General features: G+C 74.5%; 48 protein-coding genes and 1 pseudogene (2 of these 49 running past the window's edge). 21 read left to right on the forward strand and 28 right to left on the reverse strand.

What is annotated here, in order from left to right:
* On the reverse strand, nt 1–547 hold the beginning of the coding sequence (locus QYM41_RS01855; protein WP_368798027.1) for an LLM class flavin-dependent oxidoreductase. Its footprint begins 653 nt before the window's first position; only the first 547 of its 1200 coding nucleotides appear in the window; it begins with the start codon at nt 545–547; the stop codon falls past the left edge of the window.
* Between the two features lie 127 nt (nt 548–674).
* On the opposite strand from QYM41_RS01855, the gene QYM41_RS01860 reads away from it, so the two are divergent.
* The 4 genes from QYM41_RS01860 (at nt 675) to QYM41_RS01875 (ending at nt 5058) form a co-directional block, all read left to right on the forward strand.
* On the forward strand, nt 675–3086 hold the full coding sequence (locus QYM41_RS01860; RefSeq protein ID WP_368798028.1) for a glycoside hydrolase family 31 protein: 2412 nt from the start codon (nt 675–677) through the stop codon (nt 3084–3086).
* A gap of 160 nt (nt 3087–3246) precedes the next feature.
* Nucleotides 3247–3822 (forward strand): NADPH-dependent F420 reductase, encoded by a 576-nt coding sequence (locus QYM41_RS01865; RefSeq protein ID WP_368798029.1) that lies wholly within the window; start codon nt 3247–3249, stop codon nt 3820–3822.
* 49 nt (nt 3823–3871) lie between these two features.
* On the forward strand, nt 3872–4402 hold the full coding sequence (locus tag QYM41_RS01870) for a VOC family protein (protein WP_368798030.1): 531 nt from the start codon (nt 3872–3874) through the stop codon (nt 4400–4402).
* Nucleotides 4399–5058: an alpha/beta hydrolase gene (locus QYM41_RS01875; RefSeq protein WP_368798031.1), complete on the forward strand. Its 660-nt coding sequence runs from the start codon at nt 4399–4401 to the stop codon at nt 5056–5058. Before QYM41_RS01870 ends, QYM41_RS01875 begins: the two co-directional genes overlap by 4 nt.
* Here QYM41_RS01875 and QYM41_RS01880 read toward each other — a convergent pair.
* Nucleotides 5045–5605 carry a hypothetical protein gene (locus QYM41_RS01880; protein WP_368798032.1) on the reverse strand — a complete coding sequence of 187 codons (561 nt, stop codon included), beginning with the start codon at nt 5603–5605 and terminating at the stop codon, nt 5045–5047. The genes QYM41_RS01875 and QYM41_RS01880 overlap by 14 nt on opposite strands.
* A gap of 123 nt (nt 5606–5728) precedes the next feature.
* Here QYM41_RS01880 and QYM41_RS01885 point away from each other — a divergent pair, with 123 nt between their 5' ends.
* The 4 genes and pseudogenes from QYM41_RS01885 (at nt 5729) to QYM41_RS01900 (ending at nt 9071) form a co-directional block, all read left to right on the forward strand.
* Entirely contained in the window at nt 5729–6187 is a 459-nt protein-coding gene (locus tag QYM41_RS01885; RefSeq protein ID WP_368798033.1) for an OsmC family protein, read from the forward strand.
* Nucleotides 6188–6315: 128 nt separating this feature from the next.
* Nucleotides 6316–7251, forward strand: a complete 936-nt coding sequence (gene ppk2 / locus QYM41_RS01890) for a polyphosphate kinase 2 (RefSeq protein WP_368798034.1) — start codon at nt 6316–6318, stop codon at nt 7249–7251.
* Nucleotides 7252–7444: 193 nt separating this feature from the next.
* A pseudogene (locus QYM41_RS01895) lies at nt 7445–7735 on the forward strand (ABC transporter transmembrane domain-containing protein); the annotation flags it as partial.
* Nucleotides 7736–7817: 82 nt separating this feature from the next.
* Nucleotides 7818–9071, forward strand: a complete 1254-nt coding sequence (locus QYM41_RS01900) for an ABC transporter ATP-binding protein (protein WP_368798035.1) — start codon at nt 7818–7820, stop codon at nt 9069–9071.
* A gap of 33 nt (nt 9072–9104) precedes the next feature.
* On the opposite strand, the gene ppc is transcribed toward QYM41_RS01900, so the two are convergent.
* Nucleotides 9105–11921, reverse strand: coding sequence for a phosphoenolpyruvate carboxylase (ppc, locus tag QYM41_RS01905; RefSeq protein WP_368798036.1), 2817 nt, complete (start codon nt 11919–11921; stop codon nt 9105–9107).
* Between the two features lie 214 nt (nt 11922–12135).
* On the opposite strand from ppc, the gene QYM41_RS01910 reads away from it, so the two are divergent.
* The 3 genes from QYM41_RS01910 (at nt 12136) to QYM41_RS01920 (ending at nt 15649) form a co-directional block, all read left to right on the forward strand.
* On the forward strand, nt 12136–12648 hold the full coding sequence (locus QYM41_RS01910) for a hypothetical protein (RefSeq protein ID WP_368798037.1): 513 nt from the start codon (nt 12136–12138) through the stop codon (nt 12646–12648).
* A gap of 272 nt (nt 12649–12920) precedes the next feature.
* Entirely contained in the window at nt 12921–13496 is a 576-nt protein-coding gene (locus QYM41_RS01915; protein ID WP_368798038.1) for a cysteine hydrolase family protein, read from the forward strand.
* Nucleotides 13497–13696: 200 nt separating this feature from the next.
* Nucleotides 13697–15649 (forward strand): hypothetical protein, encoded by a 1953-nt coding sequence (locus QYM41_RS01920; protein WP_368798039.1) that lies wholly within the window; start codon nt 13697–13699, stop codon nt 15647–15649.
* A 525-nt stretch (nt 15650–16174) separates the two neighbouring features.
* Here QYM41_RS01920 and QYM41_RS01925 read toward each other — a convergent pair.
* The 4 genes from QYM41_RS01925 to QYM41_RS01940 form a co-directional block, all read right to left on the reverse strand.
* On the reverse strand, nt 16175–17869 hold the full coding sequence (locus tag QYM41_RS01925; protein ID WP_368798040.1) for a peroxidase family protein: 1695 nt from the start codon (nt 17867–17869) through the stop codon (nt 16175–16177).
* 100 nt (nt 17870–17969) lie between these two features.
* Nucleotides 17970–18461 (reverse strand): signal peptidase I, encoded by a 492-nt coding sequence (gene lepB / locus QYM41_RS01930; protein WP_368798041.1) that lies wholly within the window; start codon nt 18459–18461, stop codon nt 17970–17972.
* Entirely contained in the window at nt 18458–20266 is a 1809-nt protein-coding gene (locus QYM41_RS01935; RefSeq protein ID WP_368798042.1) for a multicopper oxidase family protein, read from the reverse strand. The genes lepB and QYM41_RS01935 overlap by 4 nt, the downstream gene beginning before the upstream one ends.
* Nucleotides 20267–20399: 133 nt before the next feature.
* Nucleotides 20400–20948 carry a hypothetical protein gene (locus tag QYM41_RS01940; RefSeq protein ID WP_368798043.1) on the reverse strand — a complete coding sequence of 183 codons (549 nt, stop codon included), beginning with the start codon at nt 20946–20948 and terminating at the stop codon, nt 20400–20402.
* 244 nt (nt 20949–21192) lie between these two features.
* On the opposite strand from QYM41_RS01940, the gene QYM41_RS01945 reads away from it, so the two are divergent.
* From QYM41_RS01945 to QYM41_RS01955, 3 genes are all read left to right on the forward strand, one after another.
* Entirely contained in the window at nt 21193–22146 is a 954-nt protein-coding gene (locus tag QYM41_RS01945; protein ID WP_368798044.1) for an AfsR/SARP family transcriptional regulator, read from the forward strand.
* 155 nt (nt 22147–22301) lie between these two features.
* On the forward strand, nt 22302–22967 hold the full coding sequence (locus tag QYM41_RS01950) for a response regulator (protein WP_368798045.1): 666 nt from the start codon (nt 22302–22304) through the stop codon (nt 22965–22967).
* Complete coding sequence (locus QYM41_RS01955) at nt 22964–24355, forward strand: sensor histidine kinase (RefSeq protein WP_368798046.1); 1392 nt, start codon at nt 22964–22966, stop codon at nt 24353–24355. The genes QYM41_RS01950 and QYM41_RS01955 overlap by 4 nt, the downstream gene beginning before the upstream one ends.
* Nucleotides 24356–24397: 42 nt before the next feature.
* Here QYM41_RS01955 and QYM41_RS01960 read toward each other — a convergent pair whose 3' ends face one another.
* The 6 genes from QYM41_RS01960 to QYM41_RS01985 form a co-directional block, all read right to left on the reverse strand.
* Complete coding sequence (locus QYM41_RS01960) at nt 24398–25450, reverse strand: LLM class flavin-dependent oxidoreductase (RefSeq protein ID WP_368798047.1); 1053 nt, start codon at nt 25448–25450, stop codon at nt 24398–24400.
* 107 nt (nt 25451–25557) lie between these two features.
* Nucleotides 25558–26247: a hypothetical protein gene (locus QYM41_RS01965; RefSeq protein ID WP_368798048.1), complete on the reverse strand. Its 690-nt coding sequence runs from the start codon at nt 26245–26247 to the stop codon at nt 25558–25560.
* Nucleotides 26248–26371: 124 nt separating this feature from the next.
* Complete coding sequence (ggt, locus tag QYM41_RS01970; RefSeq protein WP_368798049.1) at nt 26372–28222, reverse strand: gamma-glutamyltransferase; 1851 nt, start codon at nt 28220–28222, stop codon at nt 26372–26374.
* 39 nt (nt 28223–28261) lie between these two features.
* Nucleotides 28262–31798, reverse strand: coding sequence for a proline dehydrogenase family protein (locus tag QYM41_RS01975; protein ID WP_368798050.1), 3537 nt, complete (start codon nt 31796–31798; stop codon nt 28262–28264).
* Nucleotides 31799–31929: 131 nt separating this feature from the next.
* On the reverse strand, nt 31930–32403 hold the full coding sequence (locus tag QYM41_RS01980; protein WP_368798051.1) for a DUF2867 domain-containing protein: 474 nt from the start codon (nt 32401–32403) through the stop codon (nt 31930–31932).
* A 147-nt stretch (nt 32404–32550) separates the two neighbouring features.
* Entirely contained in the window at nt 32551–32949 is a 399-nt protein-coding gene (locus QYM41_RS01985) for an NUDIX hydrolase (protein WP_368798052.1), read from the reverse strand.
* A gap of 109 nt (nt 32950–33058) precedes the next feature.
* On the opposite strand from QYM41_RS01985, the gene QYM41_RS01990 reads away from it, so the two are divergent.
* Nucleotides 33059–34132, forward strand: a complete 1074-nt coding sequence (locus tag QYM41_RS01990) for a threonine aldolase family protein (RefSeq protein ID WP_368798053.1) — start codon at nt 33059–33061, stop codon at nt 34130–34132.
* A gap of 227 nt (nt 34133–34359) precedes the next feature.
* On the opposite strand, the gene QYM41_RS01995 is transcribed toward QYM41_RS01990, so the two are convergent.
* The 10 genes from QYM41_RS01995 to QYM41_RS02040 form a co-directional block, all read right to left on the reverse strand.
* The gene (locus QYM41_RS01995; protein ID WP_368798054.1) at nt 34360–35136 is read right to left on the reverse strand and encodes a 3-oxoacyl-ACP reductase; all 777 of its coding nucleotides are present in this window, start codon (nt 35134–35136) and stop codon (nt 34360–34362) included.
* Nucleotides 35137–35295: 159 nt separating this feature from the next.
* Complete coding sequence (locus QYM41_RS02000) at nt 35296–36654, reverse strand: aldehyde dehydrogenase family protein (protein ID WP_368798055.1); 1359 nt, start codon at nt 36652–36654, stop codon at nt 35296–35298.
* Nucleotides 36651–37457 (reverse strand): gamma-glutamyl-gamma-aminobutyrate hydrolase family protein, encoded by an 807-nt coding sequence (locus QYM41_RS02005; protein ID WP_368798056.1) that lies wholly within the window; start codon nt 37455–37457, stop codon nt 36651–36653. Before QYM41_RS02005 ends, QYM41_RS02000 begins: the two co-directional genes overlap by 4 nt.
* Nucleotides 37438–38820 (reverse strand): glutamine synthetase family protein, encoded by a 1383-nt coding sequence (locus QYM41_RS02010; protein ID WP_368798057.1) that lies wholly within the window; start codon nt 38818–38820, stop codon nt 37438–37440. The genes QYM41_RS02005 and QYM41_RS02010 overlap by 20 nt, the downstream gene beginning before the upstream one ends.
* Before the next feature lie 109 nt (nt 38821–38929).
* The gene (gene eat / locus QYM41_RS02015) at nt 38930–40360 is read right to left on the reverse strand and encodes an ethanolamine permease (RefSeq protein ID WP_368798058.1); all 1431 of its coding nucleotides are present in this window, start codon (nt 40358–40360) and stop codon (nt 38930–38932) included.
* Nucleotides 40361–40480: 120 nt separating this feature from the next.
* Complete coding sequence (locus QYM41_RS02020; protein WP_368798059.1) at nt 40481–41041, reverse strand: hypothetical protein; 561 nt, start codon at nt 41039–41041, stop codon at nt 40481–40483.
* 226 nt (nt 41042–41267) lie between these two features.
* Nucleotides 41268–41951 carry a response regulator gene (locus tag QYM41_RS02025; RefSeq protein WP_368798060.1) on the reverse strand — a complete coding sequence of 228 codons (684 nt, stop codon included), beginning with the start codon at nt 41949–41951 and terminating at the stop codon, nt 41268–41270.
* Nucleotides 41948–43444 (reverse strand): sensor histidine kinase, encoded by a 1497-nt coding sequence (locus QYM41_RS02030; protein ID WP_368798144.1) that lies wholly within the window; start codon nt 43442–43444, stop codon nt 41948–41950. Before QYM41_RS02030 ends, QYM41_RS02025 begins: the two co-directional genes overlap by 4 nt.
* Entirely contained in the window at nt 43384–43938 is a 555-nt protein-coding gene (locus tag QYM41_RS02035; RefSeq protein WP_368798145.1) for a universal stress protein, read from the reverse strand. The genes QYM41_RS02030 and QYM41_RS02035 overlap by 61 nt, the downstream gene beginning before the upstream one ends.
* Before the next feature lie 169 nt (nt 43939–44107).
* On the reverse strand, nt 44108–45496 hold the full coding sequence (locus tag QYM41_RS02040) for a TrkH family potassium uptake protein (protein ID WP_368798061.1): 1389 nt from the start codon (nt 45494–45496) through the stop codon (nt 44108–44110).
* Between the two features lie 221 nt (nt 45497–45717).
* Between QYM41_RS02040 and QYM41_RS02045 the strand changes: the two genes are divergently transcribed.
* Both QYM41_RS02045 and QYM41_RS02050 read left to right on the forward strand, forming a co-directional pair.
* On the forward strand, nt 45718–45864 hold the full coding sequence (locus QYM41_RS02045; protein WP_368798062.1) for a hypothetical protein: 147 nt from the start codon (nt 45718–45720) through the stop codon (nt 45862–45864).
* Between the two features lie 82 nt (nt 45865–45946).
* A complete protein-coding gene (locus QYM41_RS02050; RefSeq protein WP_368798063.1) occupies nt 45947–46690 on the forward strand; it encodes a FadR/GntR family transcriptional regulator in 744 nt (247 codons plus the stop codon).
* A 28-nt stretch (nt 46691–46718) separates the two neighbouring features.
* Here QYM41_RS02050 and QYM41_RS02055 read toward each other — a convergent pair whose 3' ends face one another.
* On the reverse strand, nt 46719–48464 hold the full coding sequence (locus tag QYM41_RS02055) for an Acg family FMN-binding oxidoreductase (protein ID WP_368798064.1): 1746 nt from the start codon (nt 48462–48464) through the stop codon (nt 46719–46721).
* A 143-nt stretch (nt 48465–48607) separates the two neighbouring features.
* On the opposite strand from QYM41_RS02055, the gene QYM41_RS02060 reads away from it, so the two are divergent.
* Together QYM41_RS02060 and QYM41_RS02065 are read left to right on the forward strand one after the other, a co-directional pair.
* A complete protein-coding gene (locus QYM41_RS02060; protein ID WP_368798065.1) occupies nt 48608–49051 on the forward strand; it encodes a hypothetical protein in 444 nt (147 codons plus the stop codon).
* Nucleotides 49048–50190 carry an alpha/beta fold hydrolase gene (locus QYM41_RS02065; RefSeq protein WP_368798066.1) on the forward strand — a complete coding sequence of 381 codons (1143 nt, stop codon included), beginning with the start codon at nt 49048–49050 and terminating at the stop codon, nt 50188–50190. The genes QYM41_RS02060 and QYM41_RS02065 overlap by 4 nt, the downstream gene beginning before the upstream one ends.
* Nucleotides 50191–50274: 84 nt before the next feature.
* Here the strand turns inward: QYM41_RS02065 and QYM41_RS17935 are convergent, their stop codons facing one another.
* The 3 genes from QYM41_RS17935 to QYM41_RS02075 all read right to left on the reverse strand — a co-directional run bounded on the left by QYM41_RS17935 (nt 50275) and on the right by QYM41_RS02075 (nt 54201).
* Nucleotides 50275–50376: an MFS transporter small subunit gene (locus tag QYM41_RS17935; RefSeq protein ID WP_438612532.1), complete on the reverse strand. Its 102-nt coding sequence runs from the start codon at nt 50374–50376 to the stop codon at nt 50275–50277.
* Nucleotides 50373–51764 (reverse strand): OFA family MFS transporter, encoded by a 1392-nt coding sequence (locus QYM41_RS02070; RefSeq protein ID WP_368798067.1) that lies wholly within the window; start codon nt 51762–51764, stop codon nt 50373–50375. The genes QYM41_RS17935 and QYM41_RS02070 overlap by 4 nt, the downstream gene beginning before the upstream one ends.
* A gap of 151 nt (nt 51765–51915) precedes the next feature.
* On the reverse strand, nt 51916–54201 hold the full coding sequence (locus tag QYM41_RS02075; protein WP_368798068.1) for a glycosyltransferase: 2286 nt from the start codon (nt 54199–54201) through the stop codon (nt 51916–51918).
* A 414-nt stretch (nt 54202–54615) separates the two neighbouring features.
* On the opposite strand from QYM41_RS02075, the gene QYM41_RS02080 reads away from it, so the two are divergent.
* Together QYM41_RS02080 and QYM41_RS02085 are read left to right on the forward strand one after the other, a co-directional pair.
* A complete protein-coding gene (locus QYM41_RS02080; protein ID WP_368798069.1) occupies nt 54616–55266 on the forward strand; it encodes a helix-turn-helix transcriptional regulator in 651 nt (216 codons plus the stop codon).
* A 336-nt stretch (nt 55267–55602) separates the two neighbouring features.
* On the forward strand, nt 55603–57024 hold the full coding sequence (locus tag QYM41_RS02085) for an FAD-binding oxidoreductase (protein ID WP_368798070.1): 1422 nt from the start codon (nt 55603–55605) through the stop codon (nt 57022–57024).
* 36 nt (nt 57025–57060) lie between these two features.
* Here QYM41_RS02085 and QYM41_RS02090 read toward each other — a convergent pair whose 3' ends face one another.
* Nucleotides 57061–57172, reverse strand: the 3' end of a protein-coding gene (locus QYM41_RS02090) for an AzlD domain-containing protein (protein ID WP_368798071.1). The gene runs 200 nt beyond the window's last position; only the last 112 of its 312 coding nucleotides appear in the window; the start codon falls outside the window, past its right edge; the stop codon is at nt 57061–57063.

Here is a 57172-nt window from a genome sequence, read left to right on the forward strand (position 1 = left end):
GGATCGAGCCGTGCCACACGAAGGGGGGCACGTCATCGAGCGGGCGCGGGGTCGAGGTGAAGCCCTGCAGGGCGGAACGGAAGCGGCCCTGCCAGTTGACCACGTCCTCCCGCCACAGCCGGTGCAGCAGGCCGTAGTGCTCGACCGCCAGCGGGATGCCCTGGCGGATGTCCTGGCCGAACCACGGATAGACCGGACCGGTGTTGCCGCGGCCCATCGTGAGGTCCACCCGCCCACCGGAGAGGTGCTGCAGGTAGGCGTAGTCCTCGGCGATGCGCACGGGATCGGTCGTGGTGATCAGGGTGGTGGCGGTGGACAGCTGCAGCCGCTCGGTCTGCGCCGCGATGCTCGCCAGCAGGATGGGCGGGTTGGCCGGGGCCACGAACGGCGGGTTGTGGTGCTGGCCCGTGGCGAAGACGTCCAGGCCCACCTCCTCCGCCTTCTTCGCGATCGCGACGGTCGCCTGGATCCGCTCGTGCTCGGTGGGGGTGCGTCCCGTGGTGGGGTCCTGGGTGACGTCCCCGATGGTGAAGATGCCGAACTGCATGTGGTCCTCCTGGTCTCCGGCGGCGCCCGTCCGACCGGGCACCAGCGCTATTTCAAATTTGAACTACCCCGTACAAGAGGGCCCGCCCCCGGTTTATTCCCACCCGGCTCCGCCTAGGGTGGGACGCATGCCACTCCCCCACTTCCGCCCCACCGGCGCCGGGACCGCCGACCCCGGCGCGGTCGTCTCCGGCGAGCACTACCGGATCAGCGTGCTGAGCCCCGGGCTGCTGCGCCTGGAGCACAGCCCCACCGGACACTTCGAGGACCGCCCGTCCGCCTTCGCCGTGGACCGCCGGTTCCCGGTGCCGGACTTCCGGGTGCGGCGCACGGACGCCGGGATCGAGCTGGTCACCGAGCAGATCCACCTCAGCTACGACGAGCGCGCCTTCAGCCCCACCGGGCTGTCCGCGCAGATCCGCGGCGGCGTGACCAACTACCACAGCGTGTGGCGCTACGGCGTCCCCGCCCCCACCCTGGGCGGGACCGCGCGCACCCTGGACGAGGCCGACGGCCCCATCCCGCTGGAGCCGGGAGTCACCTCCCGCGAGGGCTTCGGGGTGATCGACGACTCCGCGTCGGTGCTGCTCACGGAGGACGGCTGGTACGCCCCGCGCGCCGGCGAGGAGGGGGCCGTGGACCTCTACCTCTTCGGCTGGGGCCACGACCACCGGCAGGCGCTGCGGGACCTCTACGCCCTGTCGGGGCCGCAGCCCGTCCTGCCCCGCTGGGCGCTGGGCAACTGGTGGAGCCGCTACCACGCCTACGACGAGGCCGAGTACCGGCAGCTGGTCGACGACTTCGACCGGCGCCGGCTGCCGTTCTCCGTGCTGGTGGTGGACATGGACTGGCACCTCACCGACGAGCACGTGGAGCGCCGGCACGGCTCGGGCTGGACGGGCTACACGTGGAACCGGGAGCTGTTCCCGGATCCCCGGGGCTTCCTCGCGTGGGCGCACGAGCGCGGCTACCGGGTCACGCTCAACCTGCACCCGGCCGACGGGGTGCGCTCCTTCGAGGACGCGCACCCGGCGATGCTCGAGGCCCTGGGCCGGGACCCGGGCTCGGAGGAGCCGGTGGCCTTCGACGTCACCGACCGGGACTTCGTGGCCGCGTACTTCGAGGTCCTGCACCGTGGCCTGGAGGCCGACGGCGTGGACTTCTGGTGGATCGACTGGCAGTCCGGTCCGCACTCGCGGCTGCCGGGGGTGGACCCGCTGTGGGTGCTCAACCACTACCACTTCCTGGACTCGGGCGCGGACGGGTCCCGCCCGCTGACGCTCTCCCGCTACGCGGGGCCGGGCAGCCACCGGTACCCGGTGGGCTTCTCGGGCGACACCGTCATCTCCTGGGCCTCCCTGGCGTTCCAGCCGTACTTCACCGCCACGGCGGCGAACATCGGCTTCGGCTGGTGGAGCCACGACATCGGCGGGCACATCTTCGGCGGCCGCGACGACGAACTGGCCACCCGCTGGCTGCAGTTCGGGGTGTTCTCCCCGATCCTGCGCCTGCACTCGGGCGACAACGACTTCATCGCCAAGGAGCCGTGGCGCTACCGCTCCCCCTACGCGGAGGTCATGGAGCGGAGCCTGCGGCTGCGGCACCGGCTGGTCCCCTATCTGCACACCGCGAACCGGGCGGCCGCCACGGAGGGCGCCCCGCTGGTCCGGCCGCTCTACCACGAGCACCCCGAGGCGGAGCAGGCCTACCGGTACGGACACCAGTACCTGTTCGGCCCCGAGCTGATGGTCGCCCCGGTCACGGCCCCTGCGGACCCGGTGCTCACCCGCGCCGCCGTGCCCGTGTGGCTGCCGGAGGGGTCCTGGACGGACCTGTTCACGGGCGCCGTCTACGACGGCGACCGGGAGCTCGTGCTGCACCGGCGCCTCGACGACGTCCCCGTCCTGGCGCGGGCCGGCGCCATCGTGCCCCTCGCCGGGTCCGACGACGACGCCGCGCCGGACACCGGCAACCCCGCCGAGCTCGAGGTGCTCGTGGTCGCGGGCGCCTCCCACGGCTCCGTGCTGGACGAGGACGACGACAGCGGGGACGGCCGCGACCCCGAGCGCTGGGCGCGCACCCCGATCGCCCTCGACGTCACCGCCGGGGAGCTCACGGTGGGCCCGGCACGGGGCCACCTCGGCTGCCTGCCCGGAGCGCGCACCTGGACCCTCACCCTCGTCGGCTTCGAGGAGCCGGCGGAGCCGGCCGTGTCCGTGGACGGGACGGCCGTCCCGGCGCGGACGCTCCGGCACGGGGACCCCGCGCGCGGGCACCGCACCTCGATCGTGGTCGAGGACGTGGCGCCCGGGTCCCGGATCCTCGTGCGCTCGGCCGCACTGCGGACCACGGCCGCCCCGGACGTCCCGGCCCGCGTCGCCGACCTGCTCAACGACGCCCAGATCGGCTACGAGGTGAAGGAGCGGGTGCACGCGGCCGTGCGACGGGACCCCGTGGGGGCGCTGGCGCAGGCGCCGGCCCTCGGGCTCGAGGGGCCGGTGCTGAACGCCCTCACGGAGCTGGTGCTGGCGACGCGCTGACGGGCGGCACCTCCGGAACCACCCGCCCCGGCACACCCGGAGTGGCGCTCCGGCCCGCCGACCCGGGCACGCCTCCGGGAAAGTACTTGACGCGTCAAGTTTATTGATCTAGATTTTTACTTGTCGCTTCAAGCACCTTCCCGATCTCCAGGAGTTCATCATGACCCGCATCAGCATCATCGGCACCGGCAGCATGGGCCAGGCCATCTCCACCGCCCTCACCCGGGGCGGCCACGACGTGGAGCTGCTCGGACAGGCCGACGCCGGCCGCCCGGTGACCGGTGACATCGTGGTCCTGGCCGTGCCCTACCCGGCCCTGGCCGGGATCGCCGCCGCCCGCGCCGACCAGCTGGCCGGCAGGATCGTCGTGGACATCACGAACCCGGTCGACTTCGAGACCTTCGACTCCCTCACCGTGCCCGCCGACAGCTCCGCGACGGCCGAGCTCGCCGCCGCCCTGCCCGGCTCCCGCGTGGTCAAGGCGTTCAACACCACGTTCGCCGCCACCCTCGCCTCGGGCACCGTCGGGGAGAACACCACCACCGTGCTCATCGCCGGGGACGACGCCGAGGCCAAGTCCGCCCTCGCCGAGGCCCTCACCGCCTCGGGACTGCGCGCCGTCGACGCCGGGTCGCTGTCCCGGGCCCGGGAGCTGGAGGCCATGGGGTTCCTGCAGATCACCCTCGCCGCCGCCGAGAAGATCTCCTGGACCGCGGGCTTCGCCGTCGTCTCCTGACCGCACCCCGCCACCGACCCTGCCCGGCACCACCCCTCTGGAGGACCCCATGACCATCGACCCGGTCCGGCTCAACCACGCCGTGCTCTTCGTCGCCGACGCCGAGCGCTCCGTGCGCTTCTACACCGAGGTGTTCGGGATGACCGTCGTCGCCCGGGAGCCGCGGGCGGACGCGGCCTTCCTGCGCCTGCCGCGCTCGGGCAACCACCACGACCTCGGCCTCTTCGGGCTCGGCCCGGACGCCCCGCCCCGGCGGCGCGGGGGCATCGGGCTGTACCACCTGGCCTGGCAGGTGGACACCGTCGAGGAGCTCTCGGCCGCCCGGCAGGACCTCGTGGCCGCCGGCGCCTACACCGGGGAGTCGAGCCACGGGGCGACCAAGAGCCTCTACGGCACGGACCCGGACGGCCACGAGTTCGAGATCATGTGGATGCTGCCCCGCGCCGACTGGGGCCGCTACGAGCACGAGGCCCCGGTCGAGGCCCTGGACCTGCCGGCCGAGCTGGCCCGCTGGTCCGGGGTCCGCACCGCCGGCGTCCTGGTGCAGGATCCCGACCGGACCGGGGCGGGTCGGGCGTGAGCGCCGCACCGTTCCCCGCCCCCGTGGTGGCGACCGCCGGCTCCGACGACCCGGGCGCCCCGCTGGTGGTGCTGCTGCACGGGCGGGGCTCCCACGAGCGGGAGATCCTCTCCCTGGTCCCCCGCCTGCCCGCCGCCGGCCCCGCCTACGCCGCGGTGCGCGCCCCCATCGCCGAGGGCGGTGGCTTCGCCTGGTTCGCCAACCGCGGCATCGGCCGGCCCGTGGCCGAGTCCCTGGCCGCCACCACGGCGTGGTTCCGCGGCTGGCTCGACGAGGTCGCCCCGCCCGGGCGCCCCGTGGTGCTCGTGGGCTTCAGCGGCGGCGCCGCCTTCGCCGGGGCGCTGCTGCTGAGCGAGCCCGGCCGCTTCGCCGGAGCGGCGATCCTCTACGGCACCCTGCCCTTCGACGCCGGGATCCCCACCGACCCCGACCTGCTGACCGGCACCCCGGTGTTCGTGGCCCAGGGCGAGGGCGACACCGTGATCCCCCGCGCCCTGCTCGATCGCACCTGGGAGTACCTGCTCGGCCACTCCGGGGCCGAGACCCGTGCCCGCCGGGACCCCGGCGGGCACGGCATCACCGCGGCCACCCTCCTCGCGCTGGACGGCTGGATCCGGGAGCGACTGACGCCGGCGGCGGGGATCAGCACTCCGTGACGGAGCCCCGGCCGTCCGGACCGAGTTCGACCACCAGGATCGGCAGCCTCAGCCGTTCGGCGGTGAAGGACACCACCCGGGCGTGCGGGATGCCCTTCTCCCGGACGAAGCCGCAGGCGACCAGGCCGTGGTCCCGGTTCTGTCCGATCATCAGCAGCCAGTGGCGGCCGGCGGCGTCCACCGCGTGCGCCTGCCGGTCCAGGTCCCGCCCCGCGGGATCCTGCTCGGTGCTGCGCTGGGCGAAGCGCGCCGCGTAGGCCCTCATGTCCGCCTCGGTGCGCAGCAGCCCGGCCGCCACCCGCCGGACGTCCTGGGTCCTCAGCTCGGGGGCGACCTGCTCCTCGCGGATCCCGCCGGGCCCGTCCCCGGGCACCGCGCCGGCCTCCCGGCGCCCGGGGTGCACGGTGCGCTCGATCCGGCGCAGCCGGGCGTCGTCCCGGTGCAGCTCCCGGTAGTCGTGGATCAGGGCCTGGAGCTCGACGTCCAGGGGGTGCCGGCCGGGCTCCGGGGGCTCGTCGCCCTCGCTCGCCGGTGGTGATGGGGACAAACCGGGCTCCTGCTCGCTGGACGGTGGCGTGCCAGCGTCAACGGTGGAGCCCCCGGGGCCTATTCCGCGGCGCCGGCCCGCCGGGTGACCCGTTCCGGGCCGGGAGGACGGCATCATGGACCCATGACTGACACCCCGGACCCCACCCCGCGCTCCGTCGAGCTGACCCGCACCGCCACCGGCCGGTACACCGCCCGCACCCCCGAGGGGGCCGAGATCGCCTTCGGCCGCGGCGAGGGCCTGCTGACCCCCGTCGAGCTCCTGCTCGCGGCCATCGCCGGGTGCTCGGCCATCGACGTGGACGTCGCGACCTCCCGCAGCTCGGAGCCCTCGGAGTTCAGGGTCCGCGCCACCGGGCAGAAGATCGTCGAGGAGAGCGGCGCGAACCGCCTGGAGGACCTGCACCTCTCCTTCCGCCTCGCCTTCCCCGACGACGCGGCCGGCCGCAAGGCCGCCGGCATGGTCGAGCGCCTCGTCACCCTCTCCCACGACAAGTACTGCACCGTCTCGCGGACCGTGGAGCACGGGACCCCCGTCGGCCACGACATCAGCGTGGACGTCGGCGACGCCGGGGACCGGTAGGCCCCCGTCCCCGGGGTGCGTCCGCACCCCGGCCGTTCACCGCCCGGTCGTGCTCCCGTCGTCCGGACAGGCCAGGATGGCCGCGCCTACACTGCGCTGAAGAGACCCTGCTCGGAGAGGAACGGCCGATGCCCGACGGAAAACGGCAGTGGATGCCCACCGACCAGTGGGCGGTGCGCGAGAACCTGCGGGAGTTCATCGACCACCTCACGGAGATGGGCTACACCGTGCCCCACGGGCACGAGGAGGACCCGGACCTGATCGACCCCGGCGGCTCGGCGGTGGAGACCTGGCGGGAGGACCACCCCTACGACGAGCTGATGAGCCGGGAGGAGTACGAGCTCGAGAAGTACCACCTGCAGATCGAGCTGCTGAAGTTCCAGTACTGGGGCCAGGACCACGACCTGCAGCACGTGATCGTCTTCGAGGGCCGGGACGCCGCCGGCAAGGGCGGGACCATCAAGCGGTTCACCGAGTACCTCAACCCTCGCGCGGCCCGCGTGGTCGCCCTCACCAAGCCCTCGGACCGCGAAGCCGGGCAGTGGTACTTCCAGCGCTACATCCGGCACCTGCCCACCGCCGGGGAGATGGTGCTCTTCGACCGCTCCTGGTACAACCGCGCCGTGGTGGAACCGGTGATGGGCTTCTGCACCCCGGAGGACTACGCGCGGTTCATGGCCCAGGCCCCGGTCTTCGAGAAGATGCTCGTGGACTCCGGCATCCACCTGACCAAGTTCTGGTTCTCCGTCACCCAGCAGGAGCAGCGCACCCGCTTCGCGATCCGCCAGATCGACCCCGTCCGCCGGTGGAAGCTCTCCCCGCAGGACCTCGCCTCACTGGACCGGTGGGAGGACTACACGGAGGCGAAGGAGGAGATGTTCCTGCGCACCGACACCGACCACGCCCCGTGGATCACGGTGAAGTCCAACGACAAGAAGCGGGCGAGGATCAACGCGCTGCGCTTCTTCCTGGACCAGTTCGACTACGAGGACAAGGACCCGGAGGTGGTCCACGCCCCCGATCCGCTGATCGTCCGGCGCGGCCGGGACGCCGTCGGTGACTGAGCGCCGGGCCGGGGGGGACCCGGCGGGCGGGCCCCCGCCGGCGATCCCGCTCGTGACGGCACCGGCCGGGCGGGAGCCGCGTGGACGCGTGCGGGACCTGACGGGCTACCTCACGGAGCACCGCGGCGTCCTGGGCGTGGTGGTGGCCCTGTCCGTGCTGGGGGCCGGGCTGTCCCTGGCGCAGCCCGTGGTCGTGAACCGGGTCATCGGATCCATCGGCACCGGCCGGTCCCTGGCGCCCGAGGTGGCCGTCCTGGTGCTGCTGGTGATCGGCGCCGGCCTGGTCGGCGCCGTGCAGCAGTACCTGCTCGAGCGCACGGCCGAGGGCGTGGTGCTCTCGGCCCGGCGGCGGCTGGTGGCCCAGCTGCTGCACCTGCCGGTGCGGGAGCACGACGCCCGCAGGACCGGAGACCTGGTCTCCCGGGTCGGTTCGGACACCACCATGGTGCGGTCCGCGCTGACCGGCGGCCTCGTGGACGCCCTCGGCGGCACCCTGGTCTTCACCGGTGCCCTGGTCGGCATGGCGGTGCTGGACCCGCTGCTGCTGGGGATCCACCCTGAGCGTCGTGGCGGTGGCCGTGGCCGCCGTGGTGGTCGCCTCGGCACGGATCCAGTCCCTCACCCGCTCGGCCCAGGAGGCCGTGGGCCGGCTCGCCGCCGGTGTGGAGCGGGCCGTGTCGGCGGTGCGCACCATCCGCGCCGGCGGGGCCACGGAGCGCGAGGTGGTGCGGCTCGAGGCGGAGGCGGTCTCGGCCTGGGGCTTCGGGGTCCGCGTGGCCGGTGTCGGGGCCGTGCTGTGGCCGATCAGCGGGCTGGCCGTCCAGGGGTCCTTCCTCGCGGTCCTGGGCGTGGGCGGCTACCGGGTGGCCTCCGGCGCCCTGGCCGTCGCCGACCTGGTGACCTTCATCCTGTTCCTCTTCATGATGGTCATGCCCCTGGGCCGGTTCTTCTCGGCCGTCGCCACGGTCCGCACCGCCCTGGGCGCGCTGGGCCGCATCCAGGAGATCCTGGACCTCCCCCGGGAGGACGCGGACGACGACGTCACCGGCACGGCGCCCCGCACCTGGCCCGCCGCGGCGGCCGCCCGCCGCCCGGCCGAGCTGGTCTTCGACCGGGTCACGTTCGGGTACCGCACGGACCGCCCCGTGCTCGACCAGGTCAGCTTCACGGTCCCGGCGGGATCGACCACCGCGGTCGTCGGCCCGTCGAGGGCCGGGAAGTCCACCCTGCTGGCCCTGGCCGAGCGTTTCTACGACCCCGACGACGGGACGGTCCGGCTCGACGGCACCGACGTGCGCTCCGTGTCCCGGGCCGAGCTGCGGTCCCGGATCGGGCTCGTGGAGCAGGACGCGCCGGTGCTGGCCGGAACCCTCCGGGAGAACCTCCTGCTCGCCGCCCCCGGGGCCGACGAGGCCTCGTGCCTGGCGGTGCTGGACGCGGTCAACCTCCGGGAGCGGGTCGAGGCCCGCCCCGAGGGGCTGGACGCCGTGGTCGGGGACGACGGTGCCGGGCTCTCCGGCGGGGAGCGCCAGCGCCTGGCCATCGCCCGTGCCCTGCTCGCGGACACCCCGGTGCTGCTGCTCGACGAGCCCACCGCCAGCCTGGACTCCCGCAACGAGCAGGCCCTGCACACGGCGATCCGCTCCGCGGCGGCCGGGCGCACGGTGCTCGTCGTCGCCCACCGGCTGTCCACCGTGGCCGGCGCCGACCGGATCGTGGTGCTCGACCGGGGCCGTGTGAGCGCCGTGGGCACCCACGGCGAGCTCCTGCGCACCTCCGCGCTCTACCGCGAGCTGGCCCGCCACCAGCTCCTGGTCTGAGGCCCGTCGCCGCCGGGCGCGGTGCCCGGGCGCTCAGCCGGTGTTGCGCAGGCCGGCGGCGACCCCGTTGATCGTGATGAGCAGGGCGCGCTGCAGGCCCTCGTCGACCTCCTGCCCCGCGGCGTCCTGCTCCCGGATCCGGCGGAGCAGCTCGACCTGCAGGTAGGAGATGGGGTCGAGGTACTGGTCCCGCACCTCGAGGGTCTGCTTGAGGGTGGGGTTGCCGTCCAGCAGCTCCTCCTGGCCGGTGAGCCGGGCGAGCTCGTCCAGGGTGAGCTCGTACTCGCGGCGGATCATCTCGAAGACGTGCTGGAGCCGCTCCGGCACGAGCGCCCGGACGTAGTGGGCGGCGATCTCCAGGTCGGTCTTCGCCACGGTCATCTCCACGTTGGAAATCACGGAGCTGAAGAAGTGCCAGCGCTCCAGCATGGTGCGCAGGTCCTGCTCCATCCCCGCCTCGCGGGCGGCGCGCAGCCCCGAGCCCACGCCGAACCAGCCCGGCACGATCTGGCGGGACTGGGTCCAGCCGAAGACCCACGGGATGGCCCGCAGTCCCGACAGGCCCTTGTCCGAGGACGGGCGCTTGGCCGGGCGGGAGCCGATGTTCAGGGCGCCGAGCTGCTCCACCGGGGTGGCGGACAGGAAGTACTCCGGCAGGTCCGGGTCCTCGACCAGGCCCGTGTACGCGGCGAAGGCGGCGTCGCTGACCACGTCCATGACCTCCCCCCACCGGTCCAGCTCCTCCTCGGTGGAGCGCGGGTCCTGGTGCAGCGCCGTGGCCCGGAGCACGGCCGCCAGGGACAGCTCCAGGTTCTCGCGGGCCAGCGCCGGCAGGGAGAACTTGTCGCTGATCACCTCGCCCTGCTCGGTGAACTTGATCTCACCGGCCAGGACGCCGCTGGGCTGGGCCAGGATGGCGTCGTGGGTGGGCCCTCCGCCGCGGCCCACGGACCCGCCGCGGCCGTGGAAGAGGCGCAGCCGCACCCCGTGCCGGGCGGCGACGTCCCGCAGCCGGCGCTCGGTGCGGTGGATCTCCCACCGGCTGGTCATCACCCCGGACTCCTTGTTGGAGTCGGAGTAGCCGAGCATGACCTCCTGCACGTCCCCGCGGGCGGCGACCACCCGCCGGTAGGCCGGGTCGGAGAGCAGCTCGTCGATGACCTCCGCGGAGCGGCGCAGCTCCTGGACGGTCTCCAGCAGCGGGGCGAAGCCCAGGCTCGCGCGGTCCTGCGCGCCCGTGAGGTCCACCAGCCCGGCCTCCCGGGCCAGGATCACGGGGGCGAGGATGTCGTCGGCCTCGCGGGTCATGGACACGATGTAGGTCTCGACGATCTCCTCGCCGTAGGTCTCCTGCGCCCGGGCGATCTCCCGGAACACCGCGAACGTCCGGTCCGCGTCGCCCTCCAGGTGGACGGCACCCGTGGCCAGGCCCGCCGGGGCGAGCGGGCGGCGGCCCGCGAGCTCCCCGGAGAGCACCGCCGTGCGCGCGGCGCGGTCCAGGTCCGCGTAGGGCTGCTCGTGCTCCCCCAGCCGGTCCAGCAGCTGGCCCACGGCCTCGTGGTGGGCGTCGGCGTGCTCACGGACGTCGAGGGTGGCCAGGCCCAGGCCGAAGCCGGCGATGGTGCGGGTGGCCGCGGCGAGCGAGCCGCCGGCGGCGAGCTCGCCCGCGTGGTGGCGCAGCGAGCGGGCCACCACGTCGAGGTCGGCCACGAGCTCGACGGTGCTCCGGTAGTCGCGGCCCGGTTCGTGGGCGCTCTCCTCGGCGAACCGGCGGCGGGTGTTGATGAGCTTCGCCTTGATGCAGGTGAGCTTGAGCCGGTACGGCTCCTGCGCGTTGAGCTCGAGCACCCGCGGGTCCAGGCCGGGCAGGTGCGCCACGTCCCGCTCCACGGACTCCCGGAGCTCGGGGTCGACGTCCACGATCGCGGTGGAGGAGGAGAGGCGGGAGACGAGCACGTCCAGGAAGCCCAGGGCGATGTCCACGGCCGCCTGCCCCTGCAGCTGCAGGACGCGGCGGGTCATCTCCGGGGTGACGTTGGGGTTGCCGTCCCGGTCCCCGCCGATCCAGGACCCGAAGCGCAGCGGCGGGGGGCCGGCGGGCAGGTGCACGTCGTGCTGCGCCAGCTGGTCCTCGAGGTCGGCGAGCAGCACGGGCATGGTCTCGGTGAGGACCTCCCGCAGGTAGTAGAGGGCGTTGCGGGCCTCGTCGAGCGGGGTGGGGCGGTTCTGGCGCAGCTCGTCGGTCTGCCACAGGAGCTCGATCAGCTCGGCGAGGCGCCGGTCCTGGCTGCGGCGCGCGGCGGAGCCCTCGGGGGTCTCGCGGGCCAGGATGTCGGAGAGGTGCCGGATCTTGGTCAGCACGGAGCGCCGGGAGGCCTCGGTGGGGTGCGCGGTGAACACGGGCCGGACGTCGAGGCGGCCCACGGCCTCCCGCAGGGCCTCGGGCCCGGCCTCGGCCGCGACGTCGGTGACGGCCGCGGCGATCCACCCCTGGTCCTCGGGGCGGCCGCCCAGCACGCGCACTCGGTGCACCTGCTCGGCGGCGTTGGCGAGGTGGAAGTAGTGGGCGAAGGCCCGCACCAGGTCCGTCGCCCGGTCCAGGGGCAGGGAGCCGAGCAGGTCGCGGACCTGTCCCGCGGCGTCGTCGGTCCCGGACGCCTTGGCGTCCTTCGCGTCCTTGGTGAGCCGGCGCACCTGCTCGACGAGGTCCAGGAGGTCCTGGCCGCGCTGGCGCGTCAGGGTCTCCCCCAGCAGGGTCGTGATGCGGCGGACGTCCGCGCGCAGCGGCGCGTCGATCACCTCGGCGCGGTGGCGGTCGGGGGCGGCGGGGCGGTCGTGCTGGGTCGTCATGTCGCGGCTGCTCCTGGCTTGTCGGTCGTCACGCCGGCGCGCACGACCGACGAGCGGTCGCGCCGTCGGTGCCTACCGTGCCACCCTACCCCGGGTGATCCACGTCCCACGGGGCCGGTCCCCGGGACGGGACCGGCGGGCCCGTGCCCGGCCGGGCCGGGGACGGTAGGTTCGGCGGTGAGCACACCGCGCACGCGTCAGGGAGGCACCACCCATGAGCCAGACCCCGCACGGCCCCGGTGGCCCGCCGCTCCCGCCGCCGCCCGGCGGACGCGGCGCCGCACCGGTCCCGTCCCGGCCGCCGACGACTCCCCAGCTGAGGCTGCTGCTGCGGCTGACCCTGCTCTCGCTCGCGGTCAACGTGACGGACTCCCTCGTGCAGGCGGTCGCCGGGCCCAGCACGCTGCTGCCGGGCATGGAGGACATGGTGCGCGTCCCGGGGCTGCCCGGGAGCGGGTTCGCCACCGCGCTGACCCTGTTCGGCGTGGTGCTGACCACCGCGCTCTACGCCCTCGTCTGGTTCCCGCTGCGCGAGCAGCTGCAGTGGGGCTGGGTCCTGGGGCTCGTCTTCTGCTCCCTGGCCGTGCTGGGCGACCTCTTCGACCTGGCCGTGTTCCTGCTGAGCGGGCACCTGCTGCCCGGGCTGAGCACCACCGCCCTCGTGGCGGTCAACGTCGGGTGGCTCGTGGTGGCGGGGCACCCGGGGGTGCGCGCGGCGCTGCGCTGAGCGCCCACGGCGTGCCCGGCGGCGCCCGCAGCGTGCCGTCGCCGCGCGTGCCGTCCCGCGCGGGACGCCGCCGCAGCGCGGTGCGCAGCCGCGGTGCGCAGTGCGCAGACCACGGCACACCACCTCGGTGCGCGGCGCCGGTCGGCCCGAGGCCGGGCGGTGCCCGCCCGGGTGGAGCCGGCGGCCCACTGGTAGTAAGTTCCCTGATCAGATGGATGCCCACGGGAGCTGCCCGGATCCTCCGTGGCGGCTCCCCGACCCGGGAGGACGCATTGAGCCAGCACCCAGCGCAGGGCCGCACCGCCCTGCTCGTCATCGACATGCAGAACTCGTACTTCGACTTCCCCGAGCTCGAGGAGCAGCGGGAGTCCGTGACGGAGAAGGTCAACGAGCTGATCCGGGCGGCCCGCGAGGGCAGCTGCCCGATCGTGCTGATCCGCACCCAGCACGAGCGGGACCGCTCCACGTGGACCGTCAACATGCACGACGACGGGCAGGGCTTCGCGTTCCCCGGCACGGAGCAGGCCGCCTACGTGGCCGGCCTCGACACCGAGGGCGGCACGGGCCTGGTGAAGACCCGCGACAGCGCGTTCTTCGGCACCGACCTCGCGGCCCGTCTGCGCAATCTGGGCGCCACCCACGTGGTGCTGTGCGGGATCTCCACGCACAGCTGCGTGGCCCAGACCGCGATGGACGCGTTCGCCCACGACTTCCGGGCCGCCGTGGCCCGGGACGCCGTGGCCTCCGAGAACTCGGACCTGTCCCGGGCGCTGCTGGCGTTCCTCGAGGACGAGATGCGCCAGGACCTCCTCGACCAGCGCGACGCCGTCGCGCGGCTGCGGGGCTGAGCGACCGCAGAGCTGAGTGACCGCCGGGCTGAGCGGTCGCAGGGCTGAGCGGCCGCCGGCTGCGGCGTGACGTTCCGCGTCGCGGCCGTCCCCCGCCCGGTTCCGCCCCGGTCCACGGCCGGGATCGACGCCACAGGGTTTTCTCAAGTGTGACTTTGCATATTCGCGCTATCAGCACCGTCACTACTCGAGGAGACACCATGAACACCCCCTCCGGTCCCCGCGAACTGCTGCGGGACCCGCCACAGCGTCCGCGAGGACGCCGCACGGTCGCCGCGGCGGCCGCACTCGTGCTGGGCGCCACGGGCCTCAGCGCCTCGGTCGCGGCGACCGAGGTGGTCCAGCGCAACCCGGGCGGGCTGACCGCCGTGGGACCCGTGAACAGCGAGCACGGGTTCCCCGCCTGGTACGAGGACAGCAGCAAGGTCCGCACGGAACTGTGCCTGGACGCCGACAACCCGCTCTGCGCCTTCCTGCCCGGGGACGTTCCCGACCCCCTCAAGCCCATCTCCTTCCCGGACAACTTCCCGGGCGAGGCGTTCTACATGCTCGCCGGTTCCGAGGTGGCCATCCCCGGGGGCGGGGACGCGGTGCTCACCCTCGCCCTGGAGGCCGCCTTCGCCAACGAGAACCCGGTGGCCGGGGACCAGGTGGTCTTCTCCCGCCAGCGCATCGACGTGGACGGCGCCGCGCCCAACACCACCCTGACGTTCACGCACCCCTACGGCACGGTCACGGTCGACACCGACGAGCGCGGCCGCGGCCGCCTGGTCGAGGACGTCTCCCCGGCCGTCGGCAACTTCCAGACCCCGCTCAAGGGGGACGTCGGGCCGTTCCTGCAGTGGGACAGCGGGGCGCCCGAGGGGTACCTGGGCAATCCCGACGTGGAGCACACCGTGACGGGCAGCCCGCTCGGCACGAACTTCTTCGAGGTGGCGACGGCGGACGGCGCCACCTCCCGCAACGACCTGTTCTCCGTGATGGGCAAGCTCTCCACCAACACGGGCGTGCAGGCCGACCGGGCCGTGCTGGGCGACGGCTACATCGACGTCTTCGCCACCAGCCGCGGGGACCAGCTCGAGGTGGTCGGCCAGGACGGCGTCTTCAGCACCACGCCCATGGAGAAGGACGAGGGCGACTCGGAGCGGGCCTACGCCCGGATCGCGTACACGGGCACCGCACCGGCGAGCGTGACGGTGCGGAACCTCGGGGACAAGCCCGTCAGCAGCGCCGAGGTCGCCGTCACCGACGTCTCGGTCGCCACGGCCGCGACCTACGACGGGTCCGTGCTGACCGTCGAGGCGACGTCCTCGTCCGGGGCCGTCCCGGAGGTCGCCGGCTTCGGTGCGCTCGAGGCCACCGGCACGGCGAACCTGTTCACGGGCTCGTTCGCCACGGCCGCTCCCCCGGTCGAGGCCACGGTCTCCACCACGGGCACGAGCAGCACCACCGTGCCCGTGGTGGTCACCGGCGGGGAGGCCTCCCCGGTCGGTGAGGACCCGATCGAGCCGCAGCCGGATCCCGGTCCCGTCACGGACGGCACCACCCCGGACAACCCCGACGTCGAGCAGCCCGCGGCCACCGCGGCCGTCGCCGCGCTGCCGGGCTCGGTGGCCCGCGGGATGGCCACGGAGCTGGACGGCAGCGGGTCGACGAACGCGGTGAGCTACGCGTGGACCCAGCTCAGCGGGCCCGAGGTGGCGTTCAGCGACACCACCGTGGCCAAGCCCAAGGTCATGGTGCCGCTCTTCACCTCGATCGCCGACACGCAGCCGAAGGCCCTGGACGAGGACCCGGTCCTGCAGCTGGTGGTCACCAACGCCGCGGGGGTCGCGAGCGAGCCCGCGACGATCACGCTCCGCAGCGACGACGAGGTGACCGTGGCGACGGCCTCCCGGCACCGGACCGGCAAGGAACTGCGGATCCTGGGGACGGCGCTCGTCCCCGGAGCGCCCACCCTGCTGAACCCGGCCACGTCGGTGAACATCTACGACACGACCTCGGCCACGCCCGTGAAGATCGGCTCCGCCCAGGTGGACTCGCTCGGCAACTGGGAGTACCGGGCCAAGCCCGGCCCGGGCCGGCAGATCTCGAACGTGCTCGTGCAGTCCACCCGCGGCGGAGAGGCGAGGGGGGTGGTCAGCAACCGGTGAGCATCTGACGCAGCATTCCTCCCAGCCGGCCCGTGCTCCGACCCCCTCGGAGCGCGGGCCGGCCCTTGTGCGTGCCGCGGTGTCCGGGGCGGCGGCGCACTCCGGGCGTCGGCCCGATGTCCGGCGCAAGGGGGCGGGGACGCAGCAGGAGTCCACCGCCAGACGTCCTGACCCACCGGCAGTGCGGCCGAGAAGACCTCCGCGATCGGGTCCAGGCCGGAGCCGATCAGCGCCGCGGAGAAGGCGATGGTCCCGGCGGACAGGGCGTTGACCGCCTCGAGCACGTCGTCGGCGATGGCGCCGGCCACGAACCGGCGCGGCCGCCGGTGCAGGACGGCCCGCCGGTCGGTGGTGGGGGACGCGGCCCCGGAGAGGCGGAGGTCATGCCTCCATGGTGTCCGTCCCGGCGCGCCCGGGCGCGGGGCGGGTGGGAGGCCCGGGCCGGTCAGGACCCGGGCCGGTCAGGCCCTGGGCCGGTCAGGACCCGGGTCGGTCAGGACCCGCGTCGGTCAGGTCCTGGGCCGGTCAGAGCCCCTCGGGCAGCTCGGCCTCCGGGGCCTCGACCTCGGGCGCCTCGTCCTCGGGCGCTTCGGCCTCCGGCGCCTCGGCCTCGGGCAGCTCGCCCTCGGGCTCCTCCGCCCCGGGGAACTCACCCGGGGCGACGCCGGCCAGGCGCAGGAAGTCCCCGCACGCGAAGGGCGTCGTCGCCGGCGACCAGGGGGTGTCCGCGTTGAGGAACGAGGTCCGGTCCAGGGCGAGGATCCCCAGGATCACCTCGGCGACGATCCGCCCGCCCACCGGGCCCAGGGTGCGGCCGCCCAGGAGCTCGGCCTCCTTCAGCACGTAGAACCACAGCGGGGCCCTGCCGTTCCAGCCGCGCTCCGTGAGCCCCAGCCGGTCGTTGGGGATCGGCGTGACCCCCATCGCCCTGGCGACGTCCTGGCCGGCCGGCAGCCCGAGCCGCTTGCCGCGGAGCAGGTTGCGCCGGGCCAGGTTGAGGATGGCCCCGTCGACGTGCTTGACCACGGTGGGCGGCAGCTCGGACAGCGGCAGTGCGAGCTTCGTGTCGATGAGCCGGGTCATGTTGCGGTCGTCCGGGGCGCTCATGCCGGGGATCTCGAAGAAGTAGTTCCAGTCGGCCCGGGCCGTCGAGGGGATGGGGCGGGAGCCGCGGAGGTCGTGGCCCGGGGAGCCGAAGAACGGGATGGTGACCTCGTCGTTCATCTCGTACTCGGCCCGCACCATGGAGTGGCCGAACCGGTAGGCGCCCACGGAGTACTCGATGGGCATCATGGGGCGGGCGGGGTTGCCCGGCTTGTAGAAGCGGCGGTCCACAGCCACGGAGCCTGCCCTACCCGCCGACAGCATGCTCTGCACCAGAGGCCGGCCGACCACGTGGGGCAGGAAGTCGTGCACGATGAGCCATTGGAAGTGCCAGCGCAGCAGCCGCTGCGCCTCCTCGAAGGACGCCCCGGAGTCCACGAACCGGTTGTGCGCCTGCAGGAACGCGAGGTGGAGCTGGGCGACGATCAGGTTCTCGTCGTTGCGGTGGTCGCCGATGACCGCCGTTCCGTCCGCGTGGCGCGGCAGGTCGGGGCGGCCGTCGGGTGTGACCCCGATGCGCATCCGCCGCGGGTCCGCCGGGTCGTAGAGCTGCGGGTCGGCCCCCGGGCCCCTGCCGTACACGGAGCCCAGGTCGAAGAAGGGGGTGTCGAAGTTGACCAGGGCCTTCGGGTCCTGGTCCTGCTCCGGCATCGGGGTCAGGTCGAGGGTCATGTCGTGGTCGATGAACTGCCCCAGGTAGGCGAAGCCCGCGGGCATGTCGGGGTTGTCGAAGCCGTCGTTGCTCAGGGACACGTCGGACAGCGGCGGCGTCCGGTCGATCATCCGCTCCGCGAGCGCGTCGAGCAGCGCGTCGTCGGGCGCGAAGGCCGGCAGCTTCGGGAACATGACGCCGAAGCGCCCCTCGGCCTTCCGGCCGGCCGTGACCGCGATCTGGGAGCCTCTCAGCTCACCCGTCCCGTGCCCCGTGCCGCGGGACAGGACGCCGCCCGCGGGGGTCGGCGCCGGCCGGCGCGGGGCGGCGTGCGCCGCCGTGGCATCCACGGCGGGCAGGGCCACGAGCCCGGCCGCCAGCCCGGTGAGGATGCCGCGGCGCGAGACGCCGGGTCCGCCCGTCGTGGGAGCCGCGGGGCAGACGGCGGGGTGCTGGGCTTCCATGGTGCGTCCTTCCGGGACGGCCCGCCGCGGCGGGCACGGTGTTTGCTCCAGTGAATAGATGGGCTCTTGGAAAAGTCTTGGATCGTGTCCGGGGCGCCGCTCAGGGGGTGCGGGGCAGCAGCACCGTCGCCTCGACGGAGGAGGCGGGCACGGCCCCGTAGTCGCGTGAGTCCACGGACGGGTACCGGTTGTCGCCGAGCACGAAGAGGTGTCCCGCGGGGACCGTAACGGGCCCGAACCAGGTGGCGTCGATCCTGCTGTGGTCCACGAAGGGCTCGGGGACCGCCTTCCCGTCGACCACCAGCACGGCGTCCTCGATCGCCACGGTCTGGCCCCCCGCCGCCACGACCCGCTTCACCGTGGTGCGGCCGTCCTGCGGGTCCGCGAAGACCACCAGGGAGCCCGGGACGGCCCGCTGCTCCGGCGCGCCCGCCTTCAGCAGCAGGACCACCCCGCCCTCCGGCAGCGTGGGCTCCATGCTGTCGGAGCCGACGAGCAGGGGTTCGACCAGCCACAGCCGGCAGGCGAGGACCGCCGCGGCGCCCAGCAGCACCGCGGCGGTCGTCCGCCCCCGGGTCGGCGCAACGGTCACCGGCGATCCGGCTTCCCGCCGCCACCCTTGCCCCTGGCCGGCTTGGTCGGCGTCGGGCTCGGGGCCGGGCTGGAGGTGGGCGTCGGGCTCGCCGTGGGCGTCGGGCTCGCGGTGGGCGAGGGTGACGGCGAGGGCGAGGCGCTCTCGGTCGGGCTCGGCGAGGGGCTCGGGGAGGGGCTCGGATAGGGAGCGGGGGCGGAGCCGTCGTCCCACTGCGCCGGCGCGGCCGTCATCGGGTCCCAGGGGTCCGGGTCGTCCTCCCCCAGCCCCACCCGGAACTGGACCATCATGTCGTGGTCCTCATGGGAGAGGTTGTGGCAGTGGATCATGTACCGGCCCTTGTGGGGGCCGAACCTCATGAGCAGCCGGACGGTCTCGCCCTCGCCCACGTAGACGACGTCCTTGGGGCCGCGCTCGTAGTTGAACGCGGCCCGGCCGTTGCGGCTGAGGACCTGGAAGTCGATGAGGTGGATGTGCAACGGGTGGTACCAGCCGCCGGAGTTGTTCTCGAACTCCCAGATCTCCACCGCGTCGACGTCCACCTGTGCCGCGACCTTCTTGTAGCCGCTGGCCACCACCTCCTGCCACGTGACGTCGTTGATGGTCCACAGCCCGTTGGTGCGGTCCAGCTCGAAGTGCCGGGTACGCGTCGACTGGCCCGCCGTCAGCGCCATGACCTCGTTGTGCCCGTCCAGCTGCGCGGGGATCCGGTTCCAGGTGGGGTCGGAGGTGTCGACGGGCTCGTCGACGACGTCGAACGCCATGATCTGGTGGGTGTAGTCGTAGTCCACGTTGTTGTCGTTGGAGAGGTTGCGCAGCTCGACGCGCTGCCCGGTGCGGTACTTGCGGAAGTCGATGAGCAGCTCGTAGCGCTCCGCCCCGGCGTGCCGGTAGTTGTTCACGAACTGGGTGCTCGGCATCAGGCCGCCGTCCGTGGCGACGACCGCGATCGGGTCGCCCGTGCTCAGGGTGGGGCGCAGCGACCGGGAGATGCACGCGTTGAGCACCCGGAACCGGTAGACGCGCTTCTGCACCTGCATGACGGGCCAGGGGCGCCCGTTGACCAGGATGACGTCCCCCCACAGCCCGGAGTGGCTGTTGTCGTCGTAGCCGAGCGAGCCGTCCTCCGCGAACATCGCGTCCGAGACGGTGACGGCCACGTCGTAGCGGCCCTGGGGCAGGAGCTCCCGCTCCAGGGGGTCGTGCATGTGGTACTGCGCCGCGAGACCGGAGTACGCGTTGAGCGCCGTGTAGTGCACCCCGTGGTCGTGGTACCAGAGGGTCCGGGCCGGCTGGAAGTTCGGGTAGTAGTAGTCCTTGTAGAAGCCCGGGTTCGTGACGTCGTTGGCGTAGCCGTCGTACTGCGGCAGGGACGCGGACCCGTGCAGGTGCGTGGAGGTGGACAGGATGTGCCCGTCCAGGGGGTGCACGGACGGCAGCTGGTTGCGCACCCGCAGCACGGCCTTGGTCCCCCGGTCGATGCTGATCGTGGGCCCGGGGAAGATCCCGTTGTAGCCCAGGATGGGCGTGGTGAGGCCGACCCGGGGCAGGATCTGGGCCTGGGCCGCGCGCTCGGTCACCACGTAGTGGTGCACGGGCCGCCCGTCGGCCGGGTCCACGGACCGGGCGTGCGGCTGCAGCACCGGCGCCTGGACGAAGGGCGTGCGGAACGGCCGGGGCATGTCCGCGTCGCGGAGCTCGCTGGCGGACTTGGCCTCCACGGAGCGGGTGGGCACCGCGAGCGCGCCGGCCCCCAGCGCACCCAGTCCGCCGAGCAGCAGGACTTTTCTTCTCGAGACGGTCATCGGAGTACTCCTTCGAGCTGGCAGGACGACGACGGGCCGGATCCGCGCCCCGCGCTGCGCACCGCAGCGGCGGGGACGGCCGGCCGTGCCGCGGAGGTCGCGGCGGCTGGCACCCTGGGGGTCGTGCCGGGGGTCACCGGGGACCACCACCGCGGTGGTGGTCGGTCCCGAGGGACAGGCGTGCGCTGCGGGGGCCCTCGAGGGTCAGTTCGAGGGCCCGGTCCGGGACCTCGAAGAGGAGCTCGGTCCGCAGCACCCCGCCCTGGGCGAGTGCCTGGTCCTGGACGGAGGCGTGCAGGACGCGGGAGGACTCGCCGCCGAGACGCTCCACCTCCCAGTCGGCGGCATCGAAGTCGACGCCGCCGGACTCGAGCGCGGTGAGCTCGAGCAGGACCCGGACGCGGTGGGTGCCGTCCTCCGCGGTACCGTCCCCGGCGGCCGGCGCGCCGGGCTCCGGCTCCTCCGGCAGGACGCCGTTGACGCGGGCGAGGCCGCCGGGCACGGTGGCGACCGCGCCCAGCGGGGCGCCCGGCTCCTCGTCCTGGCCCAGCACCGCGCCGCCCAGCACCCCGAGCAGGCCGAGGAGGAAGACGGCGGGCACCACCCAGCGCCGGGAGCCGCGGCCCGCGGGGCGGGCCGGGGCGGGGGCGCCGGAGGTCGGAAGCGTGGCGGAAGTGGTCATGCCAGCACGATGAGGAGCCGACCTTGGAGAAAAGTTGCCGGCCGGCAGCCACGCCTCCGGGGCTGCCGGCCGGGTAGGACACACGGCGTCATGCATGACGTCCCCGGGTCCGGTGCCGCGCTGCTCCGGAGCCGGGCGCCGGCACCGACCCCCATTTTTGGGGGGTGCGAGACCCCCCGCAGGGGGCTGACCCGGAGGCGGGGAGACACCCCACACTGGAGTTCACTTTCGGGAAGGGGGACCCGTGGCAACGACAGGTGATGGTGGGGGAACGAGCGGACCGGGCGTGCGGCTGACCGTGCGCGTCCTGGGACCGCTGGAGGTGCGCCGGGGGGACCGCGTGCTGACGGCGCAGGAGCTCGGCGGCCCGAAGCAGCGGCAGATCCTGGAGATCCTGCTGCTGCAGCTGGGCACGCCGGTGTCCAAGGACCGGCTCGTCGAGCTCCTGTGGGGGGACCGGCCGCCCGCCGCCGCCCTGCAGAACCTCGAGAGCTATGTCAGCGTGCTGCGCCGCGGGCTGCAGCCCGGAGCGGGCCGGAAGGGACCGCTGCGGACCGCCAACGGCGGGTACGTCATGGACGCCGAGGCTGTGGACCTGGACCTCCGCCGGTTCGAGCGGGCGGTGGAGCGCGCCGGTCACTGCCGCCCGCACGAGGCCTACGCCCTGTGGTGCGAGGCGCTCGAGCGGGCGTCGGCGCCGCTGCTCGAGAACGAGCTGCGGTGCGAGTGGGCGGAGCGACAGCGCGAGGTGCACGCCGCGCGCGTGCTCGAGGCCCGGGTCTCGGCCGCCGAGTGCGCCCTCGGGCTGGGGCTCCACCACGAGGCCGTGCGGCACGCGCGGGCCGCGCTCGTGGAGGACGTGCTCCAGGAGCGGGCGTGGACGGTGCTGGTCCTGGGGCTGGAGGGCTCGGGCCGCCCCGTGGAGGGCCTGCAGGCCTACGAGCAGTGCCGGCGGACCCTGGCCCGCGAGCTGGGCTGCGCCCCGGCCACGGCGCTGCAGGACTCGTACGCCCGCATGCTGCGGGCCACGGCCGAGACGAGCGGCGAGCTCGGCCAGGTCCTGACGGCCCTGCTGGTGCTCCACGGCCAGCTCGGCGACGCGGACTGGATGCCCGGCACCCGCGCCCCCCTCGCCCGGCAGGAGGCGGCCTCCGTGCTCCAGGCCTTCCTGGGCCGATCCGTGGGCGCGGCCGCGTGAGCGACCCGGCCCGGCGGGCGCACGCCCCGCGGTGCCGCAGGGCGTCCTCCCTGGTCACCCCCCGAAGTGGGTACAGTCCCCGGCTTGCCCCCCGTTATTTGCGATCGCCATACTACCGATACGTAGTAGGGGGATTGCCGGGGGGCTGGTCCGGGATGGGCACTGAGAGCGGAGACGGGCGCGCCGCGCGCACCTCGATCCTCGTGGTCGACGACCACACCACGTTCGCCGAGCTGCTGACCGGCGCCCTGAGCCAGGAACCGGACCTGCACAGCGTCGGCGTCGCCTCGGACGTCGAGTCCAGCGTGCGCCTGTGCGCGGCGCTGCGGCCCGACGTGGTGGTCATGGACTACCACCTCGCCGGCGGCAACGGCGTGACGGCCTCCGCCCGCATCCTGCAGGACCGCCCCGGGACCCGGATCGTCATGCTCACCGGGGACCCCACCCAGCACGTGCTGGAGGCGGCGGCGGCCACCGGGATCTGCGCCTTCCTGCCGAAGGACGGCTCGCTGGCCACCCTGCTCGAGACGATCCGCAGCGCCCGCTGCGGCACGATGGCGGTCCACCCGTCCCTGCTCGCCGCCACGGAGCCCGGCCGCCGTCCGGGCGCCGGGGCGCCGGCCCTCACCCGGCGCGAGCTGCAGGTCCTGCACCTCATGGCCCAGGGGCACAGCGTGTGCGCGAACGCCCGGCTGCTCGACATCACCCCGAACACGTGCCGCGGCTACGTGAAGACGATCCTGTCCAAGCTGGGGGCCCACTCCCAGCTGGAGGCGGTCGCGGTCGCCTCCCGGCTCGGCCTGCTGACGGCTCAGCCATGAGGCGCCTGCTCACGCGCGCGGACCGCGCCTCGCCCGAGGCCGCCGCCCTGCTCGCCGACTGGCCGGTCACGCCGCCGCCGCCGGCGACCGACCGCTCCGAGGTGCGCTCGGCGGTGCGGAGGTTCCTGCTCGCAGGGCTCGTGGTGCTGCTCGCCGCCGTGCTCCCCGTGACGTGGTGGGTCCGGGCCGTCGCCGAGGAGCACGCCGTGGAGCACGTCCTGCACATCACCGAACGACTGGCCAACTACGCCGTGGCGCCCCTGATCACCGACGAGCTGCTCACAGGCGACGCCGCCGCCACCGCCCAGCTGGACGTCCGGCTGCAGCCCTGGCTCAACGACGGGACCATCCGCCGGATCAAGATCTGGGACACGTCCGGCACGGTCGTCTACTCCGACGAGCACGAGCTCATCGGGCAGAACTACGGCCCTCCTTCCTGGGAGGACGACCTCGTCTCCCGGGGCGAGGGCGTCGCCACCGTGGAGCAGCAGCAGGAGGCGGAGAACGCGCACGAGTCCGGCGCCGGGCAGCTCGTCGAGGTCTACGTGGGGTTCGTCCCCGCCGGCGGTGAGCAGCTGGTCTTCGAGGCGTACTACGACGACTCGATCGTGCGGGACGAGCAGCGCTCCGTGCTGATGGGCATGGCCCCGGCCCTGCTGCTGATCCTGGTCCTGTTCCAGCTGGCGCAGCTGGCCCCCGCCGTGGGCCTCGCCCGCCGGCTCCAGGCCCACCGCTCGGCGCGCGCGCAGCTGCTCCAGCACGCCGTGGACGCCGCCGAGCTGGAACGGGTGCGGGTGGCCCGGGACCTGCACGACGACGTGATCCAGGAGCTGGCCGGGCTGTCCTACTCCCTGGAGGCCCAGGAGATGACGGCGGCCGTCCCGGAGCAGCGCAGCGCCCTCGGGCGGTCCCGGTCGATCCTGCAGGGCAGCCTGCGGACCCTGCGCGGGATCACCACCGCCCTGTACTCCCCGGACCTGCTGACCCTCGGGCTGCCCAAGGCCCTGGCCCGCCTCGCGGACCCGCTGGCCCAGCGGGGGGTCGACACCTCCGTGCAGATCGGGCCCACCGTGTTCCTCACGCCCGAGCAGGAGGGGATGTTCCTGAAGGTGGCGCGGGAGGCGTTCGCCAACATCTCGAAGCACGCCCACGCGTCCACGGTCCGGCTGCTGCTCGACGTCCGGCCCGGGGCCACGGTCATGTCGATCACCGACGACGGCACGGGCTTCGACGACTCCCTCGGTTCGCCGGAGGGCCACCTGGGGCTGCGCATCATGCGGGACATCGCCGACGCCGCCGGCGCCGACCTCGAGCTCAGCTCGCGGCCCGGAGTGGGGACCACGGTGCTGGTCACCCTCCCCCACGACGCGGTCACGCGCCGGTTCTGAGCGCCCGGCCCCCGCACGGAGCCGGCGGCCGCGGGAGCGGGTCTACGCGGTGGCGGTCTCGGGCAGGTCGGCGGTCATGTCCTCGACGTAGCGGCGCACCTCGGTGCCGAACAGCTCGATGCTGCGGCTCATCCGGGCGTGGTCCAGGGTGCCCACGGCGTACTTGAGGTCGAAGCGGGAGGCGCCCAGGGCCGTCGAGGACCGCACGATCTTGCGGGCGACCGTCTCCGGCGAGCCCACGAAGTAGGCGCCCTCGGGCCCGCACATCGCGTCGAACTCCGTCCGGGTCAGCCGGCCCCAGCCGCGCTCCCTGCCGATCCGGGCGTGCGTGTAGGCCTGGTGCGGGAAGAACTCCTCGCGGGCCTGCTCGTCGGTCTCCGCCACGTAGCCCGGGGAGTGGAAGGCCACCGGCTGCGGCTCCTGGCCGAAGTGCTCGAGGGCCTGGCGGTAGTAGTCGGCGAAGGGCGCGAAGGCGGCCGGGCTGCCGCCGATGATCGCGAAGATCACGGGCAGCCCGTAGTGGGCGGCGCGCACCACCGAGTTGGGCGAGCCGCCCACGGCGATCCAGGTGCGCAGCGCGCCCGCCTCGGTCTTGGGGTACACCTCCAGGCCCTGGATCGGCGCGCGCAGACGGCCCTCCCAGTCGATCCTGCCCTCGGTGCGGAGCCGGGCGAACAGCTGCAGCTTCTCCTCGAACAGCGCCTCGTACTCGTCCAGCGGGTAGCCGAACAGGGGGAAGGACTCGGTGAAGGAACCCCGGCCCAGGATGACGTCGGCGCGGCCGGAGGAGAGGGCGTCCACGGTGGCGAAGCGCTGGTAGACCCGCACCGGGTCGTCCGAGCTGAGCACCGTCACCGCGGAGCCCAGGCGGATCCGCTCCGTGACGGTGGCGATGCCGGCGAGCACCGTCTCGGGCGAGGAGACCGCGAAGTCCTCGCGGTGGTGCTCCCCGACGCCGAAGAAGTCCAGGCCCACCCGGTCGGCCAGCACGGCCTCGGCCACGACGTTGCGGATCACCTGCGCGCCGCTGAGCAGCTCCCCGTCCGGCCCGGGGTAGAGGTCGCCGAAGGTGTTGAGGCCGAGCTGGATGGTCATGCGGAGCTCCTCGTTCCCGATTTTGTGGATGCATCCATAAAAGTCGCCGGAGGGCGTCCTTATTCCGCGGGACCGCGGGGGCCGACGTGGCGGGCGGGGCCGGGGGCTCAGCGGGTGAGCCACTCCCACGCGGTGTGCTTCTCGGGGCCGGGGACCCCGCTGACGATCCACGCGATGTCGTCGGTGGAGAGCGGGAACGGCGGGGCCCCCTCCTGGTCGGCGGGCTCGAGCTCGTCCACGTGCTCGAGGCTCCACAGCTCCGCGAACACCAGGGTGGGGCCGCGCAGGTCCACGAGCCGCTCGCGGACCTCCTCCGCGAGCTCGTCCAGGTGGTCCTGCAGGAAACCGGTGAGCTCCGCCGCGAACCCGTCCGTCCCCGCCTCCGCGGGGTCGATCTCCCACGTCCGCCGCACGACCGTGAGGACCTCCTCCTCGGCCAGGGGAGCCCCGTCCCGGCGCGGGTCGGGCGCCCCGGCCGGGACCGGCTCGCCGGCGGCGACGGCCAGGAAGCGCTCCTGGAGGACGAACAGCGCGGCCACGGTCAGCAGGTCGCGCACCCGCCGGCCGGCCGGGGCGTCGCCGTCGGCCGGTCCGGGGGCCGCCGCCTCGAGGGCCTCCCAGGCGTGGCGCACCCACGCCCGGGTCCGGTCGGGTTCGCCCGAGCGGACGGTCGAGGGGCGGATCGAGGACGGGCGCCAGCCGGCCGTCGCCGCCCGCCACCGGTCGTCCAGGGCGGGGTCCCCCGGCACCACGGGCTCGGAGGTGCCGGGACGGTCGGCGGGCGGGTGGCTGAACACGGTGCGGCTCCTGGCTGGGTCGGTACGGAGTGGGGCGGTCCGGATCCAGCGTAGGGCCTGCCCGCGGCGGCCCCGGGCCCCGTCCGGTGCGGACGGGGCCCGGGGCGTCACCGGCGGCGCGGGGTCACCGGTCGGGGTGGACCACCATCGCGGAGCCGCCGTAGCCGCGCTCGGTCTCGGCCACCGCCTCGAAGCGGTTGCCGTCGAGGAACCGGATGGCGGAGGCGTTGCCGATCCAGCGGCGCGGGGGCGGGACCAGCCGGTGCCCCAGCCCGCTCAGCTGCCGGCCGACCTCGGACTCGGCCAGGCCGAGGTCGACCTCCTCGGCCCCGTTGCGCGAGCTCAGCCGCGGCGCGGCCACGGCGTCGACCAGCTCGAGGTCCCGGTCGATGTGCCCGGTGAGGATCTGCGCCACCGTGGTGATGATCGTGGCGCCGCCGGGAGTGCCCACCGACATCCACGGCTCCCCGTCCTCGAGCACGATCGTGGGGCTCATCGAGGAGCGGGGCCGCTTGCCCGGACCGGGCAGGTTCGGGTCCGGCACGCCCTCGGTGACGGGCACGAAGTTGAAGTCGGTGAGCTCGTTGTTGAGCAGGAACCCGTGGTCCGGGACCGTGATCCCGGACCCGCCGGTCTGCTCGATGGTGAGGGTGTAGGCGACCACGTTGCCCCACCGGTCGGCCACGTTGAGGTGGGTGGTGGACACCCCGCCGGCGGGCTGGGGCTGGCGCGCCCCGGACGTCCCGCACGCGGCGTAGTCGCCGTCGGGCTCCCCGAAGGGGATCGGCCGCTCCTGGGCCGCGGCGGGGTCGAAGAGGCAGGAGCGCTCGTCGGCGAACTCCTGGCTCAGCAGCTCGTCCACGGGCACCCCCTCGACGTCCCCGATCCAGCGGTTGCGGTCGGCGAAGGCGGTCGCCGTGGCCTCCGAGAAGCGGTGCAGGTACTGGCTCTCGGAGACCTCGGAGAGCCCGGTCCCGGTGCGCTCGTCGTAGGCCTCGAGCAGGTTGAGGGTCTCGGCCACCGTGATGCCGCCGGAGCTGGGCAGGCCCATGCCGTAGACCTCCAGGCCCCGGTACTCGGTGGAGACCGGGTCCTTGAGCAGGGCCTCGTAGGCGCCGACGTCCTCGAGGGTCAGCTCCCCGGGCAGCACCTCCACGCCCTCGGCGGTGGTCGGCTCGCGGCTCTCGTCGACGAGCGCCCTGCCGATCTCCCCCTCGTAGAAGACGTCGGTGCCCTCGTGCCGAATGGTGCGGTAGGTGCGGGCGAGGTCGGGGTTGCGGAACACGGTGCCGACCGCGGGCGCCTCGCCGTCGCGCAGGAACAGCCCGGCGGTCTCGGGGAACGTCGCGAAGCGCTCGGCGTTCTGCGCCGTCTGCTCGTGGAAGTTCTCGTCCACCGCGAAGCCGCGGGCGGCGATCCGCTCCGCGGGGCGCAGCAGGTCGTGCAGGTCCATGGTGCCGAACTCCTCGGCCGCGACCTCCCACGTGGCCAGGGTGCCGGGCACGCCCACGGACTTCCCGGAGCTGACCACGGTGGCGAAGTCCAGGGGCTCGCCGTCCTCGCCCAGGAACTCGTCCTCCGTGAACGTGGCCGGGGCGGTCTCGCGCCCGTCGATGGTGCGGACCTCGCCGGTCTCCGCGCTGTAGTGGACGAAGAACCCGCCGCCGCCGATGCCCGCGGAGTACGGCTCGGTGACGCCCAGGGTCGCGGCCGCGGCCACGGCGGCGTCCGCGGCGGTGCCGCCCCGCTCGAGCACGTCGATGCCCACCTGGCTCGCGAGGGGGTCCACCGAGGAGACCGCGCCGCCGCCGCCGGTCATGACAGGGACCTTGGGCAGCTCGGCGGTGACGGGCGAGCCCCGGCCGCCGTGCCGCCCGTCGTCGTGCGCGACGGCCGCGGAGCCGCCGAGAACGGTGCCGGAGACGCCGAGCGCTCCGGCCAGACCCAGTGCGAGGTACCTCAGGGATGCGCGCATGGGAACATGCTGGCACCGCCGTGCCGCCCCCACCAGGGATCACACCGACATGTCGGCCGGCGGCGCCGGAGCGCCCAGACCCTGCGAGGACGCGATCAGCCGGTGCACCACCGTCTCGGCGTCCGTCGAGGGGTTGCCGAAGCGGTGCATCGTGACCGAGACGGCCTGCTCCGCGAGCAGGGGGAGCATCTCCACGCGGGAGGCGCCGACCACGGGTCCGGTGATCAGCGCGACCTCGGGCCGTTCCGCGAGCGCCTCGGCGAGCCCGGGCGCGGTGCCCACCACCCGGATCCGCCCGGCCCCGCTCGGGTCGGTCCAGTCGGCGGCGACCCGGGCGAAGGCCTCGTCCGAGCAGGGGTCCAGCACGGCGCGGAACAGCTCCTGCACCTCGGCGGGGACCTCCCCCGCCGGGGCGAGGACGGCGTGCGCGCCGGAGCGCAGCGCGGCGAGGCCGACCCGGATCACGTCCGTGCGGGGGGCGTCCTCGGCCGCGCGCACGACGACGTCCCGCGGGCGGTAGCGGAACAGGTTGGCCTCGCTCGCCAGGCCGGTGGGGTCGTGGGCCCGGCCGAACTCGCGCTCCCACCACTGCTGGTCCTGCTCGGCGCAGGCCGTCAGCCAGGCGGCGTCCGCCTCGGGCACCAGGGGCCGGAGCGCCGCGAGGTGGTGGGCGACGGCCTCGGAGAGCTCCGCGGCGGGCTCCTCGTCCCGGTCCTCCCGGAACGGCGCCTTCTGCCACGAGCCGAGCTGGACCAGGTAGTTCGGCCCGCCGGCCTTGGCGCCCAGGCCCACCGAGGACCTCTTCCAGCCGCCGAAGGGCTGGCGCTGGACGATGGCCCCGGTGATGCCGCGGTTGACGTAGAGGTTGCCCGCCTCCACGAGCTCCACCCACGTGCTGACCTCCTCCGGGTCCAGGGAGTGCAGCCCGGCGGTCAGCCCATACTCGACCGCGTTCTGCAGCTCGAGGGCCTCCTGCAGGTCCGCGGCCTCCATCAGGCCCAGGACCGGGCCGAAGCACTCGGTGCGGTGGAAGAAGGACCCCGGTGCCACCCCCGTCCTGATCCCGGGCCGCCACAGCCGCCCGGTGTCGTCGAGCTGCCGGGGCTCGAGCAGCCACTGCTCCCCCGGCTCGAGGGTCGTCAGGGCGCGGTGCAGCTTGTCGCCGGGCTCGGAGATGACCGGGCCCACGGACGCCTGCAGGTTCTGCGGCCAGTCCACGACCATCGAGGACGCGGCGTCGAGCAGCTGCCGGCGGAACCGCTCGGACCGCGCCACGCTGCCCACGAGGATGCCGAGGGAGGCCGCCGAGCACTTCTGCCCGGCGTGGCCGAACGCGCTGGTCACCAGGTCCCACACGGCGCGGTCCCGGTCGGCGCTGGGGGTGATGACGAGGGCGTTCTTGCCCGAGGTCTCCGCGGTCATGGCCCGCCCGGAGCGCCAGGACTGGAAGAGCCGCGCCGTCTCGTAGGCGCCGGTGAGCACGATGCGGTCCACCCCGGGGTGGGAGACGAGGGCCTGTCCCACCTCGCCCTCGACGGAGTCGACGAGCTGGAGCACGTCCCGCGGCACGCCGGCCTCCCACAGCGCCTCGACCACGGCGGTCGAGCAGCGCCTGACCTCGGGGGCGGGCTTGTGCAGCACCGCGGCGCCGGCCGCGAGGGCCGCGACCGTGGAGCCGGTGGGGATCGCCAGCGGGAAGTTCCACGGCGGGGTGACGAGCACCAGCCGGTCCGGGACGAACCGGGCCCCGTCCACGGTCTCGAGCTCGAGGGCTCGGCGGGAGTACCAGCGGCAGAAGTCGACGGCCTCCGAGACCTCCGGGTCCGACTGGCCCAGGGTCTTGCCCGCCTCCGCGCCGGCCACGGCCAGCAGGTGCCCCCGGCGGGCGGCCAGGACGTCGGCGGCCCGGTTGAGGATCTCCGCGCGCTCGCGGGCGCCGCGGGCGTGCCACCCCTCGGCGGCGTCCCGGCCCGTGCGCACGAGCCGCTCCACGTCCTCGGCGGCCACCGGATCCGGCACGGGCAGGGCCTCGTACCACCGCCGGTCCTCGATCCGGGCCCCGATCTCCTGCGCCCACCGCTGGTTGGCGGGGACGGAGACGTCGGTGTCCGGCTCGTTGCGGAAGGGCTCGTCCAGCGGCAGGGGCGCGGACCCGGCCCCGGGCGCGGTGCGGTCCTGGCCGCGGGCGGGGACCGGGACGGAGTGCTCCTGCGGGTCGAGCCCCTCGAGGGCGGCGCGGAACCGCTGCTCCTCCCGGGCGAAGATCTCGTTGTCCGGGGCCAGCTCGAAGATCCCCGACATGAAGTTCTCGTGCGAGGCGTTCTCCTCGAGCCGGCGCACGAGGTAGGACACGGCCACGTCGAACTCGGCCGGTCGCACGGCGGGAACGTAGAGCAGCAGCTGCCCCACGTCGGCGCTCACGGCCCTGGCCTGCTCGACCGCCATGCCCTGGAGCATCTCGAACTCGATCCGCTCCGTCACGCCGCGGCGCCCGGCGAGCAGGTGGGCGAAGGCGATGTCGAAGAGGTTGTGCCCGGCGACCCCCAGCCGCATTCCCGTCATCCGCCCGGGCACGAACAGCCAGTCGAGGACCCGCTTGTAGTTGGTGTCGGTCTCCTGCTTGCTGCTCCAGGTGGCCAGGGGCCAGCCGTGCAGCTCGGCGTCCACGCGCTCCATGGGCAGGTTCGCGCCCTTCACGAGCCGGACCTTGATCCCGGCGCCCCCCGCCTCGACCCGTGCGGCGGACCACACCGAGAGCCGCTGGACCACCGACAGCGCGTCCGGCAGATAGGCCTGGACCACGATCCCCGCCTCGAGGCCCCGCAGCTCCGGGTGCTCCAGGAGGCGGGTGAACACCTCGGTGGTCAGGTGCAGGTCGGAGTAGACCTCCATGTCCAGGTTGATGAACTTGCTGCCGGCGGGGGCCTGGGCGGCCGCCCGGTAGACGGGCAGCAGCCGCTCGACGACCTTCGCCACGGTCCCCTCGAAGCCCCAGTGGGACAGCTGCGGGACCACGGAGGAGACCTTGACGGACACGTAGTCGACGTCGTCCCGGTCCAGCAGCGCGGCGGCGTCGGCGAGGTGCTTGTCCGCCTCCTCCGTCCCGAGGACCTCCTCGCCCAGCAGGTTGATGTTCAGGCGGTGGCCCTGGGCCGTGAGCTTCTTCACCGCCTGCCCGAACGCCCGGGGGCGGGCGTCCACGATCATGTGCCCCACGAGCTGGCGGAGCCGGGTCCGGGCGGCCGGCACGACCACCTGGGGGGCCCGGCCCGAGAGGGCGGCGCCGAGCCGGATCTGCGCGCGGTCCGCGGCCGGCATGGTGCGGGGCACGATCTCGGCGAGCGCGTGCAGGGCCCGGCCGGCGGCCCGCACGTCCTCGGTGCGCACCACCCGGTCCACGAAGCCCACCGTGAACTCCAGGCCGTGGGGGTCCTGGAGCACGGTGGCGAGCCGGTCCGCGGCGCCGTCGCGGTGCCGGCGGCCGGCCGCGGCACGCTCGAGCCACTCGCGGACCAGGGCCACGGCGTCGTCGGCCAGGGCGCGGGAGTCGGGGACGGACGGGGCGTCGGCGGTCATGGCGGCACTCTCCTGAGGGCTCCGCCCGGCAACGGTGCCGGGGCACTCCCCCGGCCACCGGCCGCGTCCACCGGGCGTCACGATGGCCGGTGGCTCCACGCTACGGCCGCAGCGGCCGGGGCGGAAGGGCCCTATCCGCCGGCCCGGTGCAGGATGTCCGTGGCGAGCCGGCCCAGGACCGCCTTGTGCGGCGCCAGCATCGCGTACCAGTAGGCGCGGCCCGGCGCGCCCGCCGGGCGGAACACCGTGCTCTGGCGGTAGACGAGCGTCCCGTCCGGTCCCGGCTCCAGGCAGATGTCCAGCCACGCGTCGCCCGGCATCCGCACGAGGGACCGCAGCCGCAGCCGCCGCGGCGGCTCGAGGGTCTCGACCGTCCACCAGTCCAGGCGCTCCCCCACCGCGAGGTGGTCAGGGTCCTCGCGGTGGCGCAGCCGCCCCGGGGGCAGGCCCAGGCGGTTGGCGGCGGCACGGGCGGCCCACAGCCGGTCGGTGCTGTACCAGCCGCGCTCGCCGCCGATGCCCTCGACGACCGCCCACACCGCGTCCCGGTCCGCCGTGGTCGTGCGCTCCACGGTGTCGACGTAGAAGCCCCGCGTCTGTGCCATGCCCCTATCCAAGCACGCGCCCCGGGCCGGGACGAGAGCACGGGCGGGGACCGGCCGCCACGGCCCCGGACCGGGCCGGAGACCGGGATCCCGGTCCGGGCCGGTCCGGGCCGGAGACCGGGGGCCCGGTCCGGGGCAGGCCGGCGGTCAGGCCGGGAGGACCCCGAACCGCGTGAGGTGCGCCGTCAGGCCCTCGGTGGTCTCCAGCCCGGCCAGCTCCTCGGGGGCGACCCAGCGCACGGCGTCGGCGTCGTCGCCGGGGCGCAGGGTCCCGCCGAGGTAGGTCGCCGCGATGTCGTGCACCTCGTACACGAGCCCGGCACCGCCCGGAATGCGGACCGTTCCGAGCTCCCGCCCGGCGCGCACGCGGACTCCGGTCTCCTCGAGGACCTCCCGGACCGCCGCCTGCGCCGGTGTCTCGCCGGGCTCCAGCTTCCCGCCCGGCACGCTCCAGCGCCCGCGCTGGGGCTCCCGCCCCCGGCGGACCAGCAGGAGCCGGCCGTCCCCCCGGACGACCACGGCGGCGGCGGCCTGGACGATGCGCATGCCCCGACCCTAGCGGGGACCGCACCGGGCGGCCCGGCCCCGTCCGGTCGGCCGCGAGTAGAGTGCGAGTGCCGCACGGCACACCGCCGACCCACCGGAAGGGCCACCCGTGACCGATCCAGTCCTGTCCCGCCTGCACGACCCCGCCCGGAAGGGTTTCGCGAGCGACAACCACGCGGGCGTCCACCCCGAGGTGCTCCAGGCCCTCGCGACCGCCAACGGCGGCCACGTGGGCGCCTACGGCGCGGACCCGTACACCGAGGCGCTGCAGGACGTGACCCGCCGGCACTTCGGGGAGCAGGCCGTCTGCCACCCCCTGTTCAACGGGACGGGCGCGAACGTGGTGGCGCTCGCGGCGATGACCGACCGCTGGGACGCGGTGATCTGCACGGCCACCGCGCACGCCCACGTGGACGAGTGCGGGGCTCCCGAGAAGGTCGCGGGCGTGAAGCTGCTGGCCGTGCCCACGCCGGACGGGAAGCTCACCCCGGAGCTCGTCGACCGGGAGGCGCACGGCTTCGGCGTGGAGCACCACGCCCAGCCGCGCGTCGTCACCGTCACCCAGTCCACGGAGCTGGGCACCGTCTACACCCCCGAGGAGCTGCGCGCGGTCTGTGAGCACGCGCACGGCCTGGGCCTGACGGTGCACCTGGACGGCGCCCGGCTCGCCAACGCCGCCGCGGCCCTGGACGTCCCGCTGCGCGCACTGACCACCGACGCCGGCGTGGACGTCGTCTCCTGGGGCGGGACCAAGAACGGGCTGATGGGCGCGGAGGCCGTCGTGGTGCTCACCCCGGAGGCCGTGCGGCAGCCCCGGTTCGTGCGCAAGCTCTCGACCCAGCTGGCCTCGAAGATGCGCTTCGTGTCCGCGCAGCTGCTGGCCCTGCACACCGGGGACCTGTGGCTCGAGGCGGCCCGGCGGGCCAACGCCATGGCCCGGCGGCTGGCGGCCGGGGTCGCGGAGGTTCCCGGGACCCGGGTCACGCAGGCGCCGGAGGCCAACGCGGTCTTCGCGGTGCTCCCGGCCGGGACCACCGCCCGGCTGCAGGAGCGCTGGCCGTTCTACGTGTGGGACCCCGCCTCCGGGGAGGTCCGCCTGATGTGCTCGTGGGACACCACCGAGGCGGACGTGGACGGGTTCGTGGCCGCGCTCCGGGAGGACGTGGCGCTCGCCGCCCGCTGACCCCGGAGGATGGAGACCCGTCGAAGCGGACCCGGACCCCCAGAAGCCCGCCGAGTGACCACGAGAACGCCGAGTGACCACGAGATGACGTGGTCACTCGGCGTTCCCGGGGTCACTCGGCGGAGACGGGCGGAGACGGGCCGCGGCGGGCAGCCGCCAGGCCGCACCGGCCCGGCGGCCCGGCGGCCGGCGGCGGGCCGCGGCGGGCGGCGGCGGGCGGCGGCGGGTCACACCGGGGTGACGTAGGCCCCCGAGATGCCTCCGTCCACCAGGAACGTGGCGGCGTTGACGAACGAGGCGTCGTCGCTGGCCAGGAACGCCACCGCCGCGGCGATCTCCTCCGGCTCCGCGAACCGCCCGGCCGGCACGTGCACGAGCCGGCGCTGGGCCTGCTCCGGGTCCGCAGCGAACAGCTCCTGCAGCAGCGGCGTGTTGACGGGACCGGGGCACAGGGCGTTGACCCGGATCCCCTCCCGGGCGAACTGCACGCCCAGCTCCCGGCTCATCGACAGCACCCCGCCCTTCGAGGCGCTGTAGGAGATCTGGGAGGTCGCCGCGCCCATCACGGCCACGAAGGACGCGGTGTTGACGATGGAGCCCCGGCCCTGCTCCCGCATGTACGGGATCGCGTGCTTGCAGCAGTGGAAGACGCTGGTGAGGTTGACCTCCTGCACCCTCCGCCACGCGTCGATACCGGTGTCCAGGATCGAGGCGTCGTCGGTCGGGTTGATCCCCGCGTTGTTGAACGCGATGTCCACCGATCCGTAGGCCTCGTGGGTGGCCGCGTAGAGCGCGATCACGTCGGCCTCGTCCGCCACGTCGGTGCGCACGAACAGTCCCCCGACCTCCTCGGCGGCAGCCTCCCCGGCCGCGGGGTTCAGATCGGCGACGACGACGTGCGCGCCCTCGGCGGCGAGCCGGCGGGCCGCGGCGAGACCGATGCCGCTGGCCCCTCCGGTGATGACTGCGCTGCGGCCGACCAGGCGGCGGGCGTTGACCTCCATGGGTCCTCCTTCGGTGGGGGTTGCCCCGGGACGGGACGGGACGGGACGGGACGGGACGGGACGGGACGGGACGGGTCGGGTCGGGACGGGACGGGACGGCGGGGCGCCAGGGCGTGGGCGCGCCGGCCGGGCGGTCGCCCGGGCTGTCAGCAGAGGCGGTCAGTCGTCGGCGAGGAACACGTTCTTGGTCTCGGTGAACGCCTCGGGGGCGTCCGGGCCGAGCTCCCGGCCGAACCCGGACTGCTTGAAGCCGCCGAACGGCGTCCAGTACCGCACCGAGGCGTGGGAGTTGACGGAGAGGTTCCCGGCGTCGACGGCGCGGGAGACCCGCAGCGCGCGCCCGACGTCCCGGGTCCAGATCGACCCGGAGAGCCCGTACTCCGTGTCGTTGGCGATCCGGACGGCGTCCGCCTCGTCCTCGAAGGGCACCACGGCGAGCACGGGGCCGAAGATCTCCTCCCGGAACACCCGGGAGTCCGGGGACGGGGTGAGCACGGTCGGCGGGAACCACCAGCCGGGGCCCTCGGGGGCGGTGCCGCGGAAGGCGACCGGGGCGTCGTCGTCGAGGAAGGACGCCACGGAGTCCCGGTGCGCGGCGGAGACCAGGGGGCCCATCTGCGTGTCCTCGCGCCACGGGTCCCCGCACGCGAAGTCCCGCACGGCCGGTTCGAGGAGCTCCAGGAACCGCTCGAGCACCGGGCGCTGGACGAGCACGCGGGAGCGGGCACAGCAGTCCTGTCCGGCGTTGTCCAGCGCCCCGGCGGGGGCGCTCGCGGCGGCCCGCTCCAGGTCGGCGTCCGCGAAGACGATGTTGGAGTTCTTCCCGCCCAGCTCCAGGGTCACGCGCTTGACCTGCTCCGCGCAGCCGGCCATGATCCGCCGGCCCACGTCGGTGGAGCCCGTGAACACGACCTTGCGCACGTCCGGGTGGGTCACGAAGCGCTCCCCCACCACCGAGCCCTTGCCGGGCAGCACCGTGAGCACGCCCTCGGGCAGGCCCGCCTCGAGCGCGAGCTCCCCCAGCCGGATCGCCGTGAGGGGGGTGAGCTCGGCCGGCTTGAGCACCACGGTGTTCCCGGCGGCCAGGGCAGGGGCGAAGCCCCAGGCCGCGATGGGCATGGGGAAGTTCCAGGGCACGATCACGCCCACCACGCCCAGGGGCTCGTGGAAGGTGAGGTTGACCCCGCCGGGGGCGGGGATCTGCCGCCCGGAGAGCCGCTCGGGCGCCCCGGAGTAGTAGGTCAGCACGTCCCGGACGTTGCCCGCCTCCCAGCGGGCGTTGCCGATGGTGTGCCCGGCGTTGCGGACCTCCAGGGCCGCGAGGTGCTCGAGGTCGGCGTCCACGGCGTCGGCGAAGCGGCGCAGCAGCCGGGCGCGGTCGGCGGGGGCGACCGTCCGCCAGGTCTCGAAGGCCCGCCGGGCCCGTCCGATCGCCGCGTCCGTCTGCTCCAGGGACGTCAGCTCGACGGTGCCGACGACCTCCTCCGTGGCGGGGTCGATGATCTGCGTGGTGGTCATGGGATGCGGGTGTCCTCTCGCTGTGGTGCGTGGCCGGCCGGGCCGGTGTGCTCCTGCCCGGCGCGGCGCCGTGCGTGCTCGTGCGCCACGCGCACGAAGCCCTCGAAGAGGCGGGCGTCCTTCCGGTTCTCCTCGGGGTGGAACTGCACGCCGAGCGTCCACGCGCCGCCGACGGTCTCGACGGCCTCGACCGTCCCGTCCTCGGCGCGCGCGGTCACGACCAGCCCCTCGGCCACCCGGTCCAGGGCCTGGTGGTGGTAGCACGGGGACCACGCGGACTCGCCCAGCAGCTCGCGGCAGCGGCTGCCCGGCGCGGTGGTGAACGCGACCTCCCCGTACCGGCCCGGCTCCGGCTGGTACTGCGCGGCGTTCTCGTTGACGTCCGGCAGGTGCTGGATCAGGGTGCCGCCGAGCGCCACGTTGAGGATCTGGGCGCCGCGGCAGACGGCGAACAGGGGCACCCCCTGCTCGAGGGCCGCCCGGGTCAGGGCGAGGTCGTGCTCGTCGCGCGAGGGCTGGGACGAGGTCAGCTCGTGCCGCTCGGCGCCGTAGAAGCGCGGGTCCACGTCCACCCCGCCGATGACGACCAGCCCGTCCACGAGCCCGAGCACCCCCGGGTCCGTGCCCACCGGGGGCAGCAGCAGCGGTGTGCCCCCGGCCGCGGCGACCGCCTCCACGTAGGCGCCCGGGACGATCGCGGCCACGGAGTTCCAGACCCCCCAGGACCCCTCCTGGTAGTAGGTGGTCAGGGCGATCCGCGGCCGGTACCCGGGGCGGTCCGGGTCAGAGGCGCTCGAAGCCACGGCGCAGCTCCCAGTCGGTGACGGCGGCCTCGAACGCCGCCAGCTCCACGTCGGCGTAGTGCACGTAGTGCTCCACGACGTCCTCGCCGAACAGCTCCCGGGCCAGCTGCGAGCCCGCCAGCAGGTCCCGGGCCTCGCGCATGGTCGAGGGCACCACGGGGGCGTCGGACTCGTAGGCGTTGCCCTCGGTCATCGGCTCGAGCTCGAGCTCCTGCTCGATGCCGTGCAGCCCGGAGGCCAGCATCGCGGCGAGCGCCAGGTACGGGTTCACGTCCCCGCCCGGGAGCCGGTTCTCCATCCGGGCGGACTGCCCGCTGCCCACGAGGCGCACGGCGCACGAGCGGTTGTCGACGCCCCAGGCCACGGAGGTGGGGGCGAAGCTGCCCTCGACGAAGCGCTTGTAGGAGTTGATGGTGGGGGCGTAGAACAGCGTGAACTCGCGCATGGTCCGCAGGACCCCGGCGATGAAGTGCTCGTAGGTGCGGGACCGGGCGTCCCGCTCGCGGTCCCAGAAGACCAGTTCGCCCTCGGGCCCGCGCAGGGACATGTGGATGTGGCAGGAGCTGCCCTCGCGCTCGTTGGGCTTGGCCATGAAGGTGACCGACTTGCCCTGCTGGTGGGCGATCTGCTTCGAGGCGAGCTTGTAGACCACGTGGTTGTCCGCGGTGACCATGCCCTCGTCGTAGCGGAACGCGATCTCGTGCTGGCCGAGGTTGCACTCGCCCTTCGCGGACTCCACGGTCAGCCCGGCCGCGTACATGGCGTTGCGGATCTCCCGCAGCAGCGGCTCGACCCGCTGGGAGCCCAGCACGGAGTAGTCCACGTTGTACCGGTTGGCCGGCACCAGGTTGCGGTAGCCGGCGTCCCAGGCGTCCTCGTAGCTGGTGTCGTAGACGCAGAACTCCAGCTCGGTGCCGGTGACCATGGTGAAGCCCAGGTCCCGGGCGCGGTCGAGCTGGCGGCGCAGCATGGACCGCGGGGACATGGGGATCGGCTGCCCGCCGTGGCCCGTGAGGTCGCACTGGATGAGGACCTGGCCGGGGTTGTGCGGCATCAGCCGGATGGTGTCCAGATCCATGGCGAACTCCATGTCCCCGTAGCCCGAGGACCAGCTGCTGATCGAGTAGCCGCCCACGGTGTTCATCTCCGTGTCCACGGCCAGCAGGTAGTTGCAGCCCTCGGCACCCTCCTCGAGCACCGAGTCCAGGAAGAACTGTGCGTGGTTGAGCTTGCCCTGCAGCCGTCCCTGCATGTCGGTGAAGGCCAGCACCACGGTGTCCACGCGCCCGTCGGCGACGTGCTGCTTGAGCTGCTCCACGGTGAGCATCCGGTCGTTGCGCGGGTGGCGGGGAGTCTCGGTCATCGGTCCGTCCTTCGTCGCTGAGGTCGCTGCGGTGGCTGCGGTCGTTGCGGTGGCTGCGGTCGTTGCAGTGGTTGCGGTCGCTGAGGTCGTGGGGGTGCGGGCGGGCGGCTCAGTGCAGGTCCGCCTCGGCGGTGCGGATCTGCGCGAACTCCTCCTCGGGGGCGTGTCCCACGAGGCGGTGGCGGCTGTAGAACCAGTAGTAGGCGAGGAAGACGACGAACACGAGGGCGGTGATGGAGGCGGCGAGCACGTCGACCAGGAACGTGGCGACCACGGCCACGAGCGCCAGCACCAGGGCGATGCCGGTGGTGACCACACCGCCCGGGGTGCGGTAGCCGCGCGGGAGGTCCGGCTCGCGCATCCGCAGCACGATGTGGGAGAGGTTCAGCAGCACGTAGGACACGGTGGCGCCGAAGACCGCGATGTTGATGAGCAGCCCGCCGTCGCCGGTCACGGCCGCGAGCACGAAGCCGACGGTGCCGGGCACGATGAGGGCGACCCACGGGGTCTTGCGCTTGCCGGTCAGGGAGAGCCAGCGGGGCAGGTACCCGGCCCGGGAGAGGGCGAAGAGCTGCCGGGAGTAGGCGAACATGATGGAGAAGAAGCTCGCGACCAGGCCGGCCAGGCCCGCGTAGTTCACGATGTTCGCCATGACGCTGTCCGCGCCGGCCACCGTGCGGATGGCCTCCGGCAGCGGGTTGTCCGAGGTGCTCATGGCCTCCGAGCCCGCGGCCCCGGGGACGAGCACGAGCATCAGCGCCCCGGAGACCAGCAGGAAGCCCATGGCCACGATGATCCCGCGGGGCATGTCCCGGCGGGGGTCCGCCGTCTCCTCGGCGGCCAGCGGCACGCCCTCGATCGCCAGGAAGAACCAGATCCCGTAGACCAGGGCCGCCATCGCCCCCGCGTACCCCATGGGCAGGAAGGCGCTCGCCCCGGCGGCGTCGTTCGGGACGATGTCGAAGAGGTTCGCGGCGTCGAAGTGCGGCACGAGCGCGACGACGGTCACCGCCAGCGCGAGCACCGCGACCACGGTGATCCCGAACATCAGCTTGAGCGCCTCGCCCACGCCGTACATGTGGATGCCCATGAACACCAGGTAGGTCACGAGGTACACGGGCCAGGAGTTGGTGATCCCGAACAGGCCCAGCGCCTCGATGTAGCCGCCGATGAACGTGGCGATCGCCGCCGGGGCCACGGCGTACTCGATCAGCACGGCCATGCCGGTGGCGAAGCCGCCGAGCGGGCCGAGCGCGCGGCGGGCGAAGCCGTAGCCGGCCCCCGCCGTGGGCAGGGTGGAGGAGAGCTCGGCGAGACCGAACACCATGCAGGTGTACATGAGGCCCATGAGCACGAAGGCGATGAGCAGGCCGCCCCACCCGCCCTCGGAGAGGCCGATGTTCCAGCCGGAGAAGTCCCCGGAGATGACGTAGGCGATGCCCAGGCCCGCGAGCAGCACCCAGCCGGCGGCCCCGGAGCGGAGCTGGCGGTGCTGGAAGTACTCGTCGGAGCGGGCGGGCGGTGCTGGGGAGTCGGACATGGGACGATCCCTCCGGGTTCCACAAAGGTCTGAAAACAGACGTATGGCGCGAGTGGTCACAGTCTGTGGGGTGCCCCGGGCTCCGTCAAGACCCAGGGGCGCGCCCCGGGAGATCGGGGCTCAGGAGAGGTGCGGGCGGACCGGGTGCTCGTGCAGCCGCAGGTACGCCCAGGACCGCCCGGCCGGGACGAGCGCGGCGGCGGTGAGCACGCCCCAGACCACGAGGACCGGCAGCCACGGCAGCCCGGGGCGCAGCACGGCCCCGGCCGCGGCGGTCGCCCCGACCGCCACCAGCAGCGCCATGGTCTCGAGCTGGGTGCAGGAGCGGGCCGCCGCCCCGATCCGGATCGAGGGCGAGCTCGGCAGCCGGTGGGCGCGCAGCGCCCGGTGCCGTGCGGCGGTGATGTCGGTGCGCTGCTGGGTGTGCGCCAGGAACGGCCGTTGCGCCCGGGTGACGCCCAGCACCAGCCAGGCGATCCCCACCACGGGGATCCACAGCAGCGGGAACCACGGCGGGCCGCTCTCCGCCCGGCCCGTCCACCAGGTGGCGGCCAGACCGGTCAGGACGGCGGCGCCCGCCGCCGGGGCCGTCGAGATCAGCAGGCGCCGCCGGGACGGGATGGGGCGGCCCGGATGGCGCAGCACCACACCGGCCCGCTCGGGGCGCGCCAGGCTATCCACGGCCGCGCGCCGGTCGCGGTCCGCTCCCGGGACCGTGCGCGGCCACGGGAGCGAGGTCCCGTGGCGGGGTGGCCGGCGGATGCCGGCGGTGGCACGCGGAGAGCCGTTCCACGCCGTGTCCTTTCCTCCGCCGCCGGTGGCCGGGCCCGAGGGCCCACGATCAGTACACACCGCCCGCGGCCGGACGGCGCGCTTCTTAACACATCCTTGACGGGGGCGGGTCCCGTCAGGGCGTGAACCGGTAGCCCATGCCGAGCTCGGTGCGGAAGTAGCGGGGGTGGGAGCTGTCGGCCTCGAGCTTGGCCCGGATCTGGGACATGTAGACCCGCAGGTAGTTGGACTCCTCGCCGTACTCGGGCCCCCACACCGTGGTGAGCAGCTCCGTGCGCCCGATGAGCCGATGCGGATGGCGGGCGAGGACCTCCAGCAGGCGCCACTCGAGCTTGGTCATCCGCACCGGCCGGCCGGCGACGGTGACGGAGCGGGCGGCCAGGTCGATGCGCACCCGCCCGTCGGAGGTCTCCACCACCGGCTCGGCCGGATCGGGGCGCGCCCGGCGCAGGGCGGCCCGCAGCCGTGCGAGCAGCTCGTCCATGGCGAAGGGCTTGGTGATGTAGTCGTCGGCCCCGCGGTCGAGGGCGTCGACCTTGCTGTGGGACTCGCCGCGGGCGGAGACCACGATGATCGGCACCGTGGACCAGCCCCGGATGCCCTCGATGACCTCGCGGCCCTCCATGTCCGGCAGGCCGAGGTCCAGCAGCACCACGTCCGGGTGCTCGTCCGCGGCGAGCTGCAGCGCCTGCTGCCCGGTGGCGGCCCGGTGGGTGCGGTACCCGCGGGCCTTGAGGTTGACCAGCAGGGCGCGGGCGATCTGGGGGTCGTCCTCGACGACGAGCACGCCGGGGCTCATGCCGTCTCCTCCGGGTCCGGCCCGTCGCCGGCCGGGACGCGCCCGAGCACGCCCCGGTCCCCGGCGGCCCGGGCGGCCAGGGCGTCCGGGTCGTCCGGGGCGTCCGGGGCTGCCGGGAGGGTGAGGACCATGGTCAGGCCCCCGCCGGGGGTGTCCGCGGCGCGCACGTGCCCGCCCATGCCCTCGGCGAGCCCCCGGGCCACGGCCAGTCCCAGTCCGACGCCGGCGGTGGTGTCCCGGTCCCCCAGCCGCTGGAAGGGCCGGAAGATGCGCTCCTTGTCCGCGTCCGGCACTCCCGGGCCGTGGTCGACCACGTGCAGGTGCACCACCCCGGGTCCGGGCACCGCACGGACCGCCACGGGGCCGCTCCCGCTGTGCTCCAGGGCGTTCTCGACGAGGTTGGCGATCACGCGCACGAGCAGCCCGTGGTCCCCGGTCACCGGCGGGACATCGGCGGGCACCTCGAGGCGGACCCGGGGCGCGCCGGGGCCGAGACCGTGCACGGCGGCCGCGGCGAGGTCCTCGACCTCCAGCGGGGTGCGGTGCACCAGCAGGTCCCCGGCCTGGATCCGGCTCATGTCCAGCAGGCCCTCGATCCGCTCGGTCAGCCGGTCGGCCGACTCCTCGATGGTGGCCAGCAGCTCGCGGGTGTCCTCGGCGCTGAGCACCACGTCCTCCATCCGCAGGCTCGAGACCGAGGCCTTGATCCCGGCCAGCGGGGTGCGCAGGTCGTGCGAGACGGCCGCCAGCAGCGCGGTGCGCATCGCGTTGCCCGCCGCCAGCTCCTGGGCCTGCAGGCGCGCCTCGGCCAGTTCCTGCTGCTGCAGCACGGCCGCGATCCGTCCGGCGAAGGCCTCCAGCACCCCCTGGTCCGAGGCCTCCTCCGGGAAGTCGTCGATCAGCAGGAGGTGACGGTCGTCGACGACGACGGTGTTGTCGCACGTGGCCGGTTCCGGCACCGGTTCCCCGGAGGAGGCGAGCACGGTCCACGCCTGGGGGTCCCCCGGGGCGGGGGCGTGCGCCGCGAGGGCGACGGCCCGCAAGTCGTAGGTGCGGCGCAGGCGCTCCAGCAGCGCCGGAACGCTCAGCCCCTCCCGGATCACCCCGCCGGCCAGCTCGAACAGCGTCGCCGCCTGGTGGCGGGCGCGCCCGGCCTCGGTGGTGCGCCGGGCCTCGACGTCCACGACCCGGGCCACCCCGGCGGCCACCAGCAGGAACAGCCCCAGGGCCACGACGTTGAGCGGCTCGTGGATGATCCACTGGCCGGTGGGCGGGGTGAAGAACCAGTTGAGGACCATCGTGCTCAGCAGCGCGGCCGTCACGGCCGGCCACCATCCGCCCAGGAGGGCCACGAACACCACCACGGTGAGGTGGCACAAGAAGTCCAGGGTGATCGTGTCCGTCCCGGTCCCGGCCCGGAGGAAGCCCGCGGTCAGGGCGGCCGGTCCCAGCAGGGCCAGGGCCCAGCCCGCGGCACGGCGCCCGGGTCCCAGGGGGGGAGGCGGCGGCGGGGAAGCCGGCGCGGGCGTGCGGAGTCGTGCGGGACGAGGAGCACGTCCAGCTCCTGCGCGGCCTCCAGGAGCCGGGCCGCCGTCCCGCGCCGCAGCCCTCCGCCGAGGTGCCGGTCCCGCGCGGTCCCGATCACCACGTGCGTGGCCTGGACGCTGCGGGCGAACCCCAGCAGCGCGGCGGCCACGTCCTCGCCGAGCACCGTGTGCCAGGTGCCGCCGCCGCTCTCCACCAGGGGCCGCCAGCCGGCCAGGGGCTCCGCGCCGCTCCCGCCGCCCTGCCGCGCCTCCCCGGACACGTGCACGGCCATCAGCTCGGCCCCGGGCATCCGCGCCGCGGTCAGCAGCCCGCGCTCGATCAGCAGCTCGGACTCCGGTCCGCCGGGCACGGCCACCACCACCCGGGCGTGCCGCACCGGCTCGTGCTCCGCAGCGGGCTGCCCGGCGACCGGCTCCCGCACGGGGTGTCGTGCGACCACGGTGTCCTCCTCCCGACGGATGCGTCCGGCAGCGGCGCGCTGCGGCACCCGAGCGCACCGTCCTCCAGCATTCTCCCGCACCCGGGCCGCGACCGCGGCCGCCGGCCGTCCCCCGGCGCCGGTGCGGGTCGCCGAGCGGCGCCGGGCCCGGTCGGAGTCGGGGGCTACCTCACCCGATGATCGGGCGCTCCTCGGGCACCCGGTAGCGGCGGCGCTGGGTGCGCAGGGCCAGGGACGTGGCGATGGTGATGGTGCCGACCCGTCCCATGAACATCAGGGCCATGAGCACCAGTTCGGCGGCGGCGGGCAGGTCCGCGGTGATGCCCATGGACAGGCCCACGGTGGCGAAGGCGGAGACGCACTCGAACAACGCGGTCTCGAGGCCGTGGTCGGTGAGCACGAGCAGGGCCACCGTGCCCAGGACCACCGCGGCGATCCCCAGCAGCGCCACGGACAGCGCCTGGCGCTGCACGGAGGCGCTGATCGAGCGCGGCCCGATGCTCACCTGGTCGTGGCCCCGGACCTCGTTCCAGATCGCGTAGGCGAGCACCAGGAACGTGGTGAGCTTGATCCCCCCGGCGGTGCCGGCGCTGCCGCCGCCGATGAACATCAGCACCTCGGTGACCAGCAGGGTCTCCGAGGACGCGGCCCCGTAGTCGATGCTGTTGAACCCCGCCGTGCGGGGGAACACGCTCAGGCCGAGGGCCCCCAGGAGCTTGCCGCCCACCGGCAGGTCCCCGAGGGTCTCCGGGCGGTCCCACTCGAACGCCGCCAGCACCACGAACCCCAGGACCAGCAGCCACAGCGTGCCGAGGACCGTCAGGCGGACGTGCACGGTCCAGGCCCGGCGCATGGTGGAGTCCCGCAGCAGCTCGATGATCACCGGGAACCCGAGTCCTCCCACGACCGCCGCCGCGCAGATCGGGACGACGATCCACGGGTCGCCGACGAAGCCCATGAGGCTGTCGCTGAACACCGAGAAGCCCGCGTTGTTGAACGCCGAGACTGCGTGGAAGACCCCGTGCCACAGCGCCGGGCCCAGCTCGTGGTCGTAGGCGGCCCGGAACCGCAGCGTCAGGATCACCGCCACCACCGCCTCCACGGTGAACATGATCTGGGCGACCCGCAGCAGCACCCGGCGCACGTCGCCCAGGTTCACGGTGTGCGTCTCCGAGGCCGCGACCAGCTGGGTCCACAGCCCCAGCCGCTTGCGCACCAGCAGGGCCAGGAGCGTGCCCAGGGTCATGATCCCGAACCCGCCGACCTGGATCAGGCCCCGGATCACCGCCTGGCCGAAGGGGGTCCAGAACATCGGGGTGTCCACGGTGATCAGCCCCGTCACGCAGACGGCGGAGAAGGCGGTGAACAGGGCCGGCATGACCACCGCCGCCGAGGGGTCGGCGCGGGAGAGCGGGAGCATCAGCAGCCCCGCCCCCAGCAGGATCGTGGCGAGGAACCCCACCGGGACCAGGCGGACGGGGTTGTCCAGGAACGATCTCCTGACCGCCCTCGGGATCCTCGGCGGCCGCCTCGTGCCGCCCGGGGCGGCACTGCTCATCCGGAACACGCCTCGGCCTCCCCGTCCCTGCTCGCACCGTCCACCGACGCGCCGCCCACCGCGGCCGGCGCTGCACCACAGTCCACGCCACGTCCCGGCGTGGAGGCCGGATCTTAATGCCGCGTTGACGCTGTGCGCCCGGTTCCTGACGCCGTCCTCACACCGGCAGCCGCCCGGAGCGCCGTGGTGACGGCCGCGGGCGGATGCCGCAGAATGGGGGCATGAACCAGACCGACGCCTCCGCCCGCTCCCGCCCGCAGCGCTCCGGCCAGGGCCGTTCCTGGGCGCTGATCGCCGTCACGGCCGGCTTCCTCGTCTCCGCCGCGCTGATCATCGCCGTGGGCGTGGTCGCCATCGACCTCGCCTAGCCCGCGCCCCGCGCCCCGCGCGGCGCGCCCGCGGGGGCGTGGCACGATGGGCGCACGCCGTCCCGCAAGGAGGAGCGCCACCGTGAGCGACCCCGTCCCGCACCCCCTCATCCGGCCCGTGCGGCAGGGCAACGCCTTCGAGGAGGCCGTGGAGCGGATCCTCGACTCGATCCGGCTCGGCCTGTTCCGCCGGGGCGAGCGGCTGCCGCCGGAGCGGGAGACCGCGGCGATGCTCGGGATCTCCCGCGCCACGCTGCGGGAGGCCCTGCGCGAGCTCCAGGCCGCCGGAGTCCTGGACGTGGTGCGCGGTCGCTACGGCGGCACGTTCGTGACCGGGCGCACCGCGCTGCCGGACGAGACCCTCCCCCCGGTGGAGCCGGCCGAGGTCGAGGACGTGCTCGTGTTCCGCGCCGTCGTCGAGCCCGCGGCGGCGGAGCTGGCCGCGGCCTCGACCCTCAGCACGGCGGCCCGGGAGCACCTGCTGGCGTGCCTGCGGCAGGTCGAGCAGAGCGCGCCGGAGGACTACCGCCCCGCCGACGCGCGCTTCCACATCGCGGTCGCCGAGCTGGGCGGGTGCCCCAGCCTGGTCCGCGCCGTCGCGGAGGTGCGCTCCCGGGCCAGCGACCTGCTGGACCGGATCCCCCTGCTGCCGGTCAACCTCGAGCACTCCGACCGCCAGCACCGCGAGCTCGCCGACGCCGTCCTGGCCGGCGACGCCGCCGCCGCCCGGGCCGCGTCCCTGGCCCACCTCGAGGGCACGGCCGCGCTGCTGCGGGGCTTCCTCGGGCACGGCACGCGCTCCCCCGGCGACGACGCCCCCGGGTGAGCCCGGCGCCCGGGGTGCGCCGCGGGGCTCAGGAGCCGGGGGCCCGCCCCGGCGGGTCCACCAGCACGTCCTCGACCGGCCGGCGCAGGCTGTAGGGCAGCCTCGGCCCGTGGCCGAAGCGCACGACCAGCTGGGCGTGCTCGCCCGTGAGGCCGAGCCAGGACTCGAAGCGGGAGCGCAGCGCCGGGACCTCGATCGGCTGGTTGACGAAGGCCGTGCGCAGGTCGAGGACCTCGGCCTGCAGCGCGAACCGCTGGCAGGCGCGTCCCGCCTCGACCCACGCGGTGCGGTCGTCGCCCCGGGTGGCGAACACCGCGACGCCGGCCGAGCTCGTGACGTGCTCGGCGTCCGTCCCGGCCTGGGCCGCGGGACGCAGGAGCAGCCGGGCCAGCAGCGCGCCCAGCCGCTCCGGGACCGGCGGCCGCCCGGCCGCGCGCCCGGCGAGCCCGTCCCTGCGGCGCAGCGCGGCGGCCGGGGTGAAGCGGATCCAGGAGACGAGCTCGCGGCGGAACGCCGCGTCGTGCAGCTGCGCCAGGTCGCCGGAGCGCACGAACCCGGCGACGGTCGTGAGCTGCCCCGGCTCCGTGAGCAGGAGGCAGCGCACCCGGCCCAGGCTGCCCGCCCGTTCGAGGACGTCCAGGTCGCGGCGGCCGACGGGGTCGCCGTCGTAGGCGCCGCGGGTGCACTGCCGGGTCTCGATGGCGTCCGAGAGCGGGGACGCCGCGGCCGTCCCCGGGTCGCCGAGGGTCACGACGACGCGCTCGTCCGCCTCGAGGGCGACCTCCGCGGCGCGGCCCTGCGCGGCGGCGGCGTGGACCAGGTTCTCCGCCGCGCAGCCGAGGCTCTGGAACAGGTGCGCGTCGTGGGGGTCGACCACGGGGCAGCGCCGAGAACGGTCCGCCCGGAGGGTGATCGCACCGGGACCGGACGTGAACGTCCACGGCTGGGTGTTGTGGCTCGACGCGGCGAGCGCGGCCCGCCGGACCAGCTCACGGTCCGGGTCGGCGCCCGGGACCGGGCGCCGATCCGCCGCCGCGGCGTCGTCGTACGCGCGCGCGGAGCGTCCTCCGCGCCCCGCGCGGCCGGAGGTGCTCCCCTGCCCGGCCGGCCGGCGCCGACCGGCCGCCGCACCGGCCCGGCCCTCGGCCAGGCGGGCGATGTTGCGCAGCATCTCCTGGCTCATCACGAAGCTGATCGGCTCCACGAGGGCCGGCGAGGTGAACAGCCTCTCCCCCCGGGTGGACCCGGGCGCGAAGCTCAGCCGCTCGACCAGCCGGGTGCCGCCCTCCGGGGACGGTCGCAGGTGGAAGGACCACAGGCCGCCGCGCCCGCCCGTCGCCGAGGGGGCCGGCGCGGCCAGCACGAGGTCGCGACCCGGCTCGACGTGCGCCACGGCCAGGGCCGCCTGCGGGGCGAGACGGATCTCGGAGACCGCGGAGAGGTCCTGGTGCTCCGCCAGGATCCGGTCCGTGTTGCGCATCCGGCAGCCGATGAGGTTCTCGAGGCGCTCGAAGCTGTAGAGCCCGCCGCGCCCCTGGCCGAGCTGGGCCAGCCAGGGCCAGACCCGGTCGGGCGGGGCGGCGACGGTGACGGTGTGGGTGGCGGTCCAGGACGGCTCGGGGAGCAGCTCGTCGCCGGGCCAGCAGGCGGCGACCTCCGCGGGCGTGGCGCCCCAGGTCGTCCGGCGCCGCCGCAGCAGCGGGCCGCTCAGCACGTGGCCGGCGATCCGCACGGCGGCGAACAGGGTGCGCGGCAGGCTGCGTCCGACGTCCATGGCGACCCCCGAAGTCTCATTGGCGCCCGTCGTGGCACCGGCCCACGGGTCCATGGTCGAATGTGTCCCACCCGCGGTCAACGGCAGGCTCCGGCGCGGCCGTCACCGCAGGACACGGAGCGAACCACCGAGGAGCAGCGCCCATGGACCGTCCGGCACCCCGACCCGCGGCGACGTCCCGCCCTCCGCGCCGGGGCACGGTCCTGGCGACCCGCGCCGTCGGGGTGTACTTCGCCGGCACGGCCGTGCTGAACACCGTGCACACCGTCCGGATCGCCCCGCGGCTGCTGGAGTGGTTCCGGGACAGCACGTGGTCGCCGCCGCACCGGCGCCTGCTCGGGGCACTGGCGCCCGCGGCGCCCGCCGTGGTCCTGGGGGCGGCCGCCTTCCAGGCGGTGGTGGCCTACCACCTCCTGCGGGGCAGCCGGGTGCGCGGGGCGCTGCGCTGGGGGCAGGCGTGGGTGCTGGCACTGGTCCCGGTGCTGCCCTGGCCCTACTGGGTGCCCAACGTCCTGTCCGCGGTGGTCCTCGAGGCGGTCCGCCGCGCCGCCACGGCAGGCGCACCCACGGGAGAGGTGGACCGGTGAGCCGCGGGCGGCGCACCGGGGTGCCGGCGGAGGTCCCCGGAAGCGGGCGCCGGCAGGTCCGGTCCGTCCTCGCCGCGGCCGCCGGCGCGGTGCTGGGCGCGACCCTCCTCCGGGCCGCGCTGCCGGCCGGGACCCCGCCGATCCGGTCCGTGGAGCCCTCCGGCGGCGCGCGGTCCGTCGCCGCGCTGGAGCCGGTGACCCTCGGCGGCTGTGAGCAGTGGATCCTCGTCCGGTCCCGGGACGTCAGCCACCCCGTCGTGCTGTTCCTGCACGGCGGCCCCGGCACCTCGCAGCTGACGACGAACCGGCGGGCCACCCGCGATCTCGAGCAGCACTTCACGGTGGTGAACTGGGACCAGCGCGGTGCCGGCAAGTCCTACGCGGCCATCGCCGACACCGGGCGGATGACCGTGGGGCAGTTCGTGGAGGACACCGTGGAGCTGGTCCGGCTCCTGCTGGAGCGGTTCCACCAGGACCGGCTCGTGCTGGTCGGCCACTCCTGGGGAAGCGTCATCGGCGCCCTGGCCGTGGCACGGCACCCGGAGCTCTTCAGCTGCTACGTGGGCATCGGCCAGGTCGCCGACATGGCCGCGGGGGAGGCCGCCTCCTACCGCTGGACCCTGGAGCAGGCGCGCCGGGCGCACGACCGCCGGGCCGTCGAGGCGCTCACCCGGATCGGGCCGCCGCCGTACCGGGGCGATCCGCGCTCGGCGGTCGTCACGCAGCGGCACCTGCTCGCGCGCTGCGGCGGAGAGGTCCACGGCAGCCGGAACGGGGCGCTGGGTGTGGTGCTGGGCGGGCTGCTCCGCTCGCGGGAGTACACCCTGGGCGACCGGATCACCTACTTCCGGGGCGTCATGGGCTCCATGGAGCTCCTGTGGCCCGAGCTGCTTCGGGTGAACCTGCGCGAGACGGTCCCGGCGCTGGGGGTGCCCGTGTTCTTCGTGGAGGGCCGGCACGACCACGAGGCCCCGGCGGAGCTGGCCGAGCAGTACTTCGCGGAGCTGACGGCGCCCTCGAAGGAACTGGTGTGGTTCGAGGACTCCGCCCATCTGCCTCACATCGAGGAGAGGGAGCGGTTCACCCGCTTCATGGTGGAGAAGGTCCTGCCCCTCGCCGTGCGCCCCGACGGCCGGTGAGGGGCGGAGGGAGGGCGGGCCGGACCGGCCGCGCGGGGGCGGACCGGTCCGGTCCGCCCCCGCGCGGCCGTGCGCTCGGCAGGGTCAGTAGAACAGCGCGGACACCCGGACGAGGGTCGCCGTCACGCCGTAGGCGAGCGGGACCCCGACGAGGACCCACCCCAGTGCCAGTCGGGCCTTGCTCATCTCAGGACTCCTTCGTGGGCCGGGCTGCCGGACGGTGCGGGCTCGTGGTGCTTGGCGTCGACCGGTCTCACGAGCAGGTTGGCGACGAAGCCGACGACCAGCAGGCCGACCATGGTCAGCAGCGCCGGCCGGTAGGCCTCGGACGTGAGCTCCCCGGGGGTGCCCTGGGCGTCGAGGAACGCGTTGACGATGAGGGGCCCGGCGATGCCCGCGGCGGACCACGCCGTGAGCAGACGGCCGTGGATGGCCCCCACCTGGAAGGTCCCGAAGAGGTCCCGCAGATAGGCCGGCACCGTGGCGAACCCACCGCCGTAGAACGAGATGATCACGAACGCCAGCAGCACGAACAGCAGCGTGGAGGTCGAGCCGAACAGCGCCAGCACCGTGTAGAGGACGGCTCCGACGCCGAGGTAGACCATGTAGATGCGCTTGCGCCCCAGGATGTCGGAGGTGGTGGACCACACGAAGCGCCCGCCCATGTTGCCGATCGAGAGCAGGCCCACGAAACCGCCGGCCACGGCGACCGTCACGAGGGAGGCGCCGTCCGCCTGGCGGAAGAAGTCCTGGATCATCGGGGCGGCCTGCTCGAGGATGCCGATGCCGGCCGTGACGTTGCAGAACAGCACGATCCACACCAGCCAGAACTGCGGGGTGCGGATCGCGTTGCGGGCCGAGACGTGGTTCTTGGTCACGAGGGCCTTCGACTTGACCTTCGAGGGGTCGAAGCCCTCGGGCTTCCAGTCCTCGGCGGGGACCTTGATCGTGAACGCCCCGAAGAGCATGTAGGCCAGGTAGATGACCGCGAGGGTCAGGAACAGCTTGCCGACGGCGTCCCCGCTCGCCACCCAGCCCGGAGTGCCGGACTCGGGGTCGTAGAGGTTGAGCAGGGCAGCGGAGAGGGGGCTGGCGATCAGCGCGCCGCCGCCGAAGCCCATGATCGCCATGCCCGTGGCGAGTCCGGGCCGGTCGGGGAACCACTTGATCAGCGTGGAGACGGGAGAGATGTAGCCGATGCCCAGTCCGATGCCGCCGATGAACCCGTAGCCCAGGTAGACGAGCCAGAGCTGATCGGTGAAGATCCCGAGCGCGCCGACCAGGAACCCGCCGGACCACAGCAGCGCCGCGGTGAACATCGCCCGCCGGGGGCCGCCGGTGTCCACCCACGTGCCGAAGACGGCGGCGGAGAGCCCCAGCATGACGATGGCGATGGAGAAGATGATGCCGATCTGGGTCAGGCTCGCGTCGAAGTGCGCGACCAGCGCGTTCTTGTACACGCTGGTCGCGTAGGCCTGTCCGATGCACAGATGGACCGCGAGGGCTGCCGGCGGAATGAGCCAGCGGTTGAATCCCGGTGGTGCCACCGAGTGCTGTCGATCAAGCCATCCCATGCCCCGACTCCTCATCTGCTGCGGATGCTGCGTGAAGGGTGCTCTCCGGTCCGCTCCTGCGGCGCCCGGGAAGCACCCGATGGTGAAGCATGTCACATTCACGAGAGCGATGCGAAGCAACCTGCCGACCGGCCGCGCCGATACGGGCCGCTCACCCGCGGTTCGGGGTCCGTCCCAGCCATCCCCGCACCCGCCGCCGTGCCCGCCGCCAGAGGGCGGCGACACCCCGCTCCGCCAGGGCCTGCTCCAGCCGCTCGAGCCGGCGGGACTGGGCGCGGATCTCCTCGAGGAGCTCGTGCGCGAGCCGATCGGCGTCGTCCAGCCGCTCGTGCAGGGCCGCGGCCTCCTGGGCGGCCGCGTGGCGCAGGTACAGCGGCAGCCCGATGCCGTTCTCGGCACTCCACTGCCGCAGGTGCCGTTCGCGCACCGTCAGCTCGCCCCGGACCACGCCGCCCGCCACCCCACCGGGGCGGACCGGTGGGAGCACGCCCACGGTGAACGTCTCCAGGAAGCGGAGCGCGAACTCCCAGCCCTCCGCGGCCCCCACGCTCTCGTCGTAGTCGCCGAGCACCCCGTGCACCGCCCGCCGGTACACGAACGGCGCGTCGACCGCGGTGTGGTCGCCGTCCAGCACGTCGGTGAGGGTGAGCGCCGACCGGTCCGCCCGGGCCGGCCCCCGCTCGGGACGGCGGGGCGGGCCCTCCGTGCCCGCCCCGGGCGCGGGCTCCACCACCACCCCGTCGTCGGTCACCAGGGCGTTCTCGAGGTGGGCCACGGCGCGCTGGAGGAGCGTGGGCGGCCAGCGCTGCGCCCCGTGGTGGCGGACGACGAGCTCCGAGTCCACGGCCCGCAGGCCGCGGTTGAGGGCCGCCGCACGGCCGAGGGTCCTGCGGTGGTGCAGGACCGTCACCCGTCCCGCGAGCTCGTCCCGCCGCGGCGCCAGCGCCTCGTCCGGGGCCGCGGGATCGCCGCCGTCCTGGACGAGGACCAGCCGCCAGTCGGTGAAGGTCTGCGCCAGGAGGTCCTCGACGGCGCGCCGCACGGGCGCCGGCCCGCCGGGCGCGGCCAGGAGCACGGCGACCGTGGGCCGCTCGGGCGGCACCACGGGCACGGTGTACCGGCGGCGCAGGGCCCCGGCCACCGGCGCCCCGACCCCGCGCGGGGCGACCACCGGCTCCGGCCCGGGTGCGTCCAGCCTGCCGTGGAGCGCCACCACCAGCTCCTCCCACCACCGGGCGGACGCCTCCCGGACCGCCGGCTCGGCGTCCGCCAGCGCGGCACGGACGGGCCCGCGCTGCTCCACGGCCTCCGTGACCCACTGCTGGACGGCGGCACGGGTGTCCCAGGCCACCTCGCCCGGGGTGAGCAGGGCCGCGAGGGGCACGACGCCGCCCGCCAGGCCCCAGCGCGCCAGGACCTTTTCCATGCCGTTCAGGGAATACGTCTCTGGGGCCACGGGGAGCACGACCGCGTGCGCCGCCGACCCGAGGGCCGCGCCGTGGGGGCACGTGGTGACCACCCAGTCGGCCCGGAGGGCGGCGGCACCCGGCCCGTCCTGGCCCGGAGGCACCGCGCGGATGTCGTCCGGCAGCCGGGCGGCCAGCTCCGCCGCGAACTGCTCGTCGGCGGCGGTGCCGCCGCAGGCCTGCAGCACGACCGTCCCGCCGGTCCGGTGCACCAGCGCGTCCAGGACATCGGTGAGCACCCGGGCGACCTCCGCGGCGGGGAAGGGGCCTCCCGGCCGTTCCACCACGGCGACGATCCTCGGCGGGACCGAGTCCTCCGCCGGCGGCGCCCCGGCCGGAGCGTCCTGCACCGGTGGCTGCTGCGGGGACGGGCGGGGCAGCAGGAGCGCGTCCTGCCGGCTCACGCGCAGGCCGGGGTGCTCGGGGCACAGTCTCCGGGCCACCGCCAGGGACTGCGCGTCGCGCAGTCCCACGAGGAGCGCCGTCGAGAGCAGGAGGCGCACGTCCTCCCCCTGCGCCGCGTCGCCGGCGCCGAGGGTCAGGCCGCTGACGACGACGGGCCGCCCGGCGTCCGCGGCGGCGCGCGCCCGTTCGAGCCAGCGGCCGAAGCGGCGGTCACCGAGGGGCGCACCCGCCGCCGGCTCGACGAGCAGGAGGGCCTCCGCCCCGGGCCGCGCCGCCGGTGCCCGGCCCCCGGCCTCGGGGCCGACCTGCCCGGACTCCCCGTGCCCGTGCTCCGCGCGGTCGGCACCCTCGCGCCCGGGCCCTCCCCGGTCGGCGCCCTCGTGCCCGGGCCCTCCTCGGTCGGCGTGCTCGTGCCCGGACTCCTCGGGCCCGGGGGCCCCGTCCGGGTCCGCCGGCCGGGCGTCGACGCCGCGCAGGGCGAGCTGCGCGACGAGCCCGCGGAGCTCGTGCTCCACCTCGGGAGCGCGGCCCCGCCCGGCCGGCGCCGGGAGAACGTCGATGCGCATGACGGAACGGACCTTTCATCGACCGGTATGTGCTCCCCCATTGTCCCCGGCGCGGGTCCCCCGGCGTCAGCACGACCGGGTCGCCGCGGCCGCGACGTCGCCGCCGCCCCGGCCCGACCCGGGCCTGTTCGGCCACGACCGGTGTACGAGGTTGCAGGTCCGCACGGATTCCGCTTGCCCGCCCGCGGGCGGGTCCGCCACTGTGAAGGGACACAGTGCACCACTTCCGCCGGCGGCGCCCGCCCGGAGAGCTCCGCGCGACCGGCCCGACCACCGTCCCGGAGATATTCCTTTTGGGGCATATGCAGCCGTGCGGAACCGGCCCGGGACGCGGTCCCCCGCCGGCCACGGCCGGGAACCCCCGGCCCGGAGATCCCGCCGAGCGCATCGCGGGAGACGTCGAGGAGTTCCACCATGCTGAACGCAGCGGTCATCAGCCCGCAGCCCATGACACGCATCGCGATGCAGCGCGAGTCCGTCGAGCACCCCGAGCACGGCGTGCGGGTCAACGCGGTGGCCGGGAGCGTCCCGGAGTTCCTGGCCCAGGGTCCGGCGGAGGAGACGGTGGTCCTGCTGAGCCTCAACACCCTGGACGGGCGCAGCCTCGTGCAGAACGTCACCGACCTCACCGCACAGGAGCACACCGTGGTCGTGCTGGTGCCGCCCGACGACCTCGCACGGGTCCGCTCGGCCTTCGCCTGCGGGGCGGCCGGGGCGGTGGGCAAGTGCGAGCCCATCCGGTCCGTCTTCCGCACCCTGCGCCTGTCCCGGCAGCTGGGCCACTTCGTGAGCGACACGCTCCAGACGGCTCTGGCGGAGCTCCCCAGCAGGACCCCGGCGAAGCTCTCGGCCCGCGAGCGCGAGGTGCTGGCGCTCTACGTGGACGGGCTCCAGGAGCAGGAGGTGGCCGCACGGCTGCAGATCGCGGAGTCCACGGTGGAGGAGCACCTCAAGCGGATCCGCCGCAAGTACGCGCTGGTGGAGCGGCCCGCCCGCACCAAGCTCGAGCTCTACAAGCGGGCCGTCGAGGACGGGATCATTCCCCCGGTGCTGCCGCTGGCCTGAGCACGGGCGACCGGAGCCCGGACCGGTGCCGCCGGGGCGGTTCCCCCGGGCGGTTCCGCCGGACCGGTGCCGCCGGGGCGCTGCGGCAGGACGGGTGCCGCCGGATCGTTGCGCCCGGATCGTTGTGCCGCACCGGGGACGCTCCTACCCTGGAGGGAGCACCATCCTGCGCCGTTCCGCCTCCCCCACCGGAACTCCAGCCCGGCAGGGCCGAGCGCCCGGACCGCTCCGAGTCCGCCCGGAACCCCGCCGGCACCGGCGACGGCGGTCCGCGCACCGCCGTCGAGCACGACCAGCAGCCCGGGGCGCGCCCCCGGCCCACAGGAAGCCGATCCCATGAACGCCGTGGACCGCGGTGGCCACGACCACGAGGTCGCCCGCGAGCTCGAGAAGCTGCGGAACCGTCTGAGCGGAACGCTCGTCGACCCGGAGGACCCGCTCTACGACGAGGCCAGACGCGTCTGGAACGGCATGGTCGACGCGTGGCCGCGCGCGATCGCCCGGGCGGCCGCGGTGTCCGACGTCGACCCCGTGCTGGCCGCCGCCCAGCACACCGATCTGCCGCTGGCCGTGCGCGGCGGCGGGCACAACATCGCCGGCCACGGGACCGTGGAGGGCGGGCTCGTCCTGGACCTGGGCGCCCTGCGGCAGGTCGAGGTGGACCCGCGGACCCGTCTCGTGACGGTCGGGCCCGGCGCGACCCTCGCCGACGTGGACCGCGCCACCGTGCCGCACGGGCTGGCGGTGCCCCTCGGCGTGGTCAGCGCCACCGGCGTCGCCGGCCTGACCCTCGGCGGAGGGGTGGGCTGGCTGACGCGCAGCAACGGGCTGAGCCTCGACAACCTCGTGCACGCCGAGGTGGTCACCGGGACCCGGGAGCACCTGCACGCCAACGCGGAGCACAATCCGGACCTGTTCTGGGGCATCCGCGGCGGAGGAGGGAACTTCGGCGTCGTGACCTCGTTCACCTTCCGGGCCCGGGAGCTGCCCCCGTCCGTGCTGGGCGGGAACCTGTTCTACCGGCGGGAGCACTGGCGCGCGGCCCTGCAGGCCTTCGCCCGGTGGACGGCCGACCTCCCGGACGAGATGAACGGCATCGTCTCGATCATCCGGCTGCCGCCCGGCTTCGGGATGGGCGACGAGCCCTGGCTGATCCTCGGCTTCGCCTGGATGTCGCCCGACCACGCCGAGGGCCTGCGCCTGGTGGACCGGCTGCGGGCCGGCGCCCCGCCGGACGAGGAGGAGGTCGGCCCGGTGCAGTGGACCGAGTGGCAGTCCGCCATGGACGAGCTCTTCCCGAAGGGGGCGCGGGGCTACTGGAAGAACGCCTCGTTCTCCCGGCTCGACGACGAGGTGGTCGACGCCCTGCTCGGCGTGGCCTCGGAGATCACCTGGTTCGGCACCGGCATCGACGTCCACCACATGGAGGGGTTCTTCGGGCGGGTGCCCGCCGGCGCCACGGCCTTCCCCAACCGCTCCGCACGGTACTGGCTCAACGTCTACGGCTTCTGGCCGGACGCGGCCGACGACGCCCCGCTCACGGCGTTCGCCCGGCGGGCCCACGCCGCCCTGGAGCCGTTCGCCGACGCCGGCCTGTACGTGAACTTCCTCGGCGCCGAGCAGGGCCCCGTCACCTCCGAGGCGGCGCGGCAGGCCTACGGGGAGCGGACGCACCGGCGGCTCGTGGAGCTCAAGGACCGCTACGACCCCGGCAACCTGTTCCGGCTCAACCACAACATCCTGCCGAGCACGGCCTGAGGGCGCGGGCCGCCCCGGCCGGTGTCCGGGCCCGGGTCAGGGGGCGCCGAGCAGCCGGAGGACGGCCGCCGCGGCCGCTCCCAGCACCACGACCAGCAGGAACGGGGCCCGCAGCATCAGGGCCGCTCCCGCCACGAGCAGCGCGCCC

It is taken from the genome of Kocuria oxytropis, from assembly GCF_040981195.1.
GTDB lineage: Bacteria > Actinomycetota > Actinomycetes > Actinomycetales > Micrococcaceae > Kocuria > Kocuria oxytropis.

What these genes read in the sequence shown, in the direction of transcription:
- QYM41_RS01860 (WP_368798028.1), top strand. Translation starts at nt 675, where the DNA reads ATGCCACTCCCCCACTTCCGCCCCACCGGCGCCGGGACCGCCGACCCC.
- QYM41_RS01865 (WP_368798029.1), top strand. Translation starts at nt 3,247, where the DNA reads ATGACCCGCATCAGCATCATCGGCACCGGCAGCATGGGCCAGGCCATC.
- QYM41_RS01870 (WP_368798030.1), top strand. Translation starts at nt 3,872, where the DNA reads ATGACCATCGACCCGGTCCGGCTCAACCACGCCGTGCTCTTCGTCGCC.
- QYM41_RS01885 (WP_368798033.1), top strand. Translation starts at nt 5,729, where the DNA reads ATGACTGACACCCCGGACCCCACCCCGCGCTCCGTCGAGCTGACCCGC.
- ppk2 (WP_368798034.1), top strand. Translation starts at nt 6,316, where the DNA reads ATGCCCGACGGAAAACGGCAGTGGATGCCCACCGACCAGTGGGCGGTG.
- ppc (WP_368798036.1), bottom strand. Translation starts at nt 11,921, where the DNA reads ATGACGACCCAGCACGACCGCCCCGCCGCCCCCGACCGCCACCGCGCC.
- QYM41_RS01910 (WP_368798037.1), top strand. Translation starts at nt 12,136, where the DNA reads ATGAGCCAGACCCCGCACGGCCCCGGTGGCCCGCCGCTCCCGCCGCCG.
- QYM41_RS01920 (WP_368798039.1), top strand. Translation starts at nt 13,697, where the DNA reads ATGAACACCCCCTCCGGTCCCCGCGAACTGCTGCGGGACCCGCCACAG.
- QYM41_RS01925 (WP_368798040.1), bottom strand. Translation starts at nt 17,869, where the DNA reads ATGGAAGCCCAGCACCCCGCCGTCTGCCCCGCGGCTCCCACGACGGGC.
- QYM41_RS01935 (WP_368798042.1), bottom strand. Translation starts at nt 20,266, where the DNA reads ATGACCGTCTCGAGAAGAAAAGTCCTGCTGCTCGGCGGACTGGGTGCG.
- QYM41_RS01940 (WP_368798043.1), bottom strand. Translation starts at nt 20,948, where the DNA reads ATGACCACTTCCGCCACGCTTCCGACCTCCGGCGCCCCCGCCCCGGCC.
- QYM41_RS01950 (WP_368798045.1), top strand. Translation starts at nt 22,302, where the DNA reads ATGGGCACTGAGAGCGGAGACGGGCGCGCCGCGCGCACCTCGATCCTC.
- QYM41_RS01955 (WP_368798046.1), top strand. Translation starts at nt 22,964, where the DNA reads ATGAGGCGCCTGCTCACGCGCGCGGACCGCGCCTCGCCCGAGGCCGCC.
- QYM41_RS01960 (WP_368798047.1), bottom strand. Translation starts at nt 25,450, where the DNA reads ATGACCATCCAGCTCGGCCTCAACACCTTCGGCGACCTCTACCCCGGG.
- ggt (WP_368798049.1), bottom strand. Translation starts at nt 28,222, where the DNA reads ATGCGCGCATCCCTGAGGTACCTCGCACTGGGTCTGGCCGGAGCGCTC.
- QYM41_RS01975 (WP_368798050.1), bottom strand. Translation starts at nt 31,798, where the DNA reads ATGACCGCCGACGCCCCGTCCGTCCCCGACTCCCGCGCCCTGGCCGAC.
- QYM41_RS01980 (WP_368798051.1), bottom strand. Translation starts at nt 32,403, where the DNA reads ATGGCACAGACGCGGGGCTTCTACGTCGACACCGTGGAGCGCACGACC.
- QYM41_RS01985 (WP_368798052.1), bottom strand. Translation starts at nt 32,949, where the DNA reads ATGCGCATCGTCCAGGCCGCCGCCGCCGTGGTCGTCCGGGGGGACGGC.
- QYM41_RS01995 (WP_368798054.1), bottom strand. Translation starts at nt 35,136, where the DNA reads ATGGAGGTCAACGCCCGCCGCCTGGTCGGCCGCAGCGCAGTCATCACC.
- QYM41_RS02000 (WP_368798055.1), bottom strand. Translation starts at nt 36,654, where the DNA reads ATGACCACCACGCAGATCATCGACCCCGCCACGGAGGAGGTCGTCGGC.
- QYM41_RS02010 (WP_368798057.1), bottom strand. Translation starts at nt 38,820, where the DNA reads ATGACCGAGACTCCCCGCCACCCGCGCAACGACCGGATGCTCACCGTG.
- eat (WP_368798058.1), bottom strand. Translation starts at nt 40,360, where the DNA reads ATGTCCGACTCCCCAGCACCGCCCGCCCGCTCCGACGAGTACTTCCAG.
- QYM41_RS02025 (WP_368798060.1), bottom strand. Translation starts at nt 41,951, where the DNA reads ATGAGCCCCGGCGTGCTCGTCGTCGAGGACGACCCCCAGATCGCCCGC.
- QYM41_RS02040 (WP_368798061.1), bottom strand. Translation starts at nt 45,496, where the DNA reads ATGAGCAGTGCCGCCCCGGGCGGCACGAGGCGGCCGCCGAGGATCCCG.
- QYM41_RS02045 (WP_368798062.1), top strand. Translation starts at nt 45,718, where the DNA reads ATGAACCAGACCGACGCCTCCGCCCGCTCCCGCCCGCAGCGCTCCGGC.
- QYM41_RS02055 (WP_368798064.1), bottom strand. Translation starts at nt 48,464, where the DNA reads ATGGACGTCGGACGCAGCCTGCCGCGCACCCTGTTCGCCGCCGTGCGG.
- QYM41_RS02060 (WP_368798065.1), top strand. Translation starts at nt 48,608, where the DNA reads ATGGACCGTCCGGCACCCCGACCCGCGGCGACGTCCCGCCCTCCGCGC.
- QYM41_RS17935 (WP_438612532.1), bottom strand. Translation starts at nt 50,376, where the DNA reads ATGAGCAAGGCCCGACTGGCACTGGGGTGGGTCCTCGTCGGGGTCCCG.
- QYM41_RS02070 (WP_368798067.1), bottom strand. Translation starts at nt 51,764, where the DNA reads ATGGGATGGCTTGATCGACAGCACTCGGTGGCACCACCGGGATTCAAC.
- QYM41_RS02075 (WP_368798068.1), bottom strand. Translation starts at nt 54,201, where the DNA reads ATGCGCATCGACGTTCTCCCGGCGCCGGCCGGGCGGGGCCGCGCTCCC.
- QYM41_RS02080 (WP_368798069.1), top strand. Translation starts at nt 54,616, where the DNA reads ATGCTGAACGCAGCGGTCATCAGCCCGCAGCCCATGACACGCATCGCG.
- QYM41_RS02085 (WP_368798070.1), top strand. Translation starts at nt 55,603, where the DNA reads ATGAACGCCGTGGACCGCGGTGGCCACGACCACGAGGTCGCCCGCGAG.